Source organism: Acutalibacter caecimuris (assembly GCF_034335085.1).
Classification (GTDB): Bacteria; Bacillota; Clostridia; order Oscillospirales; family Acutalibacteraceae; genus Acutalibacter; species Acutalibacter caecimuris.
Window position 1 is genome coordinate 57,672 of sequence record NZ_JAWXXJ010000013.1, and the last position, 49,898, is coordinate 107,569.

Here is a 49,898-nt window from a genome sequence, read left to right on the forward strand (position 1 = left end):
CTGTATCTGTCCGAATCATGAAAAAGAAAAGCCTGCAAAAATGCCGGCGGGAGTGGGCCGGGCTGCTGTTTGTCCTGCCCAGCCTGCTGGGGGTAAGCCTGTTTGTGCTGGTGCCCTTCCTGGACGTGGTACGCCGCTCCTTTGTGGGGGCGATCTCTGAGCAGTGGGTGGGGCTGGGCAACTATGCCGCTACCTTGGGGAACCCGGCTTTCCAGTTGGCGTGCAAGAATACCCTGCGTTTTGTGGGGGTGTGTATCCCGGCCTTACTGCTGCTCTCCTTGCTGGTGGGGGTGTTTTTGCAGCGGGAGAAACAGGTGGGGCCTATGCTCAAAACAGCTTTCCTGTTCCCTATGGCCATACCTGTGGCCTCAGTGGCCTTGGTCTGGCAAGTGCTGTTCCACGAAAACGGCATTGTCAATGGCCTGTTGGACGGGCTGGGGGTCAACCCGATACGGTGGATGAACAGCCCTGCCGCCTTTTGGGTGCTGGTGGGCAGCTACTTATGGAAAAACCTGGGCTATGACATTGTGCTGTGGATGGCAGGGCTTTCCGGCATACCGGACAGCCTGTATGAGGCCGCCCGGATAGACGGGGCCGGGGAATGGCGGCTGTTTAGGCATATCACCCTGCCAAGTTTACTGCCTACCTTTGCCACGGTTACGGTGCTGTCCCTGCTAAACTCCTTCAAGGTGTTCCGGGAAGCCTACTTGGTAGGCGGGGATTACCCCCATGAGAGTATGTACCTATTGCAGCACCTGTTCAATAACTGGTTTAGGGATTTGTCCTTTGACCGGATGGCGGCCGGGGCGGTGATGGTATGCGGTGTAATATTGCTGCTGATTTTCCCGCTGCAAAACCGGCTGGATAGGGAGGGCTAGGAGATGAAGAAACTGCTGCGCCGCCTGTCCCTGTTGGCTCTGCTGGGCGGGACTGCTCTGCTGGTGTGCGCGCCGGTGGCCTTCCTGCTGGCAGGTACATTTATGGATCAGAGGGAACTGCGGGAAAACCTGGGGCCTGTGCTATTGGCCCAAAGGGGCAGTTTCGCTCGCTGGAGCCTTTTGCCCCGGCTACCCACCCTGCGCCCGGCGGTGGAACTGCTGCTGGACTCCCCGGAGTTCTTCCATATGTTCTGGAACACCCTGTGGATGACAGTTGGCATCCTGCTGGGGCAGTTGGCGGTGGGGGCCCCGGCGGCATGGGGATTCGCCAGATACCGGTTTCCCCTGCGGCGGGCGCTGTTTGCCCTGTATGTCATTTTAATGCTGATGCCCTTCCAGGTGACTATGCTTTCCAGCTTTCTGGCCCTGGACCGCCTGGGGCTGCTGGATACCCGTTGGGCAGTGATTTTGCCTGGGGCCTTTTCTACCTTCCCGGTGTTCATCATGTACCGCTTTTTCCGTTCCATCCCGGAGGCCGTGCTGGAATCTGCCCGGCTGGATGCCCGTAGCGGGTTCCAGGTGTTCTGGTATATCGGGCTGCCACTGGGGTCGGCGGGGCTGGTTTCGGCCATGGTACTGGGCTTTCTAGAGTGCTGGAACCTGATCGAGCAGCCTTTGGCTTTCCTGAAAGACAAAACCCTATGGCCGCTGTCCCTTTACCTGCCAAACATTAGCCTGGAACGGGCTGGCCCTGCTTTTGCAGGTTCAACGGTTGCGCTGATCCCGGCCCTGCTGGTTTTTTTAAGCGGGCGCGATTATCTGGAGCAGGGTATTGTTGCCGCGGCGGTAAAGGGGTAGGGGATCGGATTTGATTCATTATCTTAGAAAGGAGCGCTTAGCCATATGGAAAGACCACCCATGCGCCACCTGGCAAAGCCCCGCCTGGGCCGCCTTCGGGTGAAAAAAGCAGCCAGCCTCCGGGCAAAGGCCCTACGTTGGCTGGCCGGTTTCCTGCTGCTCATGTTTCTCTTCACCATCCTGTCCCGGGCAGCGGACGAACTTACCATCCCCCGTGTTACCTTGGAAACAGCCAGCCAGCGGAGCATTGACCGTACCATTACCGCCTATGGCAAGGCCGGGGAACTTTCGGCCCGGGCAGTTACCACCTGTCCGGGTATCCGGGTGGCAGGGGTGGCCGTAAAAACCGGTGGCAAGGTGGAGAAAAACGCCCCGCTTTTTACCCTTGAGCAGGCTGATTTGGAAGAAAAATTGGCGGCTGCTAAACAGGAATTGGAAAAGATGGATATGGATCTGCGGGATCGGGCGGGCCGGGAAGAATTGGACAGCCAGGCCAGGGCTACAGCACTTATCCGGGCTCAGCAAGACTATGCCGCCGCCGAACAGTCGGCGAACAAGGAGGTGGAACGGGCCATACAGGCACTGGAGCGGGCAAAAGCCGCATTGGAAACGTATGTGCCACCTGTTTTGATTGATCTGACACCTTTGGAGGCTACGCTTAAGGCGGAACAGGAGGCGCTAAAGACCTTGGAAGGGCAGGAACAAGCCCTTCAGCAGGAGTTGGAACAGGCTGTGGCCCAGGCAAGGCAGGAGGCGACAGAAAGTGGCGGGGACGCGGATGCCGCCGAACAAGCTGTGCGGGCAGGGTATCAGCCAATGCTGGCGGAGGTGGCCGCTAAGGCAGAGGCTGCCCGGCAGGCCGAGCAAGCGGCTGCAAGGGCTTTGGAGGAGGCAAAAGCGCAGAACGAGCAGGCAGATAACACCAGCCTGCTACAGCAGGGGGTAGAAACGGCCCAGCAGGACTATGACCGGGCAGTAGAGAACCGGGAAACGGCCCTTCGGCTAGCGCGAAGAACGGTTGAGGACGCCCAGCGCCCTGATGCACCGGACAGCACCGGGGACAAGGAGCGGTTGGCCAGGGAGATACAGGCAGAGCAGGTACAGCAACTGGCAGAATTGTTGGAGAGTGGTGGGGTGATCCGGGCCCCGGAGAGCGGCACGGTCACAGCGCTGTTGGTTGAGCCGGGCCAGCCTGTGCCGGAAGGGACAGCCGTATTGTTGGCGGACAGCAGCGGGGGGGCGGTATTCACTGCCCAGGTACCCGCCGAGCAGGAAAAATACTTATCTTCCGGGGATGCCGTTACCCTGAAACAGGGGGACGGCAGGGAGCCGATCACGGGGCTGACGGTAGATGGCGTAGGGAAAAACGCCGCTGATCCCACTTTGTTGGATGTAACGGTTCGGCTACCGGCAGGTACGCTGGAGATTGGGCAGACAGCAGAGATGGTCTGTGTGCGAAAGTCCCGGCAATACCCCACCTGCGTACCGTTGAGCGTTTTGCATGAGGAGAACGGCCGGTACTACCTGCTGGTACCCCAAACCGTACAGACCGTGTTGGGACAGGAAACCACTGCCGCCCGGCTGGATGTAACCGTGCAAGAGAAGAACGAAAGCTATGCGGCGCTAACGGACAATGCGCTGGCTTATGGGCAGAAATATCTGGCTTTTTCTAGCAAGCCTGTAAAGGCTGGGGACCGTATCCGGCAGGAGGTAGGCTGATGGGCCGGGGGCGCTGGTGGCGGCTGGCCCTGTGCGGGCTTTTCCTGATGGGGTTGGCACTGGCCCGGTTGCAAGCTTACCGGCTGGCTGATATCCCGGATTTGCGCCTGTTATCCTTGAGCGGTGAGTCCTTGACCGGCTCTGCGGCCTGGGCGCTGGCCCGGCAGGAAGAGGGGGAGCAGCAACCAGCGGCTTTTGTGCTGTGGGGACAGCGTGTGGGGCAGGTTGTGGAGAACCCTGACCTGGCACGTAGCACGACCTTAAACGTTCTATTATTGGCGGGGGATTCCCCCTTGCTGGTGCCCTCTGATGCGCCGCTACTGTCAGGGGACACGGAGGGGTGCCTTTTGGACGAGGGCACGGCAATGGAACTGTTCGGCAGCCCGGCGCCGGTAGGATCGCAGGTAAGGTGGAACGGGCGCACTTTGACGGTACGAGGTATCTTATCCGGGAAGCGGCCTGTGCTGGCCGTACAGGCCCTTGCCGGTGACACCGGGCTGGGGCGGCTGGCTTTACAGATACCGGCAGGCAGTTGGCCCCATCGGTATATTGTGGAATTCTCCGGCCGGCTGGGGTTGGATGGCGTATGGGGCGCAGCCCGTACCTGGGCGGGAATAGCTGGCTTTTTCTCCCAACTGCCGGTATGGGTGTTGGTGCTTTCGGCCATCAGCCCTTTGTTGCGGACCGGGTTTAGGGCATTGGAATACCCAGCGGTGTTTCTGGCCTGCTTGTTGACAGCGGGGGCACTGTGGTTTGCAGGGCTGTGGCTGACGGGCTTTTCTATGCAGATTCCCCCGGAACTGCTGCCTGCCCAGTGGTCAGACTTTGACTTTTGGGTAGAACTGCTGCGGGAAAAGCAGGAAGAGCTGGCACGGTTTTTCCTGGAGGAAAAGACGGAGTATGACCTGGGGCTGTTCCTTCCAGCGGCAGGGGCTGTAGCCGCTGGGATAGGGACAGTGCTGCTGATGCCCCTATCCCTCAGCAGGGTAAAAGCAGCAAGCGGCAGGGGGCTGTGGGCCCTGTGCGCAGGGACGTTGGTTTTTAGCTTTTTGGCAGCTCTGTACACAGACGGCGCCCTGGCGACAGATCGGCCCCTATGGCTGGCCCCGCCCCTGTATTGGGTGGGGGACTACGTTGCCAGAAAGTTGGCAGGCTGGGCAAAGCAGGTGCAGCAGACGCCAGAGGATGCATAACCACTTCCTAATTAAAAAGGCAGGGCCTACTTTATAAGGTAGGCCCTGCCTTTTTTATAGGATGCCTCAAAGCAGCAGGTGGAATACCGCCCCACCACCGGGGGCGTCCTCTACCCACAGCCGGCCCCGGTGTAGCCCGGCAATTTCCCTGGCCACGCACAGACCCAGCCCAAAATGCTCCCGGTCTTGCCGGGAGGCATCACAGCGGTAGAACCGTAAGAAAATATTCTCTTTCTCCCTGTCCGGGATGCCGGGGCCTGTGTCTGCCACCGAGAAACAGTAACGGCCATTGGCCTGCCGGGCCAGACGCAACCCAACACTGCCGCCGGTGGGCGTATAGCTGAGGGCGTTGTCCAGCAATACCGCTAAGGCTTGTGTGATCCGGTCAGGGTCGCAGGGAAAAAGGGGGATATCCTCTTCGGGCAGGGCAGCGGAGAATTGTATCCCTTTCTCTCTGGCTGGGCCACAAAAACGCTCATAGATATCTAAAGTCAGGGTGTCCAGTGCCACCGGCGTACGCTGAAGGCTCCAACTGTGGCTGTCTGCATTGGCCAAAGCCAGCATATCGTCAATTAGCCGGGACATCCGGTGCCCTTCGGCGCGGATATTTTCCCGGAACCGGGCTTGTTCGTCCGGTCCGGCCTTTTCCAGCGCGGAGAGGTTAGAGAGCATGACGGTAAGGGGTGAGCGCAGTTCGTGGGAGGCGGAGGCCACAAATTGGGCCTGCTTGCGTTGGCTTTCCTCCAGGGGGATCAGCATTTTCCCCGTAAAGAACCAGGCGAAAATTGCCAGGGCAATGGCCCCGGTAAACACGATGACAGCGAACATGGCCCGCTGATGGAAGATTTGCTTTTCCTGCTGCTCCAACGGGCAGAGGATCAGCGCGCCCAGGGAGCCATAAGGCCGAGGAAAGACTACTGCGGCCCCGTAATACTTCATGCCGTCCTCATCCCTGAAATTGAACCGTACCGTCTGTGTCAGCACAGAATTGCGGGAGGGTTCCAGCACATTGAGCCCGCAGTTCTCAGCGGCAATGGCCTGGGCCTGGCGCTCCAGGCTCTCACGCGGTGTTTTTAGGCCGTTGTAGGCCAGCGGCTCAGCATTGTCATATATGGCGAGCAGTAGCTGCTGCGCGCCCTCAGTTTGGGCCAGCCATTGGCCGGAGATCACGGTGCGGCCCTCCAGATAGGAAATTACCCCGTTCACGTCATTGAGAAAGGCCTGGTACTGGGCCTGCCGGATGGCATTTTCGGAAACCATCAGGCACAGCAGGGTAATGGCCAGGGCAATGGAAACAGTGGCCAGGATGCAAAACCGGGTCATCTGCCGGCGCAGCCCTTGAAACATCGTTATCCCTCCTCCAGACGGTAGCCCACCCCCCGTACAGTGGTGATGCGCCACGCGCTTTTCACCCCCCGCAGCCTGCGGCGCAGGAAGTGGATGTAGTTGTCTAAATTACCGTCTTCTACGTCGGCCTCCGGGCCCCACACCCGCAGCAGCAAGGTTTCACGGGTAAGGGTGGTGTTGGGGTGGCGTAAAAGGGTTTCCAGCAGGTCGGTTTCCCGTTTAGAGAGCAGGTATTCACCGTTGGGTCCCTGTAAACGCTTTTCAGCGGGTATCAGGCACAGGTCACCGGTGGAAGTTGCCGGGGCCGCGGCCCAACTCCGGGGGCGGCGGCTGATGCTGCGGATACGGGCCATCAGTTCGCCAAAGGCAAAGGGTTTTACAATATAGTCGTCAGCCCCGGCGTCCAGGCCGGTGATCTTATCCTCCAGTTGCCCCAAAGCGGTAAGCAGGATGACAGGCGCGTCTACCTGCCGGGCGCGGGCCTCCCGCAGGACAGCCATACCATCCATGCCGGGCAGCAGGCGGTCCAGTAACACCAGGTCATAGGTGGTTTCCAGCAGGTAGTGCAGGCCGTCGTCACCGGCATGGCATACGTCGGTGGTTAGGCCTTCCTTCTCCAACTGGAATTTCAACGACTCCGCAAGGCGGCGGTCGTCCTCAATCAGTAAAATGCGCATGGCGCTCTCTCCTTTAGCACAAGTATAGCACAAAACGGGGGAAAAAGCAGCCCCCTGCCTAAATTACCAGTATAGCACAGGAATCTCTAAAGAATCTCTATAAGCTGCAAAAACAGACGCTGCCTGGTACGCTGGTATGTAGTATCTTGCTTACAGGCAGTGGCTATGGCCCATTAGGTAGGGGAATTCAAAAAGTTTTTGGAATTCGGCACACGCATTGTGAGTTTTCCCCTTGCGTTAACCTGATTTAGGGAGTATAATGGAGGCAATGCTTTATTGTGTCAAAGGGGGAGTGAAAGGGATGGGGCCTTTTAGTAAGAAACAGTGCCGGGCCACCTGGAAAAGCGCCGCAGTCTACCTGTTGACTGTGCTGAAATGGGGGATAGCCGCTATAGCTGTAGGGGCTGTTTGCGGCCTGTTGGGTACGCTGTTCCATGATGCCATTGATATGTTTACCCGCTGTCGGCAGGCTAATGGGGTGCTGGTGTGGTTTTTGCCGGTAGCCGGCCTGGTGACATTGCTGCTGTACCGGCTGTGCCGGGTGGATTTCGGCGCGGGTACCAACCTGATTATCCGCTCAGTCACCACCAATGAGCATATCCCTGTCCTCCTGGCCCCGCTGATTGTAGTAGGGACGCTGCTGTCCCATCTCTTTGGGGCCTCAGTGGGCCGGGAAGGGGCGGCCTTGCAGCTAGGGGGCAGTCTGGGGCATAACATAGGGGAGCTGTTTCGCTTTGACGAGGATGACGTGCGTACCATGTCTATGTGTGGCATGGCAGCGTGTTTTTCGGCCATGTTCGGCACACCGCTTGCAGCGGCAGTTTTTGTGCTGGAGGTCATCACCGTAGGCAGCCTGCACTATGGGGCTTTTTTACCCTGCATTGCGGCCTCCTATGCAGCGGCGGGCGTTAGCCGGGTGATGGGTGCGAAACCGATGGGGTACCCACTGCCAGCGGGTACCCCTTTGATCGGGCCGGGCGCGGCAGCGCAAGTGGCATTGTTGGCAGCCCTGTGCGCCGGGGTGGGTATCCTGTTGTGCCTGGCCCTGCACGGGGCAGGGCGTGTAGGGGAAAAGCTTTTTAAGAGCCCCTATCTCCGTATTGCGGCAGGAGGTATGGCCATGGCCCTATTGGTGAATTTATTTGGGTTGAAAGATTTTGCCGGAGCCGGTGGGCACATGATCGACCGGGCGGTAAGTGGCCAGGCAGAACCCTGGGCCTTTTTGCTGAAGATAGCCCTGACGGCTCTATGCGTGGGGGCTGGGTTCCGGGGCGGGGAGATTGTACCGACGCTGTTTATTGGGGCAACCTTTGGCTGTGTAGCAGGGCCCCTGCTGGGGCTGGACGCCGGTTTCGCAGCGGCAATGGGGATGGTGACAGTTTTCTGCTCGGTGGTGAACTGCCCTATTGCCACCCTGTTCCTGGCAGCGGAACTGTTTTCCACGGCGAACCTGGGCCTGTTTGCCATTGGGATTGCCGTAGCTTTTGTGTTGTCAGGGTATTTTGGGTTGTATAGCAGCCAAATCATCGTCTTTTCTAAGGTGAAACGCACCTTACGGGAGGGAAAGAGGACGCTGAAGGAGGAACTCTAGCCCAGGACAGGCAATAGCCGGACAGTTGAGGGGTTGGTGCGTTCTGGTAGCCCGGCTGGGCGAGAAGTGTGTAATCCAGATAAGTGGTTGATAAGGAGGGCGGTTAACATCCCGGAGGGTGTAAATCAGGTGGCAAAAAAGCAACTCCCCCGGTATTTCCAGGGAAGTTGCTTTTTCGTGCGTGGCCTTTGCAGGGTTATTTCTTAAACCTGTTGCCGGTATTGCAGTAGATAAGGGCGAAAATGCTCAGCCCTACCACTACCGCTAGATAGGCCCAGGTAAGCCATTCCAGGCCAAAGAGGAAAAGCCCCAAGCCATATAGAAGGCTGGCAATCCCAATGGCCAGCAAAATCTTGCCGGTAAACTTCGCCAATGCCGGGCCGTCCCATTGCGCCCGCTCTTCCGCGGACATGGTATTATACCCGGCAATAAGCCAGGTGCCTTTGCCCAGCATGAGCGGGATAGATAAGCCAATGAGGCTCAGGAAAACAAATGCAAAAATGGCCAGGCCCAATAGATCCTTTGCAGCCATTATGATACCTCCCATAAGGTTGGTGCCAACAGTTTCTCATGCTTACTGGATGATACTTTCCCCAGACATCTCCGCAGGCTGGGGCAGGCCCAGCACTTTCAGCATGGTGGGGGCGATATCCGCTAGGCGGCCGCCCTCCCGCAGTGTACAGGGGTGGTTGATAACACAGAAGGGTACCGGATTGGTGGTGTGGGCGGTAAATGGCGTGCCGTCATCGTCCACCATCCTATCGGCGTTGCCGTGGTCGGCGGTGAGCAAAATACAGCCGCCCATCTCCTTGACCGCAGCCTCTACCCGGCCGATGCAGGTGTCCACAGCCTCTACAGCCTTGACAGCAGCCTCAAATACACCGGTGTGACCTACCATGTCGCAGTTGGCATAGTTCAAAATCAGCGCATCATACTTGCCGGACTTTACGGCCTCTACCATCTTGTCCGTGACCTCATAGGCGCTCATCTCCGGCTGTAGGTCATAGGTGGCCACAGCGGGGGATTTCACCAAGATGCGGTCCTCGCCGGGGTACTGCTTTTCCACGCCGCCGTTGAAGAAGAAGGTTACATGGGCGTACTTCTCGGTTTCGGCAATGCGCAGTTGGGTCAGATCGTTTTTGGAGAGATATTCGCCGAAGGTATTTGTAAGGCTTTCGGGTTTGTAGGCTACGTCCACATTGGGCATGGTGGCATCATATTGGGTCATGCACACATAGTTTACAGGGAAGAAACCGTTTTTCCGCTCAAAGCCGGCAAACTCCGGGTCTACAAAGGTGCGGGTGATCTCCCTGGCCCGGTCGGGGCGGAAGTTATAGAAAATGATGGAATCGCCGGCCTGTACAGGCTCGGCACCCTTGCACACAGTGGGTACCACAAACTCGTCGGTTACGCCCGCATCATAGGACTTCTGCACCGCGCACACCGGACATTCGGCCTCTACGCCCTCGCCGTAAACCATAGCAGCATAGGCCTTTTCTACCCGCTCCCAGCGGTTGTCCCGGTCCATGGCGTAGTAGCGGCCCATTACCGTGGCAGCTTTGCCTACGCCGATCTCCTCCAGTTTGCCCAGCAGCTCCTTCACGTAGTCCTTACCACTGGAAGGCGGCACGTCCCGGCCGTCCAGGAAACAGTGGACAAACACCTTCTCCAGCCCAAGGCTTTTAGCCATTTTCAGTAGGGCATACAGGTGGGTGTTATGGCTGTGTACGCCGCCGTCAGACAGGAGCCCCATAAAGTGCAGGGCCTTGCCGTTGTCTTTGGCAGACTGCATAGCGGCCAGCAGGGCGGGGTTTTTCTCCATATCCCCTTCTTCTGCGGACTTGGTGATGCGGGTCAACTCCTGATAGACAATGCGCCCAGCGCCGATGTTGGTGTGTCCCACTTCCGAGTTGCCCATCTGCCCGTCAGGCAGGCCTACATCCAGGCCAGAGGCCCCGATCTCTGTTACCGGGTTCTCCTTCAGGATGCGGTCCAGGTTAGGGGTTTTGGCAGCCACAATGGCGTTGCCCTCGTCTGGGGCGATGCCAAAGCCGTCCAAGATCATCAAAACTAAAGGTTTTTTCATATTGCGCGTACTTTCCTTTCGCGTATACTTTTGCGTTCTTTTACAAAAAAGAGATCAGCCGCCGAACAGCCTTACCACTGCCAGGGGAGCCGGTAAAGGCTTACTAATTCTAACTGGGCAAGCCAAAGCCGTTGGGGAGCTTTCCGGCCCGATCTTACCCCCACCCAAAAGCGTAAACTTAACCTTTGGTAGCCGCATCGACGATCACAGCAAAGTCGGCAGGTTTCAGAGAGGCGCCGCCGATAAGCCCGCCATCCACATCGGGCTGGGCCAGCAACTCGGCAGCGTTAGCAGCGTTCATAGAGCCGCCGTACTGGATGGTGATACCGTCGCCTGCGGCACAGTTATAAAGATCCTTAATGGTCTGGCGGATCAGGGCACAGACCTCGTTAGCCTGCTGGGCAGTGGCGGTTTTGCCGGTGCCGATAGCCCAAACGGGCTCGTAGGCGATGATAATGCGTTTCAGTTCATCTTCGGTGACGCCGCCCAGGGCAATCTTGGTCTGCAAAGCCACCAGCTCACTGGTAATGCCCTGCTCCCGCTGCTCCAGGGTTTCGCCCACGCAGAGGATAACCGTCAGCCCTGCATCCAGAGCGGCGCGCACCCGGTCATGGACAGTGACGTCGGTTTCGCCAAAGTACTGGCGGCGTTCGCTGTGGCCGATAATAACGATCTTTACGCCCATAGAGGCCAGCATCTCGGCAGAAATTTCCCCGGTAAAGGCCCCGGATTTAGCCCAGTGGCAGTTCTCTGCGCCGATTTGGATGTTGGTACCCTGCGCGGCCTCCTGTGCGGCGGACAGATCCACAAAGGGTGTGCAGGCCACCACGTCGCAGCCGGCGTCCTTCACCAGCGGGGCAATGGCCTCGATCAGTTCTTTGGCCTCGGCAGGGGTTTTGTTCATCTTCCAGTTGCCGGCAATAACGGCTTTGCGTAGCTGTTTGTTCATAGTAGTCAGTCCTCCAAATTTTGTAAATTTTTGCAAACCATTGCAAATACGTGAAATAGCATCTATCCCCATTACGGGCAGCCCTTCCCAAAAAGCCTAGGAAACTTGCCGGCGGGGCAAACCGCCGCATCCATGAACCGGCCGCCAGGAAGGGAGGGGAAAACGAAAGGGCGGAGATTCCCCCACCCTCCCGTATCAGGTAAATTATTTCTCGTTCAGGCAGGCGATGCCTGGCAGCTCCTTGCCTTCCAGGAACTCCAGGGAGGCGCCGCCGCCGGTGGAGATGTGGGTCATCTTCTCGGCAAAGCCCAGCTTTTCCACAGCCGCAGCAGAGTCGCCGCCGCCGATGATGGAGATGGAGCCGCTATCGGCCACGGCGCTGGCTACGCCAATGGTGCCGGCCGCAAAGTTCTCCCACTCGGAAACGCCCATAGGCCCATTCCACACCACAGTGCCAGCGCCCTTAATAGCGTTGCTGAACAGCTCAATGGTCTTGGGGCCAATGTCCAGGCCCATCCAGCCGCTGGGGATGGCAGTGGAATCCACCACCTGGCTCTCGGTATTGGGGTCAAATTCCTTGCCAACTTTGGTGTCCACAGGCAGCAGGAACTTCACGCCGGCTTTCTCGGCCTTTTCCAGGGTGGCCTTCGCCAGATCCAGCTTGTCCTCTTCGCACAGGGAGGTGCCGATGTCGTAGCCCTGAGCCTTAAAGAAGGTATAGGCCATGCCGCCGCCGATGATCAGGGTATCTACCTTAGAGAGCAGGTTATCGATCACGCCGATTTTGTCGGAAACCTTCGCACCGCCCAAAATAGCTACAAAGGGCCGCTTGGGCTCGGTGAGGGCCCCGCCCATGACCGTGATCTCTTTCTGGATCAGGTAGCCGCACACAGCGGGCAGGTAGTGGGAAACACCTTCGGTAGAGGCATGGGCACGGTGGGCGGTGCCAAAGGCGTCATTTACATAGATGTCAGCCATAGAGGCCAACTCTTTGGCAAATGCAGGGTCGTTCTTGGTTTCCTCGGCGTGGAAACGGATATTCTCAATGATCATCACGTCGCCGTCGTTGAGGGCAGCCGCTTTCGCCTTGGCGTCGGGGCCAACCACATCTTTCGCCATAATGACCTCTTTGCCCAGCAGCTTGCCCAATTCAGCGGCAACAGGGGCCAGGGAGAACTTCTGCACGTCGCCCTTAGCGGCCTCCAGGGCCTTGGCGGTGGCCTCAGCCTGCTCGGCCTCCGGCATGGCGTCGATCTTCTTCTTCTCTTTCTTATCCAGTTTTACGGTGTCGTTGAAGATGTTATGGGGCCGCCCCATGTGGGAGCAAAGGATAACCTTCGCGCCGTGGTCACTCAGGTACTTCACGGTAGGCAGTGCGCCCACAATCCGCTTGGTGTCGGTAATAGCGCCGTCTTTCATGGGGACGTTGAAATCGCAGCGGACCAATACCCGCTTGCCGGCAACGTCAATGTCTTCAACGGTCTTTTTGTTGAGATAGTTCATGTCCAGTACACTCCTTCTAAAATAGAAATAAGGTCGCAAAAACTCGTGCAGTCCTACCAAATATTGTATAACAAAACGCGGCCGTTTGCAAGTGGAACTTTGCAAAAACAGCCGCGCCAGCTCAATTTTTTCTATATATATGCCACGGAAACCGTCTTTCCAGAGGGAAAGCGCATACAAATCCAGGCCACCCATAGCCATGCTACCTTGGGGCATAATGTACCGGGGAGATAGGATGCCGTTTACAAGAAAGCGTTTTTCTCTGCTTGCAGTTTCCCCAGTACCTCTTCAAAAAACCGTTCCCTTTCCCGGGCGGTTTCATAGCAGGGTAAGCCCAGGGCCTGGCACTGGGCCCGCATCAGCCGGCTTTGTTCCACCAGATACCGGCAGCCCTCCATGCGTTCGCTGTCTGAGAGGCTATAGGTGTAGTCCTCTGGGGTATCATAGGCTTTCTGGATGGCACACCGCTCTGCGGGGGTCACATCCCCTGTGACCAGGTAGAGGATGCCGCATATCTCCGGGTTCAGGTAACGGGCATAGTCCTCTGGCAGCAGTTGGTACATATCAATGACCATGGGCCCGTTTTGCCGGTCATACTCCTCCGGGTCCGTCATAGCCCGGAGGAAGGGGCCCATTTTTCCGCTAATGATACGTAAAATCTCCATGGAGGGCTTACCGGCGTTGACGCGCAGGCCGGTATCCACGCCGGTTTCTGGAAAGCACTGCTCAAACCCGGCAATGATTGCGTCCATACTGACGTGCTGCCAGCCAAAAGCCCTGGCAACCCTTCTGGAAAGGGTACTCTTGCCGGCCCGGGGCACGCCGGCGATGATAAGGTGTTTCATATGGCTGCTCCTTTCTGGGCGCCGCTGGTGGGCGGGGCTGTTTGCCCGGACAATCGCTTGTTATTCGGGGGCCTTCATACTTGCTACCATGCTGATACCCGTGAGCTTTCTGTACATCACCAGGTTTACCATCACGCTAAAAACGATGGTCAGTACAGCCGCAAAGATATAGCTGGGCGCGTAAATGGCCCGCCCAAACATTACCATATCGATCTCCGCTGTGCGGACCACAAACTGGTGTAGGGCAATGCCCAGTAGTAACCCCGCCCCGGTGCCAATGGCTGTTAACATGGCTGTTTCCCGGTAGACATAGGCTGCCACCTCACCGTTGTAAAAGCCCAGCACCTTAATGGTTGCCAGTTCTTTTTCCCGCTCGGTCAAGTTGATGTTAGTCAGGTTATACAATACCACAAAGGCCAGTGCGCCAGCCGAGATAATGAGCACCACCACAATGTAGTTGATGCTCTGGATGCTATTGGCGAAACTGCTGGAAAGTTCCCCGGTAGAGGTGGTCATGGCAACGTCCTCGCACTGTAGCAACTCTGTGGTCAGCGCATCTTCGCCACCGGCAGGGCCCTCCGGGGGCAGTGCACACAGCAGGGAGTTTATTTCCGCGGGTTCGCCGAAAGCCTCTGCGTAGGCCCTGGGGGAGATATAGAGGTAGTGGTACACATAGTTCTCACAGATATCGGTGATGGTGAAACTGGCTTCGGTTTCCGCCTGATTTTTTACTGTAATCTGATCCCCTACCCGTAGGCGCTGCCGTTCCGCCAGCTTTTCGGTGATAATAACAGCATCCTCGTCATAGGTTATCGGCGCATCGTCCGTGCGGTGCCGGAAGGTAAAGAAGTCCGGCAGGCGCGCAACTTGTGCCGGCACAAAAACCGTCAGGCCGTCCGCCGGGGCGCCGCCGCTGGGAACTACCTGGCCGTTCTCCTGCCGTGCCGCAAGCCAGTCTTCTACCCGGCCCTTGTCGTCCAAAATCTCCGTCAGAGCCGGGTCGTCCAGCACGCTTTCGCCTGCCAGGCCCACGATCAGTTGGTAATGGGAGAGGTCGCCGTACTGGATCCCCACAATGTCCGATATGGAATCCCGGATGCCAAAACCTGTAACCAGAAGGGCCGTACAGCCGGCAATGCCGGTGATGGTCATAAAGAACCGTTTCTTGTAGCGGAACAGGTTCCGTGCCGCCACCTTGTGGGTAAACTTCATCCGGCGCCAAAGGGGGGTAATGTGCTCCAGTAGGATACGCTTGCCGGCCTTTGGGGCGCGGGGCAGCATCAACTGGGCCGGGGACTCCCGCAGGGCGGCCCAGCAGGCGTTAAGGGTGGCTACCAGTGTGCAAAGGGTCGCGGCCACCGAGGACACCAACGCCAGCGTCCAGCTAAAGGGGGTGTAAATATCCGGCATAAAGTACATGATATTGTATGCGTTAAGAATGACCGTGGGGAAGAGCCACATACCGGCCGTTACCCCCAGCACACAACCCAACAGGCTGGCTGCGGCAGCATAAAGCAGGTATTTGGCGGCTATCTGGGCGGGGGAGTAACCCAGGGCCTTTAGGGTGCCGATTTGCAGGCGCTCTTCCTCCACCATGCGGGTCATGGTGGTCAGGGCCACCAGGGCAGCCACCAGAAAGAAGAACACCGGGAATACCTGGGCAATGGCCTCGATCTTGCTTGCATTGGAGTCATAGCTGGCAAAGCCCACATTGTCCTGCCGGTCAAAAATATACCATTCCCCCGGCTCTATGCTGTCAATCTCCTCTTGGGCGTTGTCCAACTCTTGCTGAGCGTCGGCCAGTTCCCGGTCAGCTTCCGCCTTGCCCTCGTCATATTCTGTCCAGCCCTCTGCCAATTCCTGTTTGGCGTCGGCCAGCTTGGCCAGGCCCTCATCATACTCCTTCTGGCCGTCGGCCAGTTCCTGCTCGGCCTGGGCCAACTGGGCCAGCGTGTCCCGCTGGGTGGTGTTTAGGGTGGCCTCGGCGCTATCTAGCTGGTTTTTCTGCTGGTTCAATGTTGCCTGCTGATTATTCAACTGGGCTGTCTGGCTGTTAAGGTTCGCCTGGTTCCGATCCAGTTCAGCCCGGCCGGCCTGTGCCTGGGCCAGCCGCTGCTGGTACTGGGCCAAGCCCTCTTCCAAAGCCGCCCGTGCCGCCGTGGAGTCTGTCCCCTGGGCGGCCAGTGCCTCCAGGCCGCTTTTTAACCCGGCAAAGGGGGCGGCAGCTTCGGGGGCCAACTGCTCCAGGGTGGCCAACAGTTCCAGCGCCGCCGCGTCAGAGTGGCCGGTTTCCGGCAGGCCAAGCTGGGCTGCCACTTGGAACAGCCCGGCCTTGCCTGCATCGATAGCATCCAGTTGGGCCTGTGTTTCGTCCAGCCGGGCCTTTGCCGTAGCCAGTTCCCGATCGCCCGCGTCTAACTGGGCATACCCGGCGGTAATCTGCCCCTGGGCTGCCGCTATCTGTTCCCGGCCCCGGTCAATCTGTGCCTGGTACCCACTGATCTGCGCCCGCCCGTCGGCGATCTGCTGCCGGGCATTGGCCGTCTCCCGTTCCAGGGTAGCCCGGCCCTCTTCCAGTTCCTTTTGGCCGTCGGCTAAGGCCTGCTTGGCGTCAGCCAGTTCTTTTTCGCCGTCGTCGATCTCCTTCTGGCCGTCCTCCAGTTTTTGCCGGGCGTCGGCCAGTTCCTGTTCTGCGTCGGCCTTGGCGTCTGCGAATTCCTGCCGGGCCTCTTCCAGTTCGCTGTTGGCCTCGGCCACGATCTCCTCATACCGCAGGGTAGCCCGTTCTTCCCCAAAGGGCTCCAGCCGCCCGGCGGCCTCGTCTACCAGCGCCTGATAGCCATCGTGCAGGGCGTTCAGTTCTGCGCCGCCGGTCAGGGTCAGGTAGGCAGCGGTATAATAGTCCTGAGAAAAACTCTCCGGCGGGGTGTAAAGCTTGAGGGCCAGGGTGCCGGTACCCGCGGTGGAGTGCTCCTGCTCCATAGAGATGTACAGGGCACTGCGCACTGTACCCACCACGGTAAATTTCCCGGCCAACCCTTCCGGGCCATCCTGGGGGGTAAGGGTCTGGCCGATCCAGTTGCTTTCATCTACCAGAGAACGGGAGATTACCACCACACACTCGCCGGCCTTTTCGGGCATACGGCCCTCCAGCAGTACAGAGGCGTTAAGCCGGGGCGCGTCCTGCTCCGGCAGGCTGTGCAGCCGGGTGGTCAGGGCGTCGCCCTCACTGGAAACCATGACCAGATCCGCATCGTAGGCAGGGGTAACGGCCGCAACCCCTTCCAGCCCGGCCAGAGCCTCCATATCCCCGGCGGTCAGGCCCAGGGTGGAAACCACCCGCAGGTCAAACATGGCGGTTTCGTCACAGTACCTGTCCAGCGTGACCCGCATATCCAGCGGTGAGGCCAGCACCCCGGCCAGAAAACCCGAACCCAGGGCTACAATGGCGAAAATCGCCAAAAACCGGGACAGGCTGCTGCGCACGGTACGTAGCACGTTTTTCGCATAGGAACGATTCATGTTACCCCTCCCTGTCTACCACTCGATCTCCTCCACCGGCGTGGGGTGGGGATTTACCTGGTTGGAAATGGCCCGGCCACTCTTGATGCGGATGACCCGGTCTGCCATAGCGGTCAACGCGCCGTTATGGGTGATGACCAGCACGGTGCGGCCGGTTTTACGGCAGGTGTCCTGCAAAAGGCCCAGTACGGCCTTGCCGGTGTTGTAGTCCAGCGCGCCGGTGGGCTCGTCGCACAGCAGGATTTTCGGGTTTTTGGCCAAAGCACGGGCAATGGCCACCCGCTGCTGTTCCCCGCCGGAAAGCTGGGAGGGGAAGTTCCGCAGCCTGTCCCCCAGGCCCACGTCCCGCAGGGTTTCGGCAGCGTCCAGCGGTTCCGGGCATATCTCGCTGGCCAGTTCCACGTTTTCCAGGGCAGTAAGGTTTTGCACCAGATTATAGAACTGGAACACAAAGCCCACCTCCAGCCGGCGGTAGGTGGTAAGCTGCCGGGCGTTGTAGCCGCTGATTTTTACGCCGTCCAGGGTAATGGTTCCCTCGTCGCAGGTATCCATGCCGCCCAGCATATTCAGCACGGTGGTCTTGCCCGCGCCGGAGGGGCCTACAATGATACAGAATTCCCCTTGCTCTACAAAGAAACTGATGTGGTCGGCCGCGGCAATGCGTTGCCCGCCCATCGTGTAAAATTTGCACACATTTTCAAACTCAATAAAATGCACTTTGCTCCCTCCTGTGTTCCTGTAAAGTATGCCCGCTAAAGAGGCGATATGGCGATATATAGTTTGCGCACAAAGCCGCTACCGTACTGTCAAAGCACCCTCATTATAACAAAAACCCCCGGCCAATGGAAGGGGGCATTTGTAAACAAATTGGTTTTTCCAGCGGGAAATCCCCGGCAATCCGTCCTGCGCTATTGGGTTAAAGGGTACAGGTGCGGCGGGCGCATCCGTTGTGCCGCCTGCCCGGCAGCGGCCGGGGGTGTTGGGGCTGGATGGGGGCGCTTTTTTTGGCGTAAAAGCACGCCTTTTGGGCCTTTGATTCAAGCGAACCAAGGGAGAAATTGCTTGGGAGGGAATTACCAGCCGTACGGTTATTCCAACCGGATGCCTAGGCTGTACAAAAGGTTGGCGGCCTCCGGCAGGGCAAAGCGGGCGGCTTTTAGGGTGCAACTGGGCACATCCACCTTATAGCCGGTAGCGCCCCGGAAGTCCCCGCCGGTAAGGTTGCAGCGCAAGAACTCCGTATCCTCCAGCCCGCAGCCCTGGAAGTTGCCTTCCGTCAAGTTGCACGCGGCGAACATACACCCGGTAAGTTCCGAGCCGGTAAAGTCGAACCGGCGCAAATCCATCTCCGTAAAAAAGCAGTATTTCAAACGGCAGGCTGCCAGTTTATCCAAGGGGTCGCCAAAGCCGCCGGTGGGGAGCAGCAGGCCCCAGTTTATGCCGGAAAGGCTACAGTTTTCCAGACTAAGGAATTTAACTTGGCTGTACGCGCATTTTGGTTCGTTGATTTGGCACCCGGTAAACCGGCACTCAGTAAACACGCAGCGCTCTATCTGGCAGCGCTCAAAGGTACAACCCACAAAATCACAGTCTACAAAGGTTTTGCCGCTGATGGTTTCCTCCATCAGCCGTAGATCCTGAAAGTGCTCGTTTTCGAAATAGGCAGCGGGCATGGGGTGGCTCCTTTCCATTTAGGTAGCTGTGGCAGGGGGGCCTTTACAGGAATTCTGACCGGGGGAAAGCCGCCTTGGCCGCGGCCCAGTCATAGTCCCGCAACTCTCCCCGGCAGGCCAGTTCTGGGTAATCCCATTGGCGCAGCACCTCAAACACGCCCACCGCCACTGAGTTCGCCAGGTTCAGGCTACGGGCCCCCTGCATCATGGGGATGCGTACGCAGCGGGCCTGGTTCTCAAACAGCAGCTTTTCAGGCAGGCCGGCGGACTCCCGGCCAAAGAACAGCCAGCAGGGGTCAGGATAGCGCACGTCCGAATGCCGCTGGGGCGCTTTGGTGGAAAAATAGAAGAAATTCCCAGCGTTTTTTTCAAAGAATTCGGGTAGGCTAGGGTAATAGAAAAGGCTCAGATATTGCCAGTAGTCCAGCCCGGCGTGCCGCAGCTTTTTGTCGTCCGGGGTAAAGCCCATGGGCCCTACCAGATGCAGGGCAGCGCCCGTTACCGCACAGGTACGGGCAATATTGCCGGTGTTTTGGGGGATTTCCGGCTCTACAAGGACGATGTTGAGAGTTGCCATAAATTTCCTTTCCGGGGCGCTGCCCACAGGGGTAATAATGGATGCAGGCAAAGGGCATAAATCAACAAGGCGGTGGAAAAATGAGTGTGACAGCCGTTTTAGCGCTGATCCGATTTTTGATCATTTTAGGGAGGTTTGACGCGATGTATAAGCAGAGCATGAACGTAGCCAAAGGCGTAGGGCTTGGCCTGCTCACCGGCGCGGCGGTGGCGGCCATTGGTACAAGGGCCATGAGCGGGTCCCATAAAAAGGCGGCCCACATGAAAAAGAATGCCAGCCGGGCTATCCACACGGTGGGCAATATCATCGGCGACATGGAGAAGATGCTTAAGTAAAGCCGGGACAGAGGGAGGGGCGGGGGCCCCTCCTTTTTGCACCCTTTAAGCCCGTTATTGGGAGCTTACAGGCCCTGACCGATAAGCAGCCACTTGCAGCACCAAAAGCCCTGTGCGTTGGCAAAGTGCAGCCTGTGGCTTGCCCCTACATAAAAGGCCGCTTTTGAGGGGGAGCAACACCTCGCTGACGCCAACATGGCTTTTAGCGGGGCGCGACGGGGCTGCCCAGCTTTTGGTACAAAATGCCGTTGTAGTACTTATCTTCCCGGAACTCCCCGTCAAAGACCACGCTGCCGTTCTGGTCAAACTCTGTGCCGTGCCCGTGGCGCTGGCCCTCTTTCCAGCCGCCATAGTACAGCAGGCGGCCATCCCGGTCAAAGGCTGCGCCCAGGCCGGTGGCCTCGCCCCCGGCCCATTGACCTACAAAAACGGTGCCATCTTTGCCGTTGATCATCACCCCGGCACCCTCTTTTTTGCCGTTTTCCATACGGCCGCTGTACCGCAAGCTGCCGTCTTTGTCAAAAAGCGTCACCAGGCCCTGGGGTTGGCCCTCTTGCCAGTTGGCCACGTGCAGGGCATGGTCGCTGTCCCGGAAGGAAACCCCCAGCCCATCCCGGCGGTCATCCTTCCACGAGCCGGCATAGCACAGGTTGCCGTCTTTATAGTAGTATGCCCCAAACCCATGGCGCTTGCCGTCCAGATAATCGCCTTCGTAAGAGGTCAGCCCGCCGGGCTGCTGGGTGCGGCCGCGGCCGGTGATCTTCCCCTCCCGGATGGGGGTGATATCCCCGGCAGGCGCCGGCCCGGTCAACTCTGCCGGCCCGGTAGCAGCCGGGGATGGCAGGATGGCGGCCTCGGCCAGGATTTCTTCCAATGTACCAGCCGGCTGGGTGGACGTAGGCTCCTGGGGCTTTTCGGGCGTGGCGCCGGTGGTTTCCCCGCTGTCTGGGAGGGGGGAATCTGCTGGCAGAGGCCCGGTGGTGGGGCTGGCAGTGGGGGGTTCCTGGGGGTTTTCGGGCGTGGCGTGGGTGGTTTCCCCGCTGTCTGGGAGGGGGGAATCTGCTGGCAGAGGCTCGGTGGTGGGGCTGGCAGTGGGGGTTTCCTGGGGGTTTTCGGGCGTGGCGTGGGTGGTTTCCCCGCTATTTGGGTGGGGGGAATCTACCGGCAGAGGCCCGGTGGTGGGGCTGGCAGTGGGGGTTTCCTGGGGCTTTTCGGGCGTAGCGTGGGAGGTTTCCCCGCTGTCTGGGTGGGGGGAATCTACCGGCAGAGGCCCGGTGGTGGGGCTGACAGTGGGGGTTTCCTGGGAGTTTTCGGGTGTAGCGCCGGTGGTTTCCCCGCTGTCTGGGTGGGGGGAATCTGCCGCCTCTTTTGGGCAGGGGGAGGGCTCTTCTTCGGCTGTAGAGGGGCGTGGAGGCTCGATTTTGGCATATTCCTCCAGGCTGGTAAAGGTGATGGCGGCGTCTTCGCCCTCCCCATCGCCCGCAACCAGGGCCCCTTCCCGGACCTCCCAGGCGGGCATCAGCACCACAGTACCGTTGCCGATGGTTTCCAGGGCCTGTTCCCGGGCCTGGGCCTCGGCGGGGGGGCAGCAGCACAGCGTGCCTTTGGTGGTGGCCAGTACCAGTTGGGGCGGGCCAAACTGGGCGTCTACCAGGCTCTGTTCGCCGGTGCCGGGGTGGTAGGGGGCGGTGGCCAGCAGGGTGTCCCGATAGGCCTGGCGGTGGGCGTCCCAGTCCCGGCGCAGCACCTGGCCGGGCTCTTCCCCTGGCTGGAAAACCACCCGGGGACGGGTGGCATCCCAGGGCTCGTAATACTCGTTTTTGGCCCAACGGTGGGCTTTATCGAAGAAGGCGCGGCTGACGATAATGCCCCGCAAATCCCGGAATACCAGCAGCCAGCCGTCCTGACGGCCAAAGGCCTCTTCCAGCACGGCAACGCCGCCCTGGGGGCCTTTGGCGGTCTTTTTCCAGTGGAAACTGCGGCGGGTGATGCGCCCCTGTACCCGGCCGTTGAAACCCTTGACGGCCTGGCTGTTTTCTGCCTTAACGGGGCGGCGGCCGCTTTGGAAAAACTGCTGCCGGGCCAGGGCCAGTTCCCCGCGCAGGGGGGCTAACCCGTCCCGCAGAGGGAAACAGGCCCAGCAGATATCGTAGTGTGCTTGCATGAACATAACTCCTTTCGGGCGGGCGGCCGGGGGCCATTTTGACGTTTTTGGGGGAGATAGCAGGCAGGTATGGGGGTGGTCTTGGGGGGATAGCAAGGGGATATGGAGGGGATATCCGGCAGGTATTGGGGCGGTATTTTTGGGTGTTTGCTTTAGCGCTTTAGCATCACGATGAGAAAAGGGGGTGGCACTTGCGTTGGGGATTGGGAGAGGTGGGGGTGCGCTATGGTTGGAAGGAGGGTTTAGCACTTTAGCGTGAGAGGGAGGTGATGGGTGGCGATTTAGCGCGGTAGTGTGGGGTGTAGTTGGGAGGAGGCTTTCGTGGTTTAGCGCGGGAGAGGCGGCGTGGTGGTTTTGTTGGGGATTGGGAGAGGTGGGGGTGCGCTATGGTTGGAAGGAGGGTTTAGCACTTTAGCGTGAGAGGGAGGTGATGGGTGGCGATTTAGCGCGGTAGTGTGGGGTGTGGTTGGGAGGAGGCTTTCGTGGTTTAGTGTGGGAGGAGGGCGTGGTGCTTTCGTTGGGGATTGGGGGGAGGTGAGGGTGCGCTATGGTTGGGAGGAGGGTTTAGCGCTTTAGCGTAGGGGAGAGCTGATGGGGCGGAGATTTAGCGTGGTAGTGTGGGGTGTAGTTGGGAGGAGGCTTTCGCGGTTTAGTGTGGAAGGAGGGGGCGTGGTGCTTTTGTTGGGGATTGGGGGGATGGGCGGGTTGGCGCTTGGGCGGGACGGTGGAAGGGCACTATTCCTATTATACCATAAACGGCGGGGGGTTGGGGGAGGAAAAAGCAAATTTCTTTATTTTTTCAGGAAATTCTTCCTTTTTCCGGGCGGGAGGTGCTATAATAGGGCATATACAGGAAATATGGGCCGAATTGGCCTGTTTTGCGGAGAGGGAGGCGACGTTATGGACGGGAACGGGTTTTTGGGCGAGTTGACGGGCTGGCTGGTGCGCACGGGGATCAACCTGCTGCTGGCGGGGGCGATCTTTGCGGGGGGCTGGTGGCTGGGCAAGCTGGCGGCCCGGCTGGCAAAAAACGCGGTGAAAAAGGGCCGGGGCGACCCGCTGGTGGCGGGCTTTGTGGGGTCGCTGGTGAAGGCGGTGGTGGTGATGGTGGGGTCGGTGAGCGCTGTTGCCCAGTTGCAGATCAACATAACCTCCCTGGTGGCGGCTTTGGGGGCCGCGGGGCTGACGGCCAGCTTTGCCTTGCAGGGCAGCCTTTCCAACCTGGTGAGCGGGATGCAGATCATTTTTACCAAGCCCTTTAAGATGGGGGACTACCTGGCCTTTGGGAACTATGAGGGCACGGTGAAACGCATTGAGATACTGTACACGATTTTGGCCACCTTTGACAACAAAGAGGTGATTGTGCCCAACGCCAAGATCACCGGGGATGTGGTGGTGAACTTTTCTACCAACGGCACCAGGCGGCTGGACCTTAGCTATGGGGTGGCCTACGCGGCGGATTTGCAAAAGGCAAAGGGCATACTGGCCAAGCTGGCGGCCCAGGACCCACGGGTACTGGCGGACCCTGCCCCGGTGGTGGCGGTGGGGGAACTGAAAGACAGTTCGGTTACGCTGGTGATGAAACTGTGGTGCCGCCAGGAGGACTACTGGGACTTGTACTTTGCCATGCAGGAGGCGGTGAAATTGCAGTTTGACCGGGAAGGGGTGGAGATACCTTTCCCCCAGGTGGAGGTGCACATGGGGCAGGGGCCGCGCCCCGGCGGCCAATAAAGGGCAAAACAAATAGGGCCGCGCAGGCGCTGCCTAAATTAGGCAGGCGCAGCGGACAGCCCCTGTTTGTTCGATGAAGATAGGTCACGCTTAGACCGCGCGGGTCACTTTGCCGGAACGCAGGCAGCGGGTGCAGGCGTATACACGCTTGGGGGTCCCGTCTACAATAGCCTTGACGCGCCGGATGTTGGGTTTCCAGGCCCGGTTGGAGTGACGCATGGAGTGGGATACCTTACAACCAAAAGCAACGCCCTTGCCGCAGAATTCACATTTTGCCATTTTACTGCACCTCCTTGACCGCCCGAAAGCAGGCTGTCTTATACTGTACTTATAAAGCAACAACATGAATTATAGCAGATGGAGGGTTAAAATGCAAGTTTTTTTTGAAAGGAATTGTCTTTTTCCCGGAAATAGGTTATAATCCTTGCAGAGCGACCCTGTAAAATTGGAAGAAAGGAACTACTGTTTATGATTTTTACTGTGATAAGGACCATTATGGCCGGGGGGCGCATTGATGTGCTTTCTGTAGCGGCACAGGTGCTGGCGATTGTGTTCGTCATCCTCTGTGTGCTGCCGCTGCACGAACTGGCCCACGGCTGGGTGGCCGGCAAGTTGGGGGACCCTACCGCCCGGCTGGAACGCCGCCTGACCCTGAACCCCCTGGCCAGCGTGGACCCGGTGGGTACGGTGTGGCTGTTCCTGTTTGGGTTTGGGTGGGCAAAGCCGGTGCCGGTGAACCCCCGGTACTTTAAAAAGCCCAAGCGGGATATGGCCATTGTGGCAGCGGCGGGGCCTATCTCCAACGTACTGGCGGCGCTGGTGGGGGCCATACCGGCTACGGCCATGATGCTGTTTGCCCCTTATAACGGGGTGACCTCCTTTATCTTCACCCTGCTGAATTATTATGTTACCGTAAACGTGACCCTGGCGGTGTTTAACCTGCTGCCGGTGCCGCCGCTGGACGGCTCCCGGATATTGGGGGCGTTCCTCAGCGACAGGGCCTTGGAGATGTACTACCGGTACCAGAATATCTTTGTGATGGTGATGTTTGTGCTGATGTTCTCGGGGGCGTTTTCGGGGCCCCTTTACGTGATAGAGAACTGGCTGACCAGGGGCATCTTTTTTGTGACCAGCCTGCCCTTTAAGCTGTTTGGGGCGGCCTGATGGAAAAGCTGCAATACAGGCTGACGGTATATGAGGGCCCCCTGGATATGCTGCTGGCTTTGGTGGCAAAGAACAAGATCGACATCTATGACATCCCCATTGCGGAACTGCTGGACCAGTATATGGAGCAGATACAACTGATGCGGGAGGCGGATTTGGATGTGGCCAGCGAGTTTTTGGAGATGGCGGCGCGGCTGGTGTATATAAAAACGGCCTCGCTGCTGCCAAGGCCCGAAGAGGAGGAGGACCCCAGGGCGGAACTGACCGGGCTGCTGCTGGAATACCAGCAGTGCAAGCTGGCGGCGGAACAACTGCGGGCGCTGGCCTCTTTTGACGCGGTGCCCCGCCCGGCGGAGGAACTGCCCGCCGACTATACATATAAGCGCATCCATGACCCCAGGGAACTGGGGCAGGCGTTGCGGGCGGCCTGGGGCAAGGGGAAAAGCCTGCTGCCCCCCAAGCCGGAAAGTTTCTCCGCGCTGGTGAGCGCGCGGATTGTTTCGGTGGCCAGCCAGACGGTGTATGTGCTGCGGATGCTGTGGCGCCGGGGCACGGTGGGCTGGCAGGCCCTGTTTGGGGGGAAGGAGGACCGCTCGGCCAGGGTGGCGGTGTTTTTGGCTGTGCTGGAACTGGTGAAGAGCCGGCGTATCCGGGTGGAGGGCGAAGGGGAGAGCTGCCAGGTGCGGCTGTTGGGGAAAAAATGACCCGGCGCTGGGGCAGGGCGGCCTACCGGTGAGAGTGGGGGAAGGTTGCCGGGGTGGGGACGTGTGGGGAGGTGTCCAAAGCGGAGAGTTTATAGCGTAATTTTGGCCTCCGGCAGCGGAGAGTTGGCTACGCCAACGCTTGGGCTCTGATTCCCGGCTGCCGCCCCGGCCGGCGACGGGAAATCGCCACCTAAGAACCCAGCTACCTTAGAAAAGGGCGAGGGCCACCGGGTGCTTGGCGCAGCCAAGTAGAGCGGCCGTCACGAGCCGGCCGAACCGGCAGGTGAGAAGGCGAAACTTTTACCATTTGGCCGCCGGAGTCCCGCTTGTAAACTCTTCGTTTTGGGCATACCCACGTGTGGGGGCTCCCTGGGGCGGTGCTTTCCCTTTGCGTTTTGGTGGGGAAAGGGGATGCGGTTGCGGTTTTTGACGGATAGGGGCCTGCCGGTGGCCGGGCGGGCGATTAAATACAGAGTGAGGGACCTATTATACTATGGATGAGAAAATGGACAAGAGCCGGCTGGGGGGCAGGGTGGAGGCCATCCTGTTTGCCAGCGGCGAGCCGGTGGCGCTGGAGCGCATGGCCCAGGCGCTGGGGGTGCGGGTGTATGCGGTGGAGGAAACCATCGCCCGGCTGCAAAAGAAGTATAACCGGGCGGAGAGCGGCATCCACCTGCTGCTGCTGGGGGACACCGCCCAGTTTTGCACCAACCCGGCCTTTATCGAGCCGGTGCGGGCGGTGCTGGATTTGAAACGGAACACGCCCCTCTCCCAGGCCGCTATGGAGGTGCTGGCGGTGGTGGCGTACAATCAGCCGGTGACCAAGGCCTTTGTGGAGCAGGTGCGGGGGGTGGATTGCTCCGGCGTGGTGGGGAGCCTGGTGCAAAAGGGCCTGCTGGAGGAGCGGGGCCGCCTGGAACTGCCCGGCCGGCCCCTGCTGTACGGCACCACGGAGAACTTTTTGCGGTGTTTCCAACTGCATTCCATCGACCAGCTTCCGCCCCCGCCAGGGGACGGGGAGCCGGGGGAAGAGGAGGAGCCGGAACCGGAGCCGGAACAGATCGCATTACAGCCGGTATTGGCATAGCCGGCAAAAGGGGGTGGCGGCGGTGATTGTGGTATATATTCTGGGCGGGCTGCTGTTTTTGCTGTTGCTGCTGGCGCTGCTGCCCGTGCGGGTGCAGGTGGAATTCCGGGAGGGGTTTGCGCTGGAGTTGCGCTACCTGTTTTTGCGGATACCGATCTTGCCGGGGGAAGAAGGGCCCGAAGAGGAGCCGGAGCCGGAACCGGAGGCCCCGGAAGAACCACGGAAGAAGGAGGGGGGCGGGTTTCCGGCGCGGGTGAAGGCTGCCCTGAAACGGGAAGGGCTGGCAGGTTTTTTACAGGGGCTGGGGGAACTGGCCCGGCTGCTGGAAGAGGCCGTGGAAGGCGTGCTGCGGGGGCTGCGGCTGCGGCGGTTCGACCTGTACCTGTGCCTGGGGGGAGCCGGCGGCGCGGCCGCGGCCGCGGTGCGGTACGGGCAGGTGGCCGCGGGGGTGTATGCCGTTTGCGGCGGGCTGTTCAGCCTGATGCCCTGTAGGCGCAAGGGCGTAACCGTGGACCTGGACTATGGGGCCCCGGCGGATGTGGTCGCCTTTTCGGCGCAGATCTCCATACGGCCGGCGGTGGTGGCCAGGGAGGCGGTTGTGCTGTTTTTCCGGGGGCTTAGGCCCCTCAGGAAAATGATATAGGGCGCAGGCGGCAAGGGGCCTGGCTGCATAAAACCAATATGGAAAGGAAGTTGGATATGAGCGACAAGAATGTGAACGGCCTGCTGGAAACCAGCATGGAGAAGATCAAGCAGATGGTGGACGTGAACACGGTGGTGGGGGCGCCGGTCACCACCCCGGACGGGACCACGGTGATCCCCATCTCCAGGGTACAGTACGGTTTTGCGGCGGGGGGGTCTGACCTGCCCTCGAAGGCCCAGCCGGCGGGGGGGCTGTTTGCCGGGGGCAGCGGCGCGGGCATTACGGTGAGCCCGGTGGCGTTTTTGTCCATCCACCAGGGGAATGTGCGGGTGATACAGATAGAGCCCTACTTTAGCCCGGTGGACCGGGCTTTGGAAAAGATACCCGACATTGCCGATATGTTGCAAAGGCTGTTCAACAAGGAGAAGGCCGGCGGGGAGGACAAGCCGGAAGGGGCGGAGCAGGCCTAGCATATACCGCCGCCTGTCCGCATAGTCTTGGGACAGAGGCGGTGATGTGATTTGTTGAAAGTGATCAGGCGGGGGATAGGGATGGTGTTGACGGTGCTGGCAGGGGCCATGTGCCTGCCGGGGGCCGCGGCCCAGGCAGGGCCGGGGGTATCGGCCCAAAGCGCGGTGCTGATCTCGGCGGACGACGGCAGGGTGCTGTTTGAAAAGGACGCCCACCGGCAGATGGCCATGGCCAGCACCACCAAGATTATGACCGCGCTGCTGACCCTGGAGGAGGCCCGGCGGGCAGGCGACCCGGTGCTGGAGGCCACCGGGGAGATGGTGATGGTGGAGGGCTCTTCCATGGGCCTACAGGCGGGCAACCGGCTGAGTTTGTCCAATCTGGCGGCCGGGATGCTGCTGGCCTCTGGCAATGACGCGGCCAACGCGGCGGCGTTGTATCTGGCGGGCAGCCAGGAGGAGTTTGCGGTGCTGATGAACCGGCGGGCAGAGGAGATCGGCATGACGGAGAGCCATTTTGTTACGCCCTCGGGGCTGGACGATGAGGCGCATTACTCCACCGCCTATGACATGGCCCTGCTGGCCAGGGAGGCCCTGGGGGACCCGGACTTTGCGCGGATTGCCGGGAGCGCCAGTATGCAGGTGGAGTTTTTGGAGCCGGCACAGAAGGTGACGTACAGCAACCACAACAAGCTGCTGCGCACCTATGAGGGGTGCATCGGCGTAAAGACGGGCTTTACCAAAAAGGCCGGGCGCTGCCTGGTGTCCGCGGCCCGGCGGGAGGGCACGACGCTGATTGCCGTGACCCTGAACGCCCCGGACGACTGGAGCGACCACGCGGCTATGCTGGACTACGGGTTTTCTCAGGTGCGGACCGTGACCCTGGACGGGGAGGGCTGCCCCCAGAGCCTGCCGGTAGTGGGCGGGGACCAGGGCAGCGTGGCCCTGGTGGCCGGGGAGGGGGTTCCGGTGACGCTGCCTGTTGAACAGGCCGGGCGGGTGCGCAGGCGGGTGTTGCTGCCCAGGTTTTTGTACGCGCCGGTACAGGCGGGCGACCAGGTGGGCCGGGTGCAGCTACTGATGGACGGCCAGGAACTGTGCAGCGTGCCGCTGTTGGCCGGGGAGCCGGTGGGCCCACGGGCTGCGCCGGAGAAATCGGGCTGGGAAAAGGTGCGGGAAACCGTGAAAAGCTGGTTGGGGCTTTAAAAAAGGGTCAGGGGGAGGCCCTCTGCCATGGGGGGAACCGCCCTTGCTATAAGGAAGGGCAGCCTGCTGCGCCAAAGGCGGAGCAGGCTGCCGGGGGTTTAGAAAGGTTTGTAAAAACAGAAGGACAGAAAGAAGGGATTGTATGGCGGAACGTTGCAGGCTGCAAAAGCTGCTGGCCCAGGCGGGGGTGGCATCCCGGCGGAAGGCGGAGGAGATGATTGCGGCGGGGCGGGTGACGGTAAACGGCCGCCCTGCCCGGCTGGGGGACAGCGCCCTGCCCGGTAAGGATGTGGTGGCGGTGGACGGCCAGCGGCTGGACAGGCCCCAAAAGGAGCGGGTTTATCTGGCGCTGCACAAGCCCAGGGGCTTTGTGACCACCATGGAGGACGAGCGGGGGCGCCGTTGTGTGGCCCAACTGGTGGCCGGGGTGCCCCAAAGGGTGTACCCGGTGGGGCGGCTGGACAAGGACTCGGAGGGGCTATTGTTGATGACCAACGACGGGGCTTTTGCCAACGCGGTGGCCCACCCCAGCACCCATGTGGCCAAAACCTACCGGGTGACTTTGCGCCCGGGGGTGACGGAAGAGCAACTGGTGAAGATCAGCACGGGGATTATGGTGGACGGCCGCATGACCGCCCCCGCCAAGGCCAGGGTATTGCAGGAGCAGCCGGGCCGGGTGGTGGTGGAGATTGTGCTGTATGAGGGGCGCAACCGGGAGATACGCAAAATGTGCGAGGCCCTGGGGCTGGAGGTGGCCCGGCTGAAACGGATTGCCATTGGCCCGGTGCGGCTGGGGATGCTGCCACAGGGGAAATACCGGGAACTGAGCCGGGAAGAGGTAAAGGGGCTGCTGGCCGAGGCCAAAAAGACGGCGGGGCGGCGGTAGGAAGTGCCGGCGGCGTAAGAATGCCCAAAGGCCCGGCCGGGCTGTAGGGGTAGGGCCGCTTGCCCGGCCGGATATTGATCGCTGCTTTTTCAGGGCCCTGGTGCGTGCGCCGGCGGCCTTTTTGGCGTTTGTTTACACCACGCCCAAAAGGTGGCAGAGGGTATTCAGGAGGAAACACAGCCCCAGCCCGCATACGGTGGGGAGCAGCACCGCCACACCCGTCCATTTCCAGCTTTGGCTTTCTTTGCGGATGGTGAGGCAGGTGGTGGAGCAGGGCCAGTGCATCAGGGAAAAGACGGTGACGCACAGGGCCGTGAGCCAGGTCCAGCCGTTATCTACCAGCAGGGTGCGCAGGGCGGAGAGGTCGGCCATCTCCGTCAGGCTGCCCTGGGAGAGGTAGGCCATGATGATCAGGGGGATGACGATCTCGTTGGCGGGGAGGCCCAGTATAAACGCCAGCAAAATCACCCCGTCCATGCCGAAGAGGCGGGCGAAGGGGTCTAAAAAGCCTGCGCAGTGGCTGAGCAAGGAGGCACCTTGCACCTGCACATTGGCCAGCAGCCAGATCACCAGCCCGGCAGGGGCCGCCACGGAGGCCGCCCGGCCCAGCACGAACAGGGTGCGGTCGAACACCGAGCGGACGATCACCTTGCCGATTTGGGGGCGGCGGTAGGGGGGGAGCTCCAGGGTGAAGGAACTGGGCACCCCCTTGAGCAAAGTGGAGGACAGGAAACGGGAGGCCGCGAAGGTCATAACAAGCCCCAGGCCGATTACCCCTACCAGCAGCAGGGCAGACAGCACGGAGGCCCCCAGCCCCCCGGCGGCACCTACAAAGAACATGGTGATAAGGGAGATGAGCATGGGCAGGCGGCCGTTACAGGGGACAAAGCTGTTGGTGAGCATAGCGATGAGCCGCTCCCGTGGGGAGTCGATGATCCGGCAGCCCACGACCCCGGCGGCGTTGCAGCCGAACCCCATGCAGGTGGTCAGGGCCTGCTTGCCGCAGGCACCGCAGCACTGGAAACAGCGGTCCATATTGAAGGCTACCCGTGGCAGGTAGCCTAAATCTTCCAGCAGGGTGAACAGGGGGAAGAAGATGGCCATGGGAGGGAGCATCACCGCCACCACCCAGGCCAGGGTGCGGTAGACACCCTCACAGAGCAGGGCCGTGAGCCAGGAGGCCACCCCCAGCGCGGCGAGCCCTTCCGCCAGCCGGTCCCCCAGCCAGAACAGCCCCTCGCTCAGCAGTTGGGAGGGGTAGTTGGCCCCGGCGATGGTCAGCCAGAACACACCCAGGAGCATCAACAGCATAATGGGGAAACCGGTGAGGGGGCTGGTGAGGATGCGGTCCAGCCGGCGGTCCAGGGGGCTGTAGCCCTGGTGGCCGCTTTGGGTGACGGCCTGGGCGATCTCCTCGGCCCGGCGCACGGTGCAGGCGGCCATTTCGTCCCGGAGGGCTTGGGGATCTGGGAGGGCATCGGACAGGATGGCCTGCACCTCGCTGTCCGCAGCCGGGTCGCTACCCAGGGCTTGGGTGAGGGCGCGGGCCAGGCTGCCGTCGGCCCCGTCCAGCAGGCGCAGGGCCAGCCAGCGGGGGGAGAGGGCGTTGCCACAAAGCCGGCGGGCGGCAGGCATGAGCCGGGCGATCAGCGCCTCGGCCTGGGGGGTGTAGGTGACGGGCGGGCTGGCCTGTACCGGCGGATCCCCGGCGGAAAGGGCCTCTACCTGGTCCATCAGCTCCGCAAGGCCCCGGCCCTCCCGTGCGGCGGCCCCGACCACCGGCACACCCAGTAGGCGGGAGAGGCCTTCCAGATCGACCTCCACCCCTTTGCGCCGGGCCTCGTCCAGCAGGTTGACGCAGAGTAGGGTTTTGGGGGCGATCTCCAGCACCTGGAGGGCCAGGTTTAGGTTGCGCTCCAGGCAGGTGGCGTCGCAGACCACCACGGCGGCATCGGCCCCGCCAAAGCAGAGGAAGTCCCGTGCGACCTCCTCCTCGGCGGAATGGGCCTGTAGGGAGTAGCAGCCGGGCAGGTCCACCAGCACATAGCCCTGGCCCCGGTGGGTGCAGTGTCCCTGGGCATTGGTGACGGTTTTACCTGGCCAGTTGCCTGTATGCTGATGCAAACCTGTTAAAGCGTTGAACACGGTGCTTTTGCCCACATTGGGGTTGCCGGCCAGGGCGACTACCCGGTCGGAGGGGGATTTTTTCTCAATGACCAGGCCGGCGTCCGCGGCTTTGGCGCCGGTGGAGTCCCTAGAAAGCCCCATGGTTGGTCACCTGCCCGGCAGGCAGGCCAGCTCCCCTGGAGGGGCGGCCCGCAGGTTGTGCCTCCCAACCCGGCGTACGGGGGGCCTGGACCCGGATGGCGTCCGCGTCCGCCTGGCGCAGGGCGATGACCGCCCCCCGGATGAGATAGGCGCAGGGGTCGCCCAGGGGGCTTTTGCCCAGGCACTCTACGGTGGTGCCCTCTATAAGGCCCAGATCCTGTAAGCGGCGGCGTAAGGGGCCCTGGGCGCCCAGGGCGGCAACCTGGGCGGTTTGGCCCCGGCAAAGGCCGGAGAGCCGGCCGTTAAAAGCAGAGGGGGAAAACATATATCTATCAGCTCCTGAATAAGTTGGTTGAGGGAAAAACTTTTTCCTAACACCACTATATTCCGATGGTACAAACTTGTGACAGGAGGGCGGGCGATGGAGCCGGAGGGCTTTTACACGCTGAAGGGCTACGGGCTGCTGGAGCATGGGCTGATCACCGCGGCGATGGAGGACTATTTGGAGATGATCTGCCGCATACAACGGCAGGAGGAGGGGGTGGTGCGGGTGTCGGAACTGGCGGCGGCTTTGCACGTGAAACCCTCTTCGGCATCGAAAATGGCGGGCAACCTGCGGGACCGGGGGCTGATACAGCTTCCACGGTATGGGTACATCACCCTGACGGAAACGGGCCGGGAGGTGGGGGAGTACCTGTTACGCCGCCACGAACTGGTGCACCGGCTGTTGTGCGACATCAACGGCACAGGGGAGGAACTGGAGCAGTGCGAGAAGATTGAGCATTTCCTTTCGCCCCGCACCGTGATGAACCTGGAAAGCTACCTGGAACAGCGGGAAGGGGATTGACAACTGGGGGAAAGCTGGTATAATGAGAAAAGCATGGGCACCATAACAGGGTGGCAGGCCCTGCTTGCTTGACAGGACCTGCTTGTTAGCCGTCCGGGTGCAGCCGGGCGGCTCATGTGCTTTTGGGGGCCAGGGCCAGGGCGTTGCAAAAGAAGAAGGAGGCAGATAAAGTGAAGATCGTGAAGGAGTTTAGGGAGTTTATTGCCAGGGGAAACGTGGTGGACATGGCGGTAGGCGTGATCATCGGCGGGGCCTTTACGGGGGTTGTGAACTCGCTGGTGAACGACGTGTTTATGCCCCTGCTGGGGCTGCTGACCGGCGGGGTGAACTTTGCCGCTTTGGCGGTACAGATAGGCCAGGGGGAAGAAGATGTGCTGCGGTACGGCGGTTTTTTGGCGGCGGTACTGAACTTTTTGCTGATTGCGCTGGTGCTTTTCCTGCTGGTTAAGGCGATGAACCGCCTGCGCCGCAAAAAGGAAACGCCGGCCCCCGCGCCGGCTCCCCGGCTTTGCCCTTACTGCAAAACGGAGATAGACCCCCAGGCCAGCCGCTGCCCCCATTGCACCTCCCGGCTGGGGGAAGGGGAAGAGGGGCGAAAAATTGACGGTTGAACTTGCCGCCTGATTGTGCTACTATATACGTTAGCCTGGGAAATGCCTGGGTTAAAAAATATTTTGGGTATGGGAAGTTATTAAAATGAAAATCGTGATTGTGGGCGACGGGAAAGTGGGTTGGGCGCTGACCGTACAACTGGCCAAAGAGGGCCATGATGTGGTGGTCATCGACAGCAATAAGCTGGTGCTGGAGGAGGCCCAACAGGCTTTGGACATTAGTGTGGTGCATGGCAACGGGGCGACCATACGCACCCAGAACCAGGCCAATGTGGGGCAGAGCGACCTATTGATTGCCGCCACTTCGGCGGACGAAACCAACTTGCTGTGCTGTATTACGGCCCATAAGCTGGGCTGCGCCCACACCATCGCCCGGGTGCGCAACCCGGAGTACTTTAGCCAGCTTTATGACTGGAAGGACGAGCTGGGCCTTTCCATGATGATCAACCCGGAGATGGCCACGGCCAGCGAGATTTTCCGGCTGTTGCAGTACCCCTCCTTCCTGCGGCGGGACTCTTTTGCCAAAGGGCGGGTGGAGATTGTGGAAATAGAACTGGCGGCGGACAGCTTTTTGGACGGGTGCCGGCTGATGGACTTTGACAAAAAAGTTAAGGTCAAGGTACTGGTCTGCGCGGTGCAGCGGGGGGCCGAGGTGTTTATCCCGGACGGCAGTTTCCAACTGCGGGGGGGCGACCGGCTGCACGTGACCGCCCCCAGCGGCAACCTGACCAAGCTGATACGCAACCTGGGGTTGAGCCAGCGGAAGATACGGGACGTGCTGATTGTGGGAGGAAGCCGTATTGCCCTGTACCTGGCGGTGGAACTGCTGAAGGCGGGGGTAGGCGTGAAACTGATCGAGATCAACCCGGACCGCTGCCAGGAACTTTCGGACGCGCTGCCGAAGGCGACCATTATCAACGCCGACGGCTCTGACCGGCATATACTGGACACCGAAGGGCTGGGCCAGACCGACGCGGTGGTGACGCTGACCGACTTTGACGAGGAGAACCTGATTATCTCCATGTACGCCAACTTTTTGGGCACCTATAAGGTGATCACCAAGATCAACCGCACGGAATTCAATGAAGTGCTGACGGACAAGGGCATCGACTGTGCCGTGAGCCCCAAAGACCTGTGTACCAGCGACATAATGCGCTATGTGCGGGCAATGGGCAACCGCAAAGGCGGTTCGGTGACGACTTTGCACCGGATTGTGGAGGACCGGGTGGACGCGCTGGAGTTCCAGGTGGGCAAGGGCCTGTGGTACCTGGGCCAGCCGCTGATGAAACTGCGGCTGAAACAGGGCACCCTGCTGGCCTGCATCAACCGCCGGGGGCGTACCATTATCCCCGGTGGCAGCGATACCATTGAGGCGGGGGATTCGGTGATTGTGGTGGCTGCGGCCGACCGGGCGATCCAGGACCTCAGCGACGTTTTTAAGGATTGACCCGGAAAGGCGGCGGAGTATGAACCATAGGATGATTTTGCGTCTGATCTGCTATATCCTGCGGGTGGAGGCGGTGTGCCTGCTGCCCTCGCTGGGGATCTCGCTGTTTCAGGGGGAAACCGGGGCGGTGTGGGGCACGGCGCTGGCGGCCGGGCTGGCGGTGGTGCTGAGCCTGAGCACATACCTGTTTGCGCCCAGGGACAAGCAGATTGGCGCACGGGAAGGGTTTATCAGCGTGGCTCTGTGCTGGGTGGCGGTTTCGCTGGTGGGGGCGCTGCCCTTTTTCCTCAGCGGGGCGGTGCCGAACTATATTGACTGCCTGTTTGAAACGGTTTCCGGCTTTACCACCACCGGGGCCAGCATATTGACGGACATTGAGGCCCTACCTATGGGGCTGCTGTACTGGCGCAGCTTTACCCACTGGCTGGGGGGCATGGGGGTGCTGGTGTTTTTGCTGGCGGTGATCCCCATGGGCAAGGGGAAGAACTCCCTGCTGCACGTAATGCGCGCGGAAAGCCCCGGCCCGCAGGTGGACAAGCTGGTGCCCAAGCTGCAGGACAGCGCAAAGATTCTGTACTCCATTTATATTGGGCTGACGCTGGTGCAGATTGTGCTGCTGCTGGTGGGGGGAATGCCCCTTTTTGACAGCGTGACCACGGCCTTTGGTACGGCGGGTACCGGCGGCTTTGCCATTAAGGGTGACAGCCTGATGGGGTATAGCCACTACCTGCAAGGGGTTTGTACGGTATTTATGGCGTTGTTTGGGGTGAACTTTAGTATATTCTACCTGCTTTTGCTGCGGCAGTTTATGAAAGTGCTGAAAAACCAGGAACTGCTGCTGTACCTGGGGCTGTTGGTGGGCAGCATTTTGCTAATTGCCTGGGACATTTTGCCCCTGTACCGGCAGGCCGGGGAGGCGCTGCACCAGGCGGCTTTCCAGGTGTCGTCCATCATGACCACCACGGGCTTTGCCACGGCGGACTTTAACCAGTGGCCGGCGCTCTCCAAGACCCTGCTGGTGCTGCTGATGTTTGTGGGGGCCTGCGCGGGCTCTACCGGCGGCGGCATGAAGGTGGCCCGGATTTTGCTGCTGGCAAAGGCGGGCCGGCGCAGCGTGAAACGGATGATACGGCCCCGGTCGGTATCGAAGGTGCATATGGACGGGCAGGCAGTGGGGGACGAGGTCATACAGAACACATACAGTTACCTGGCAGTGTATGCGGCTATCCTGTCGGTGTCCATCCTGCTGGTGGCTATTGACGAGTTCTCTTTGGAAACCAACGCTACGGCGGTGATTGCCTGCCTGAACAATATTGGCCCCGGGCTGGATGTGGTGGGGCCTATGGGGAACTACGCCTCTTTTTCCGGGCTGAGCAAGCTGGTGCTGTCGTTTGATATGCTGGCTGGGCGGCTGGAGCTGTTCCCCATGCTGATACTCTTTGTACCGATGGCCTGGAAACGCACCTGAGCGGGTGCGGGGAAACTGGATAGACCATGCAAAAAAGCCGCCCGGCGTGGAAACGGGCGGCTTTTTAAGTGGCATCCTTTTTGCAATGGGCACCGGCAGGGCCGGCGGGCACTGGGAAAAGGGTGATTGGTGCTTGGTGCTTGGTGTAGGCTCAAGTGCGTCCTCGTTTCTGGCGCTGGGCCGCGAAAATATTCCGGGTGATCTTTTCCTGGTCCTCCTCTGTGAGGCCTAAGAACTGGCAGCCGTACTCAAACTGCCCGCCTTCTTTTTCTTCGACCCGCAGGACCTGGCAGAAGATGACGGACTCCGGCGCTTCGGCCAGCAGGCGGGCTTTCAGCAGCAGTTTGTCCCCTAGGCTGAAGGCTTCCTGGGTGCGGACACCGGCACCGCCTACGCTGATGTTTAGCAGCTTGCAGGGGGTGTCGCCTGCCGAGAACTTGCCAAACGCGGTTAGGGTAGCGTCCAGGTTGGTAGACAGCCGGAAAAAGGCCCGGGCGTTTTTGATCTCATCCACCGTAAGGCCAGTGGCCTGCCAGAGGTTTTCCCCTGCGGGCATGGCAAAGCCTTGCAGGTAAACGGCTTTTTTCTCGTAGTCGCTGTATCCCCGTATTTTTACCGGGATGGGTTCCTCCGGCGTGGTTGCGGATTCTGAGCGCAGATGCAGTTGGGCCGTATCGCCCTGCAGGCCGGCCAGCTTGGCGATGAAGAGGAAACCGCCCTCAAAGGTGGTGACCTCTACCCGCATACCGGAATACATCTCCATCTCCGCGGTTTTATCTGTTTGGGCAGGCGCGGCGGATGCCCCGTCCGTCTTTTTTCCAAAGAAGTTAAATAGTTTCACACGTACGCTCCTGTCGTTTTGGTGATAGGCGGGCGGTTACTTCTCCCGCAACTGTTTCATGTTTTCGTTCACCCAGGTAACCCGGTTGCGGCCGGCTTTTTTGGCGTCATACAGCATGGCGTCGGCTGTTTTCAGCACAAAATCAAAGGAGAGGCCGTCTTTTGGGATAACCGTAACGCCCCCGATACTGACCGTGACCCACTGGGCCACCGCGGGGTCATGGGGGATGTGCAGGTCTTCCACAGCCTGCCGGATGTCTTTTAAGTGGGAAAAGGCCTTGTCCGACGAATCGCCCACCAGCAGGGCCACGAACTCTTCGCCGCCGTAACGGGCAAAGAAGTCTGTACTGCGCCGCAGGGCGGAGGATACGGACTTGGCCACGGCCGTGATAACCTTGTCCCCTGCGGGATGGCCGAAGGTGTCGTTATAGACCTTGAAACGGTCGATATCAAACATACATACAGAGAAGGGGATTTGCAGGCGCACAGCCTCTTTCCACTTTTGGGCGCTGTAACTTTCGTACTGCCGCCGGTTGGCGACCCCGGTCAGTTGGTCTGTGCGGGATTGCAACTCTACCTGCTTGCGGTAAGTATACAGCTTGACATGGGTGTTGACCCGGGCTTTGACAATGAGGGGGTTAAAGGGCTTGATGATGTAATCCACAGCCCCTAAAATAAGGCCGGTCTGCTCGTTTTGCACATCGGCCAGGCTGGTGATCAGGATGACCGGGACATTTTGGGTGATGATTTCATCCTGGAGTTTTTTCAGCAGGGTGAAACCGTCCATGCCGGGCATGACCACGTCCAGAAGGATCAGGGAAAAGCAGCCTTTGCTGGCCAAGTCCAGACCCTCTTCCGGCGAGTGGGCCACTGTAATCTCATATTCATCCTCCAGGATGGATTTGAGCTTGGCCGCTTGCAGGATGCTGTCATCTACAATTAAAATTTCTTCCATAACATACACTCCTTGAGAACTGTACAGGCTAACAGATATGTGATATAGTATTCATTTTATTGCTGTGTTGACAGTAGGATGTGCCCTTATATCCGCACACAAGACCAGCCCTGAAGTGGAACAGAACTGGCCCTTGTGTTGGGTTGGGCTATGAAAAAAAGGATAAGTAAATGTTTATTTACAGATGGGAACCTCCGCTACACCGCACCCTTCCTGTGTTTTGCGGGAGGGGCAGGGTCAACCCGGACGTGGGGACCTGCCGGCCCTGTCAAGAGGCGGTTTACTGGAAAAAACTAGCTTGGCCTATGTGCTAAGTATCACAATAATCATACTCCATTTACTTCCAATTAGCAATACCGTTTCCACAAATTCTACGATTTGGTCAGTGCGAAAGTACTGTCCCTTGGATTTCTCGTGGAAATGCATAAAGGGTGGTGGGGCGGCAACGGAGGACGTGGTTTTGCCTGCGGAAAGGCCCGGTTGCGGGCCGGATGGCCGGGCCTTTAAGCGGGGCAGGGACGCCGGGATGGAAGGGGGTATACCGTTGGATGGGGTGGTTGACCGGGGACAGCCTATGCTTGCATTTGACAGGCTTTCATACTATAATAGCCTTATGGACGCGCGAGGACGGATGGAGGTTGACTGATAGGATCCTACTTTTAGGAGGGGCGCTATGTTGATACCCGGCCAGGAAACCAAAGAAAAAAGGCGGCACGGTACGGCCTATGTGCCGTATAGCCTGTATATCTGCCGCATACCGGGGGATTTCCCCAATGTGCCCATGCATTGGCATAGCGAATTTGAACTGGACTATGTGGTGCGCGGCCAGGGGACGTTTACCATTGGCGGCGAGAAGTATCTGGCACAGGAGGGCGATCTGATGTTTTTGCCCCCCAACCGGCTGCACGCGGCCTACCCCTACGAAGGGCCGCTGCAATACCATGCGCTGGTGTTCCACCCTGCCTTACTGGGTGCGGGCCTTAGCGACCGCTGTGCGGTGGAATGCCTGCGGCCTATTGCGGCCGGTACATGGCGGGTGCCGGCGTATATTCCTGCCCAAGCCCCTGACGCCGGCGGCCTGCGGGAAGCGGCGCGGACGGTTTTTGCCTGTGCGCTGGAGCAACTGCCCCAGCCGGATTTGTTGCTGCGGGCCGAATTGCTGCGGCTGGTCTGGCTGCTGTCTATCCGGCCGGAATGTGCCCAGCAGCCTGACCCGGAACAGGACGGTGGCGAGGCTGTGCGGCCCGCGTTGGAGTATATGATGCGCCATTACCGGGAGCCGGTGTCTATCGGCCAACTGGCAAGGGCCGTACACCTAAGCGAAAGCTACTTTATGGGCACCTTTAAGCGGGCGGTGGGCCTTAGCGCCATGGAGTACCTGACCCAGCTACGCGTGAACGCTGCCTGTGAGGCGCTGGCCGCCACAGAACAGCCGATTGCGGAGATTGCGTTTTCGGTGGGGTTTGGGAACCTCTCTAATTTCAACCGGCAGTTTAAAAGGAGCATGGGGTGTACGCCCCGGGCTTTCCGCAGCAAGGCTGGGGGGCAGGGGGATACGGGCGGGCTTAGCGCCGCCTGGAAATAAGGGGGCCAGGATAAAAAGCGGGCTGCCAGTGGCAGTCCGCTTAGCTTGTTGCGGGGCATCCGGCGTCCCCTTCTGTTTTTAAATAACCGCTGAGGCCCACGGACAGGAACTGGAAGATGGTGTCCTCGATTTCCGGGGTGTCCGGCAGCCCGCCCTCTACCACGTACTTGGCGTACATGACCGTGGAGGTCAACACATGGTGCCATAGCAGGTCCTGGTTGATGCGGGTCAACGGCGGGAATACGTTCCGAAAGGCCCGGACCATATCCCCGAAGGCGTCAAAGTAAGCGGCATCCCGGGTCTTGTCATATTGCAGGAAAAAGGCGCTGTCCCGGAAACGGTGGTAAAAGATGGTTTCATCCGGCCGCGCGACCCAAAACCGGAAATAGGGCAGCCATAAGCTGCGCACAGCCTCAATAGGGTCTTTCAGCACGGCCAGGGGGTCAAACTGTAGATGATCGAAAATCGCCGCGGCCTGCTTGTCTACATAGGTGAAACACTCCACCATCAACTGCTCTTTGCTGCTGAAATAGCGGTACAGCGCGCCCGGCGAAAGCCCGGCCAATTCGCTGATGTTCTGGATGCGCGCGCCTTCCAGCCCGTACTGCCGCACGGCTTTCATGGCCGCGTGGATGATCCGGGTTCTAGTATCCTCCATAGGGAACCACTTCTCTACAAATAATGATAGCTGTCTGTATGGCTTGTGGACTAAAATAAACCGTTTTGCAAGAATGTTTTTATTATACCCCGGATAGCGGCGTTTGGCAATGGCGGGGCGGTTTTTCTGGCATTGTGCTGATTGCAGGGGAGGAGAGGGGCGGGGGATTGTAAGATTGTGACAGGCGGAGAAAAAGGTATATGGCAAGAGAACGGATGGGAAAGAAACCCATCCGTTCTTTTTTGCTATAAAATGAAGGGGAAAAGCCTGATAGAGGAGGAAACGGGAATGCAAGGGAAGATATATGGGTACATACGGGTGTCCAGCACAGAACAGAACGCGGACAGGCAACTGATTGCCATGCGCCAACGGGCCGTGCCCCTGGGGAACATCTACGCGGACAAGCGGTCGGGGAAGGATTTTGAGCGGCCGCAGTACAAAAGGCTGGTGAAAAGGCTGCGCCCCGGCGACCTGGTGTATGTGAAGAGCATTGACCGGCTGGGGCGAAACTACCGGGAAATACAGGAACAGTGGCGGGTGCTAACCAAGGAGAAGGAGGTGGATTTGTGCGTGATTGATATGCCGCTGCTGGACACCAGGGTAGCGAAGGACCTGATGGGCACTTTTATTGCCGACCTGGTGTTGCAGATCCTCTCTTTTATGGCGGAGAGCGAGCGGGAGAACATACGGCAGCGGCAGGCAGAGGGCATTGCGGCGGCGAAAGCCAGAGGGGTGCGGTTCGGCAGGCCGGAGCAGGAGTTGCCGGAGGAGTTTGCCGCCTTGTGCAGGGCGTGGCGGGAGAAGAAGATCACCCTGCGGGACGCGGCGGAGGCCTGTGGGCTGGCGAAATCCACCTTTTATGACGCGGCCAACCGGCTGGGGGAAAGGGAACAGAAAAGCCAGTCCGAAAATGTGTAATTATTCGGACTGGCTGGATGTATGTGGTTTTTTTGTCTTACACACAGTATATCGGCGATATTTTGGAAAAGTTAAGCCTAAATTTAAAAAATTCTTTTGTCCGAATATCTACACACATTCGGACGAGAAGGCGGAAAGGGGGGCGCTTGTGGCATCAGGGGCAGAGGGCAAAAGCGTTTTTGCGGCTGAAGAGGGCGCCCAGCCTTTAGAGGAACTGAAGGCGCGGCTTTCTGGGCTGGCGGCGGATATTGTGGCGCAGGTTACGAAAAGCGCCCCGGCGGACAGCTTGGAACTGCTGAGCGGTTTTGTGACGGAACTATTTAAAGAGGCTGCCCAGCAGAGCATACGGGAGGACCGGCGTAAAAAACAGGCGGAGGGCATTGCCAGGGCAAAGGCCAAAGGCGTGCGCTTTGGGCCCAAGCTGAAACCTCTGCCGGAAAATTTTGAGGACGCCCGGCGCTGCTGGCGGGACAGGAAAGTAAACTTGAAAGAGGCCGCCAGGCTGTGCGGGATGCCCGTTACCACCTTTTACGACGCGGTGCGGCGGGTGGAACAGCCAGCAAAGGAGTGCGAACATTAACAGGGAGGGAACCCTATGTTGACATTGCGTTTGAGGTCTGGGGAGTATATAGCCATTGGGGACCAGATAGCTGTGCAGGTGTTCCGGCAGAACGGGAGCAACTTTGAGGTGGCGGTGAAAGCCCCCAGGGAAGTGCCGGTTTGCCGGGGGGAAGTGTACGAGCAGCAGAACCAGCGGCCCGAAGGGCTGCGGGCCCCGGCCGGGCACAGCCCCCGGCAGCGGGAAAAACCGGCCCGCCGGGAGGACGCTGCCCGGCAGATAGACGGGATATTGGAAAAATGGAAGGGCAAAAGCCCGGAACTGGAAGAGGATATAGCGCGCATACGGGCACAGATGGCCCGGATGCGCGGCGAGCGTACGGAGGCTTAGGTTTCTACCGGTCCGCGGCCGGTTGAAATATTATAGCAGGCGCGCCAAAAGCGCGTTGGCTATTGCGCCCGGCAAGCCCGCTTGGCCAGCGGGTGTGTGGGGTGCATCCCCGGCGATGACCGCCGGGAAATTAAAACGCAAAAATAATTTTAAGGAGAAAAAATTATGCGTATCCAACACAACATTATGTCCATGAACGCTTACCGGAACTACAACAACAACGCGTCTGCGTTGAGCAAGAACCTGGAAAAGCTGTCCAGCGGCTACAAGATCAACCGCGCGGGCGACGACGCTGCAGGCCTGGCCATTTCCGAGAAGATGCGCGCCCAGATTAAGGGCCTGGAAGCTGCCCAGAAGAACGTGAAGGACGGCATCAGCCTGGTGAAAACCGCCGAGGGCGCCATGCAGGAAATTCAGGATATGCTGAGCCGCATGAAGTACCTAGCCACCCAGTCCAGCAACGGCACCTATGACGACGACGTGGACCGCAAGGCCTTGCAGGACGAGATTGACCAGTTGAACTCCGAAATCGACCGCATCGCTGATTCCGCTAACTTCAACGGCACTAAGCTGCTGGATGGGTCTTTGTCTGGCAAGGGCGCTACGGGTGCTGCCACGACGGCTACTTCCGATTTGGATCTGGGAGAGATCGAAGCCACTGCGGGCAAATATACACTTACAGCTGCACCTACTGCTGTAACCGTGCCGGCAAACGATGGCGACACAGTTCGTATGAACGTTGGCTTTGACGATGGCACATCCGTTAATATCGAGCTGACTTACAAGCTTGATTCCAAGAATAATGCAACACTGGTCGATGCAAATGGGAAGGTTTGGGGCGAAGTTGCAGCAAAAACGGGTGGCACTGCCGATACAGTGACTGCTACCCACCTTGGCAAGGCGTTTACTGCGGCCCTGAAGGATAAGATTGGCGATACCTATAAAGTTTCTGAGGGAGCTAACGGGGACATTGTTCTGGAAGCGCGCGAAAAGGGTGCAGGTGTACCCGCTGCTAAATCTCTCAGCTACGAGAGTACTGTAAACGGTGTAGTTACAAGCAAGGAAGCGGCTGTTACTGAGAACACAAAGGGTGCGGATGCTTATAACTATCTTGACTTGACAAAGGTTACCCTCTTTAATGGTACCAATGCAGATAAGGCTGTCTTTACGGTTAACGGTCAGAAGTTTGCGATCGGCGTTATTGATAAGGACGCGTCTAAGTTGGATAAGGATGTAACCTACATCGGTATCACTACAGGTACAGCGGACGCTACAGATATCACCCAGATTGCTAAAGAGATAGCCCAAAAGACTGGCTTGACCGTGGAAGATAAGGCAGCTTGGGATCATGATGGCGATACCTCTACTGCTGCTATTAATGCAATCGCCTTTAAGCCTGGCACTGGCGTTGCCAGCAAAGGGGGGCTGCAACTCCAGATCGGTGATACCAGTGACACCTATAACCAACTAAAAGTTATCGTTGGCGACCTGCACGCTAAGGCAATCGGTGTGGGCGATGTGGACATCAGTTCTATCGGTGGCGCAACTGCGGCAATCGACAAAATTAAGAATGCCATTAATAAGGTTTCCGGTATCCGCGGTACCCTGGGCGCTACCCAGAACCGTTTGGAGCACACCCAGAACAACCTGAGCGTGATGACCGAGAACATTCAGGATGCCGAGAGCACCATCCGTGACACCGACGTGGCCGACGAGATGATGGCTTACACCAAGAACAACATCCTGATCCAGAGCGCACAGGCCATGCTGGCCCAGGCGAACTCTGTACCCCAGGGCGTGCTGCAACTGTTGCAGTAAGCTTTGCGGCAAGTGGAGTATGTAAGTTTTCATGAAGAGTGAGAAACCCAGGACGGGCCTACTTTTCAACATGAAAAAATATGGAAAACTCCGGGAAACGGCTTAAATACTAGGTTTTTTCGCGTAAAACTGCTTGAATGGAAGTGAAAATTTTGCAATCTCGCAAAATGGGATTGCAAAATTTTTTTGCCCGTTTGCGGCCCCAAAGTGGCCTGTGCGGCGTAAAGCTGCCAACCGTTCAAATTTGCCCTTTAGGAGCGTTTAAGGACGCACAAGAAATCTTTTAAGAAACCGCACAAACCCAGCATTGGCGCGGTTTAAGCGGCTTTTAAGAAAATAACAGCAGCCCTTTAAGCGAACGCATACAAACGCCGCTTAAAGGGCTTGTTTTTTTGCTTTTAAGGGCCTGTCCCCCGCAACACCCCCCGCAAGTAGCCGCCAGGGGGGCGCAACTGCCGAAAAGCCCAATAAAATCAAGGGATTGCGGCTATTTGTGTTTTTCCGAAAGCGAGGGTATACTTCCGGGCTACTTGCACCCCCTCCCTTCTTTTTGAAAGAAAAGTTAGGTTCCTTAAACGGTTCTGGAGAGGGCCAAAAAGGTACACCAAAAAGCGGTTAAAATTCCCGAAAAGTGGGATTCTGTCCCAAAACGCTCACAAGCCAAAAAGTTTGTGATATCTTTTATTTACTTGGTACAAATGTAGTTATTCGGGGATAAAAAAGCCTTTTGAAGCGCTCCAGCATAGCTTTCCATAGCAGCGTCCCTCGCCTGCTGGGGCCGTGTAGACGGATCAATATCCCCCTCAGCATCAAAGCAGACGTCTATACAGCGAGTGGTGGCCGCAAAGACGGCCTGGATCAGTTCCATAGCGACAGCCCGCTGGCTGGTGTCTTTTATGTTTAGAATATGGCCCAACTCCACCAATATATCAAAAGTTTCTTTCTGCTCCTGGGCGGTGCGCTTTTTTAACAGTTCATTTAGCCCAGCAAGCTGCTGGGGCAAGCTTTCCCGCACAGCTTCCATAATTTCAGCGTCCTCCCATGCGGCAGGCCGAGCGCGATCCGCGCTTTCGCCGCGCAGGTATGCCCCACTAACCTGGAAATAGTTTTCAAGCATAGTAAGGGCCTTTGAGTTTGGCTCTCGCCGACCGTTTTCATAACTAGAGATGCTATGAACAGATAGGCCAGTTGCATCCGCAAGTGCCTGCCTGCTAAGTTGTTGCGATTCACGCAGAGTTTTCAATCTTTCCGCAAAGGCCATAGAGAAACCCACCTTTTCTTTTTTCTATTGATTATATCAGAAAACTAGTACAGATGTACAGAGAAATTTTAAAAACCCCTTGACTTGTACTTGCGTACATGGTATAATCATATGCGTACAGTAGTACACGAAAGGAGAGGCGTATATGTTTCTTGTTACCAACGTGCAGGAGTTGAAGCGGCGGCGAGAAGCTGCTGGCCTTAGTATGAAAGCCCTGTCAAAAAATGCTGGGCTGCCTGGTAATGCAGTCCTCAGAATCGAACGGGGAGAAACAAAGCGGATCAGCCACCTGCGGGCTAGGGAGATTGCCAGAGCCTTGGATTGTAGGGTGGAGGAAATTTTTACAGATGCAAAAGGAGCATAAGCCGAAACTGCCCCATAAGGGCAGTCCGCAGGGGATGACCGCCCTGCGCTGACGATGGCAGGTCACGAAAGACGGTGAAATAGTGAATCCTGTGTTAAGTGTTAAAGAGCTGGCTGACCTTAAGGGGTGCAGTCCGCAATGGATACGCAAGCTGGCTGGAGAGCAAAAGCTACAGGGCCAGAAGCGCCTAAACGCCGATGGCTCCCCGGAGTGGGTGTTCCCCCTCAAAAGCCTGGAACCCCACCTGCAGCTTAGATACTACAAGAATAAAGCCGCAGAAATGCCGGGGCTGGCTGAGTTTACCGAGGCCCTGCAAAAGCAAGGCAAGCCCTTTGACCATTACAGCGAGGACGAACGCCGGGAAATCATTTTCTGGCAGCAGATCCTGGAGGAGTGGCAATATTTTCGCAGCAGACCCGGTGCGGACTTAGAAACCCTGGATGACCGCTTTGTGGAGTATTGCAAGATACAGCACCCCGATATCAGTATATCAGCGAAAACGCTTTACCGCAAGTGGAAGTTTCTAAAGGACAACAACCTGGATGGACTCATTGACAAGCGTGGCAAGGGCCGCAAGGGTAAAAGCAAGATCACCGAGGAAATGTGGCAGACCTTTCTAAGCTACTACCTGGACGAAGCCCAGCACCCCATCCAAAAGTGCTATGAATATACCCGGCTCTACTTCCAGGACACGGCCCCGGAGCTGGTGGCGGATATCCCCACCTATTCCACATTCTGGCGCAGGGTGCAGAACGATATACCCGAACCCATGGAAGTGTTGGGCCGCCAAGGTCAAAAGGCTTTCCGCGACCGCTGCGCCCCCTACATACACCGTCTATATGAGGAAATGGCCAGCAATGAGTGGTGGGTGGCGGACAACCACACCTTTGACGTTATCACTCAGGGCGAGAACGGCCAGCTCCATCGTCTGTACCTTACGGCCTTCTTTGACGCCAGGAGCGGGATATATACTGGGAGCCACGTCACCACGGCCCCCAGCAGCCAGTCCACCCTGGTGGCGCTGCGCAAGGGCATCTTGAAATACGGCATCCCGGAGAATATTTACGTTGACAATGGCCGCGAGTTCCTGACCCATGACATAGGCGGCCTGGGCCACCGAAAGAAGAAACCCAAAAACGGCGAGGAGCGCTTTGAGGTACCCCCGGTATTTGAGCGGCTGGGCATAAATATGACAAACGCCTTAGTCCGCAACGCCAAGGCGAAAATCATTGAGCGGCGCTTTAGGGACATAAAAGACCACCTTTCCCGCCTGTTCGAGACCTACACGGGCGGCAACGTGGTGGAGAAGCCGGAAAAGCTCAAGGGTGTGCTGAAAAACGGGGAGATACCCCTGGACGCCACCTTTACCGACACGGTGGAGACCCTGCTGGACTGGTATTTCAACCAGCAGCCCTATGGCGGCGAGGTGGCCGCAGACCATGGCAAGCCCCGCCAGCAGGTCTACAATGAGAACCTGCACACCAAGCGGGTGGCCGGGGCCGAGGACTTGAACCTCATGCTCATGCGCAGCGCCAGGGTGCAGACAGTTGGCAGGCGCGGGGTGCATCTGGATATTGCAGGCCAGCGGCTGGACTATTGGAACGATGATTTCACCTTTAACTACATGGGCAAAAAAGTGTACTTCCGCTATGACCCGGACGATTTAAGCGCCGTGCGGGTGTATGACCTGGAAGACCGCTTTATTATGACGGTGCCGGTGGATAACACAGCGGTGCTCACCTATGGGGCCAGCAAGGAGGATGTTAAGGCCGCCATGGGCAAGGTACGGCGGCTGGAGCGCATTACCAAGGAGGCGCTGGAGGCCAGCGCGGTGCAGGCTTTTGGCAAGCGCACGGCCCTGGAGCTGGTTCTGGAGCAGGCCCATGAGAACAAAATGGCCCGGATTATCCCGGAACCCCAGCCCAAGGTGCTGGAGCTGCAAAGGCCCAACGAGGAGCCGCTGCTTAAGGCGGTGGGCGGGCCTGACCTGGATGTTATGAATAGAAACGCCATGAAACGAAATGGAGGAATCAGCGATGAGTAAGGTTTACAACAGCGCATTGCAGGCAAGGGTGGAGCAGTTTTTGCAGGACAGGCAGATCAGCCAGGCCAAGGCCGCGCCCCTTATGGGTATCAGCCAGACGGCCCTTTCCCAGTACCGCCGCAGTATGTACGACAACGGCGATATTTCAGCCCTGGAAAGCAAGCTGGAGGAATTCTTCAAGGCCCAGGATGAACAGGCCGCCAGCACCGAAAAGGCCCTGCCCTATAAGCCCATCCAGGACTATATCCCCACCTCCATTTCCGAGGACGTGTACAAGCTGATCCGTTACTGCCAGCTGGAAAAGGGCATGGTCATTATCCACGGGGACGCAGGCATCGGCAAGACCAAGGGCGCGGAAAAGTTCGTAAGGGACAACCCCACCAGCAGCGTGTACATACAGGCCACCCCCAGCATCGGCACCCTGGGCAACCTTTTGAAGATGCTGGCGCGGGCCTTGCGGGTGCCGGAAAGCCGCAGCAAGCTGGAGCTGGCCCTTTCCATCCGGGAGAAGTTGGAGGGCACAAACCGGGTGATCATTATTGACGAGGCCCAGCACCTGCAGCTGCGGGCGCTGGAGGAGATACGTACATGGACAGACCCCAACCCCATCACCGGGCAGCAGGGCGTGGGCATCGCGCTGATCGGCAACACCGAGACCTATACCCGCATGGTGGGCAAGCAGGAGGCCCGGTTTGCCCAGCTATTCTCCCGGATACGCATGAACCGCTTTTACAGCACCCATAAGGTCACAGCCGAGGACGTAAAAGCCCTTTTCCCAAAACTGTCCGAGGCTGGCCAGAAAAAGGAGGCCAGCTTCCTGCATGGTATCTGTCAAAGCAAGTGGGGCGTCCGGGGGGCGGTGAACGTCTATAACAATGCTGTAAACAACGAGGACATTTCCTATACGGGGCTTTATAACATGGCCCGCAACATGGGCATAGGCGTGGTATAAGGAGGGGTTTATGATTTTTAAGAAGGTTTTACCGCTGGTTTTGGCGGCGTTGGCAGGGCTTTTGAGTGGTATGTATATCCGGCTGGGGTTTGAGATCGTGAAGGGCCGACCGTTTTCCCCAGGCGGAGAGGCGTTGTTTCTTCCCTTGGTGGGGTTGCTGCTTTACCTGGGATACAACATAGGCAAGGCGGCAGCCACCCAGCGGGCCGCAGACGCCGCCTATAAGGCCGGATACCGGGACGGCTACCAGCAGGGATGCGTGGGCAGCCGCAAGGTTGAGGCAGGCCCTGCAGAACCTGCCAGGGCCTCCAATGAATAATCAAGGGGCTGTAAGCCCCGCCTTAATGCAGCTGCCTGTTGAGGCAACGGTCGCAAGCCCGTGTAAATGCAGAGCGAGGAAACGGAAAGGGTTGTGGGAATGGATCTGGAACATACAGCCATCATGCGCCTGCAGGAGGCGGCAAAGCTCAGCGAGTTCTATTACCAAAAGCCCCTGCTGCTGACCTACTCTGGCGGTAAAGACAGCGAGGTGTGCCTTGAGCTTTGCAGGCGGGCCGGGGTGCCATTTGAGGTTATTCATAATCATACTACGGCTGACGCTCCGGAAACCGTGTACCATGTGCGCAAGGTGTTTCGCAAGCTGGAGCTGGAGGGTGTTAAGTGTGAAATACTGCACCCCTTATACAAAGGCCATCTCACCTCCATGTGGGCCTTAATCATTAAGGAAATGTATCCTCCTACCAGAAAGGTTAGGTATTGTTGCCGTTATCTTAAAGAGCGAACCATATCTCGCTGCTGCGCCGTGTTAGGAGTAAGAAGAAGCGAAAGCCCAAAACGGGCGGCATCCGGTGTAGCAGAAAAGCGCAGCAGCCGTAAGTAAGACCGACAAACATTTGATTTTGACAATGGAGATAAGCGGATTATTGCATCATGCCTCATGAAAGCCACAATAAAAATCCATCCCATTGTGGAGTGGACAGACCGGGACGGCATTTTGGGTGTGGTGCAAAACGTCTGGAACGCCATCCAGCCCATTATCTCCTCTGTGGCGGACGCCCTTTCCTGGGTATCCAGCAAGGTGAGCGGGCTGTTTGGGGGCATATTC

The 49,898-nt window shown here is 58.8% G+C and carries 49 protein-coding genes and 1 other RNA gene (1 of these 50 only partly in view); 31 read left to right on the plus strand and 19 right to left on the minus strand.

Annotated elements, in window-relative coordinates; translation table 11 throughout:
* The 5 genes in view from U8U01_RS09255 to U8U01_RS09275 are tightly spaced (at most 45 nt apart) and all read left to right on the plus strand, a layout consistent with a single transcriptional unit that may run on beyond the window.
* On the plus strand, nucleotides 1-21 hold the end of the coding sequence (locus tag U8U01_RS09255; protein WP_322173582.1) for an extracellular solute-binding protein. The gene continues 2,454 nt to the left of window position 1, outside the view; only the last 21 of its 2,475 coding nucleotides appear in the window; its start codon lies off the left edge, out of view; the stop codon is at nucleotides 19-21.
* Nucleotides 18-878, plus strand: coding sequence for a carbohydrate ABC transporter permease (locus U8U01_RS09260; RefSeq protein WP_322173584.1), 861 nt, complete (start codon nucleotides 18-20; stop codon nucleotides 876-878). Before U8U01_RS09255 ends, U8U01_RS09260 begins: the two co-directional genes overlap by 4 nt.
* 3 nt (nucleotides 879-881) lie before the next feature.
* Nucleotides 882-1,736: a carbohydrate ABC transporter permease gene (locus U8U01_RS09265; RefSeq protein ID WP_322173586.1), complete on the plus strand. Its 855-nt coding sequence runs from the start codon at nucleotides 882-884 to the stop codon at nucleotides 1,734-1,736.
* A 45-nt stretch (nucleotides 1,737-1,781) separates the two neighbouring features.
* Complete coding sequence (locus tag U8U01_RS09270; protein ID WP_322173587.1) at nucleotides 1,782-3,455, plus strand: HlyD family efflux transporter periplasmic adaptor subunit; 1,674 nt, start codon at nucleotides 1,782-1,784, stop codon at nucleotides 3,453-3,455.
* Nucleotides 3,455-4,648, plus strand: coding sequence for an ABC transporter permease (locus tag U8U01_RS09275; RefSeq protein WP_322173589.1), 1,194 nt, complete (start codon nucleotides 3,455-3,457; stop codon nucleotides 4,646-4,648). The genes U8U01_RS09270 and U8U01_RS09275 overlap by 1 nt, the downstream gene beginning before the upstream one ends.
* Before the next feature lie 66 nt (nucleotides 4,649-4,714).
* Here the strand turns inward: U8U01_RS09275 and U8U01_RS09280 are convergent, their stop codons facing one another.
* Together U8U01_RS09280 and U8U01_RS09285 are read right to left on the minus strand one after the other, a co-directional pair.
* Nucleotides 4,715-5,995, minus strand: coding sequence for a sensor histidine kinase (locus U8U01_RS09280; RefSeq protein WP_322173590.1), 1,281 nt, complete (start codon nucleotides 5,993-5,995; stop codon nucleotides 4,715-4,717).
* A gap of 2 nt (nucleotides 5,996-5,997) precedes the next feature.
* Nucleotides 5,998-6,672: a response regulator transcription factor gene (locus U8U01_RS09285; RefSeq protein ID WP_322173592.1), complete on the minus strand. Its 675-nt coding sequence runs from the start codon at nucleotides 6,670-6,672 to the stop codon at nucleotides 5,998-6,000.
* Between the two features lie 301 nt (nucleotides 6,673-6,973).
* Here U8U01_RS09285 and U8U01_RS09290 point away from each other — a divergent pair, with 301 nt between their 5' ends.
* The gene (locus tag U8U01_RS09290; protein ID WP_322173594.1) at nucleotides 6,974-8,263 is read left to right on the plus strand and encodes a chloride channel protein; all 1,290 of its coding nucleotides are present in this window, start codon (nucleotides 6,974-6,976) and stop codon (nucleotides 8,261-8,263) included.
* 196 nt (nucleotides 8,264-8,459) lie between these two features.
* On the opposite strand, the gene U8U01_RS09295 is transcribed toward U8U01_RS09290, so the two are convergent.
* From U8U01_RS09295 to U8U01_RS09335, 9 genes are all read right to left on the minus strand, one after another.
* On the minus strand, nucleotides 8,460-8,795 hold the full coding sequence (locus U8U01_RS09295; protein ID WP_322173596.1) for a DUF3784 domain-containing protein: 336 nt from the start codon (nucleotides 8,793-8,795) through the stop codon (nucleotides 8,460-8,462).
* A 42-nt stretch (nucleotides 8,796-8,837) separates the two neighbouring features.
* Nucleotides 8,838-10,349, minus strand: coding sequence for a 2,3-bisphosphoglycerate-independent phosphoglycerate mutase (gene gpmI / locus U8U01_RS09300; protein ID WP_322173598.1), 1,512 nt, complete (start codon nucleotides 10,347-10,349; stop codon nucleotides 8,838-8,840).
* Between the two features lie 178 nt (nucleotides 10,350-10,527).
* Nucleotides 10,528-11,298: a triose-phosphate isomerase gene (gene tpiA / locus U8U01_RS09305; RefSeq protein WP_322173600.1), complete on the minus strand. Its 771-nt coding sequence runs from the start codon at nucleotides 11,296-11,298 to the stop codon at nucleotides 10,528-10,530.
* Between the two features lie 204 nt (nucleotides 11,299-11,502).
* Nucleotides 11,503-12,801 carry a phosphoglycerate kinase gene (locus U8U01_RS09310; protein ID WP_322173602.1) on the minus strand — a complete coding sequence of 433 codons (1,299 nt, stop codon included), beginning with the start codon at nucleotides 12,799-12,801 and terminating at the stop codon, nucleotides 11,503-11,505.
* Nucleotides 12,802-13,043: 242 nt separating this feature from the next.
* Nucleotides 13,044-13,646 carry a P-loop nucleotide/nucleoside kinase family protein gene (locus U8U01_RS09315; protein WP_322173603.1) on the minus strand — a complete coding sequence of 201 codons (603 nt, stop codon included), beginning with the start codon at nucleotides 13,644-13,646 and terminating at the stop codon, nucleotides 13,044-13,046.
* Between the two features lie 60 nt (nucleotides 13,647-13,706).
* Complete coding sequence (locus U8U01_RS09320; protein WP_322173605.1) at nucleotides 13,707-17,168, minus strand: FtsX-like permease family protein; 3,462 nt, start codon at nucleotides 17,166-17,168, stop codon at nucleotides 13,707-13,709.
* Between the two features lie 15 nt (nucleotides 17,169-17,183).
* The gene (locus tag U8U01_RS09325) at nucleotides 17,184-17,843 is read right to left on the minus strand and encodes an ABC transporter ATP-binding protein (RefSeq protein WP_322173664.1); all 660 of its coding nucleotides are present in this window, start codon (nucleotides 17,841-17,843) and stop codon (nucleotides 17,184-17,186) included.
* Between the two features lie 413 nt (nucleotides 17,844-18,256).
* Nucleotides 18,257-18,841 carry a pentapeptide repeat-containing protein gene (locus U8U01_RS09330; RefSeq protein WP_322173607.1) on the minus strand — a complete coding sequence of 195 codons (585 nt, stop codon included), beginning with the start codon at nucleotides 18,839-18,841 and terminating at the stop codon, nucleotides 18,257-18,259.
* A gap of 43 nt (nucleotides 18,842-18,884) precedes the next feature.
* Nucleotides 18,885-19,418, minus strand: a complete 534-nt coding sequence (locus U8U01_RS09335) for a tRNA (cytidine(34)-2'-O)-methyltransferase (RefSeq protein WP_322173665.1) — start codon at nucleotides 19,416-19,418, stop codon at nucleotides 18,885-18,887.
* An 80-nt stretch (nucleotides 19,419-19,498) separates the two neighbouring features.
* On the opposite strand from U8U01_RS09335, the gene U8U01_RS09340 reads away from it, so the two are divergent.
* Entirely contained in the window at nucleotides 19,499-19,753 is a 255-nt protein-coding gene (locus U8U01_RS09340) for a hypothetical protein (protein ID WP_322173608.1), read from the plus strand.
* Nucleotides 19,754-19,955: 202 nt separating this feature from the next.
* Here U8U01_RS09340 and U8U01_RS09345 read toward each other — a convergent pair whose 3' ends face one another.
* Nucleotides 19,956-21,917, minus strand: a complete 1,962-nt coding sequence (locus U8U01_RS09345) for an MORN repeat-containing protein (protein ID WP_322173610.1) — start codon at nucleotides 21,915-21,917, stop codon at nucleotides 19,956-19,958.
* Nucleotides 21,918-22,817: 900 nt separating this feature from the next.
* On the opposite strand from U8U01_RS09345, the gene U8U01_RS09350 reads away from it, so the two are divergent.
* Nucleotides 22,818-23,648, plus strand: coding sequence for a mechanosensitive ion channel family protein (locus U8U01_RS09350; RefSeq protein WP_322173612.1), 831 nt, complete (start codon nucleotides 22,818-22,820; stop codon nucleotides 23,646-23,648).
* Nucleotides 23,649-23,738: 90 nt separating this feature from the next.
* Here U8U01_RS09350 and rpmB read toward each other — a convergent pair whose 3' ends face one another.
* Nucleotides 23,739-23,927, minus strand: coding sequence for a 50S ribosomal protein L28 (gene rpmB, locus U8U01_RS09355; protein ID WP_120426393.1), 189 nt, complete (start codon nucleotides 23,925-23,927; stop codon nucleotides 23,739-23,741).
* Nucleotides 23,928-24,116: 189 nt separating this feature from the next.
* Here rpmB and U8U01_RS09360 point away from each other — a divergent pair, with 189 nt between their 5' ends.
* The 7 genes from U8U01_RS09360 (at nucleotide 24,117) to U8U01_RS09390 (ending at nucleotide 29,808) form a co-directional block, all read left to right on the plus strand.
* Nucleotides 24,117-24,812 (plus strand): site-2 protease family protein, encoded by a 696-nt coding sequence (locus U8U01_RS09360; protein ID WP_322173614.1) that lies wholly within the window; start codon nucleotides 24,117-24,119, stop codon nucleotides 24,810-24,812.
* On the plus strand, nucleotides 24,812-25,516 hold the full coding sequence (locus U8U01_RS09365) for a segregation and condensation protein A (RefSeq protein ID WP_322173616.1): 705 nt from the start codon (nucleotides 24,812-24,814) through the stop codon (nucleotides 25,514-25,516). Before U8U01_RS09360 ends, U8U01_RS09365 begins: the two co-directional genes overlap by 1 nt.
* A 493-nt stretch (nucleotides 25,517-26,009) precedes the next feature.
* On the plus strand, nucleotides 26,010-26,603 hold the full coding sequence (gene scpB, locus U8U01_RS09370) for an SMC-Scp complex subunit ScpB (protein WP_322173617.1): 594 nt from the start codon (nucleotides 26,010-26,012) through the stop codon (nucleotides 26,601-26,603).
* Between the two features lie 22 nt (nucleotides 26,604-26,625).
* Nucleotides 26,626-27,246 (plus strand): hypothetical protein, encoded by a 621-nt coding sequence (locus U8U01_RS09375; protein WP_322173619.1) that lies wholly within the window; start codon nucleotides 26,626-26,628, stop codon nucleotides 27,244-27,246.
* A 38-nt stretch (nucleotides 27,247-27,284) separates the two neighbouring features.
* The gene (gene ytfJ / locus U8U01_RS09380) at nucleotides 27,285-27,716 is read left to right on the plus strand and encodes a GerW family sporulation protein (protein ID WP_322173621.1); all 432 of its coding nucleotides are present in this window, start codon (nucleotides 27,285-27,287) and stop codon (nucleotides 27,714-27,716) included.
* 60 nt (nucleotides 27,717-27,776) lie between these two features.
* Entirely contained in the window at nucleotides 27,777-28,922 is a 1,146-nt protein-coding gene (locus U8U01_RS09385; RefSeq protein ID WP_322173667.1) for a D-alanyl-D-alanine carboxypeptidase family protein, read from the plus strand.
* A 142-nt stretch (nucleotides 28,923-29,064) separates the two neighbouring features.
* Complete coding sequence (locus U8U01_RS09390; RefSeq protein ID WP_322173623.1) at nucleotides 29,065-29,808, plus strand: pseudouridine synthase; 744 nt, start codon at nucleotides 29,065-29,067, stop codon at nucleotides 29,806-29,808.
* A 132-nt stretch (nucleotides 29,809-29,940) separates the two neighbouring features.
* Here U8U01_RS09390 and feoB read toward each other — a convergent pair whose 3' ends face one another.
* Complete coding sequence (feoB, locus tag U8U01_RS09395) at nucleotides 29,941-32,076, minus strand: ferrous iron transport protein B (RefSeq protein ID WP_322173625.1); 2,136 nt, start codon at nucleotides 32,074-32,076, stop codon at nucleotides 29,941-29,943.
* On the minus strand, nucleotides 32,063-32,401 hold the full coding sequence (locus tag U8U01_RS09400; RefSeq protein WP_322173627.1) for a FeoA family protein: 339 nt from the start codon (nucleotides 32,399-32,401) through the stop codon (nucleotides 32,063-32,065). Before U8U01_RS09400 ends, feoB begins: the two co-directional genes overlap by 14 nt.
* A gap of 78 nt (nucleotides 32,402-32,479) precedes the next feature.
* Here U8U01_RS09400 and U8U01_RS09405 point away from each other — a divergent pair, with 78 nt between their 5' ends.
* The 4 genes from U8U01_RS09405 to U8U01_RS09420 all read left to right on the plus strand — a co-directional run bounded on the left by U8U01_RS09405 (nucleotide 32,480) and on the right by U8U01_RS09420 (nucleotide 36,449).
* Nucleotides 32,480-32,923 (plus strand): metal-dependent transcriptional regulator, encoded by a 444-nt coding sequence (locus tag U8U01_RS09405; protein ID WP_322173629.1) that lies wholly within the window; start codon nucleotides 32,480-32,482, stop codon nucleotides 32,921-32,923.
* 170 nt (nucleotides 32,924-33,093) lie between these two features.
* Nucleotides 33,094-33,534, plus strand: coding sequence for a large conductance mechanosensitive channel protein MscL (mscL, locus tag U8U01_RS09410; protein WP_322173631.1), 441 nt, complete (start codon nucleotides 33,094-33,096; stop codon nucleotides 33,532-33,534).
* 79 nt (nucleotides 33,535-33,613) lie between these two features.
* Nucleotides 33,614-34,981, plus strand: coding sequence for a Trk system potassium transporter TrkA (gene trkA, locus U8U01_RS09415; protein WP_322173669.1), 1,368 nt, complete (start codon nucleotides 33,614-33,616; stop codon nucleotides 34,979-34,981).
* A 19-nt stretch (nucleotides 34,982-35,000) separates the two neighbouring features.
* Nucleotides 35,001-36,449, plus strand: coding sequence for a TrkH family potassium uptake protein (locus tag U8U01_RS09420; protein ID WP_322173632.1), 1,449 nt, complete (start codon nucleotides 35,001-35,003; stop codon nucleotides 36,447-36,449).
* Nucleotides 36,450-36,600: 151 nt separating this feature from the next.
* On the opposite strand, the gene U8U01_RS09425 is transcribed toward U8U01_RS09420, so the two are convergent.
* Nucleotides 36,601-37,290 carry a PilZ domain-containing protein gene (locus tag U8U01_RS09425; RefSeq protein WP_322173634.1) on the minus strand — a complete coding sequence of 230 codons (690 nt, stop codon included), beginning with the start codon at nucleotides 37,288-37,290 and terminating at the stop codon, nucleotides 36,601-36,603.
* Between the two features lie 36 nt (nucleotides 37,291-37,326).
* Nucleotides 37,327-38,244, minus strand: coding sequence for a diguanylate cyclase (locus tag U8U01_RS09430; protein WP_322173635.1), 918 nt, complete (start codon nucleotides 38,242-38,244; stop codon nucleotides 37,327-37,329).
* A gap of 460 nt (nucleotides 38,245-38,704) precedes the next feature.
* Between U8U01_RS09430 and U8U01_RS09435 the strand changes: the two genes are divergently transcribed.
* Nucleotides 38,705-38,890, plus strand: coding sequence for a hypothetical protein (locus U8U01_RS09435; RefSeq protein WP_322173637.1), 186 nt, complete (start codon nucleotides 38,705-38,707; stop codon nucleotides 38,888-38,890).
* Nucleotides 38,891-38,917: 27 nt separating this feature from the next.
* Nucleotides 38,918-39,829, plus strand: coding sequence for an AraC family transcriptional regulator (locus tag U8U01_RS09440; RefSeq protein WP_322173639.1), 912 nt, complete (start codon nucleotides 38,918-38,920; stop codon nucleotides 39,827-39,829).
* 40 nt (nucleotides 39,830-39,869) lie between these two features.
* Here U8U01_RS09440 and U8U01_RS09445 read toward each other — a convergent pair whose 3' ends face one another.
* Entirely contained in the window at nucleotides 39,870-40,487 is a 618-nt protein-coding gene (locus U8U01_RS09445) for a TetR/AcrR family transcriptional regulator (protein WP_322173641.1), read from the minus strand.
* A gap of 288 nt (nucleotides 40,488-40,775) precedes the next feature.
* Here U8U01_RS09445 and U8U01_RS09450 point away from each other — a divergent pair, with 288 nt between their 5' ends.
* From U8U01_RS09450 to U8U01_RS09465, 4 genes are all read left to right on the plus strand, one after another.
* Nucleotides 40,776-41,405 carry a recombinase family protein gene (locus tag U8U01_RS09450; protein WP_322173642.1) on the plus strand — a complete coding sequence of 210 codons (630 nt, stop codon included), beginning with the start codon at nucleotides 40,776-40,778 and terminating at the stop codon, nucleotides 41,403-41,405.
* Between the two features lie 148 nt (nucleotides 41,406-41,553).
* Complete coding sequence (locus U8U01_RS09455; protein WP_322173644.1) at nucleotides 41,554-41,985, plus strand: hypothetical protein; 432 nt, start codon at nucleotides 41,554-41,556, stop codon at nucleotides 41,983-41,985.
* A 15-nt stretch (nucleotides 41,986-42,000) separates the two neighbouring features.
* Complete coding sequence (locus U8U01_RS09460; protein WP_322173646.1) at nucleotides 42,001-42,354, plus strand: carbon storage regulator; 354 nt, start codon at nucleotides 42,001-42,003, stop codon at nucleotides 42,352-42,354.
* Between the two features lie 165 nt (nucleotides 42,355-42,519).
* A complete protein-coding gene (locus U8U01_RS09465; RefSeq protein ID WP_322173648.1) occupies nucleotides 42,520-44,172 on the plus strand; it encodes a flagellin N-terminal helical domain-containing protein in 1,653 nt (550 codons plus the stop codon).
* Between the two features lie 685 nt (nucleotides 44,173-44,857).
* Here the strand turns inward: U8U01_RS09465 and U8U01_RS09470 are convergent.
* Entirely contained in the window at nucleotides 44,858-45,433 is a 576-nt protein-coding gene (locus U8U01_RS09470) for a helix-turn-helix domain-containing protein (RefSeq protein ID WP_160643883.1), read from the minus strand.
* 145 nt (nucleotides 45,434-45,578) lie between these two features.
* On the opposite strand from U8U01_RS09470, the gene U8U01_RS09475 reads away from it, so the two are divergent.
* From U8U01_RS09475 to U8U01_RS09500, 6 genes are all read left to right on the plus strand, one after another.
* Nucleotides 45,579-45,797: a helix-turn-helix transcriptional regulator gene (locus U8U01_RS09475; protein ID WP_160643885.1), complete on the plus strand. Its 219-nt coding sequence runs from the start codon at nucleotides 45,579-45,581 to the stop codon at nucleotides 45,795-45,797.
* An RNA gene (locus tag U8U01_RS09480) (hammerhead ribozyme type II) lies at nucleotides 45,797-45,864 on the plus strand. The genes U8U01_RS09475 and U8U01_RS09480 overlap by 1 nt, the downstream gene beginning before the upstream one ends.
* Nucleotides 45,865-45,888: 24 nt before the next feature.
* Complete coding sequence (locus U8U01_RS09485; protein ID WP_322173649.1) at nucleotides 45,889-47,841, plus strand: Mu transposase C-terminal domain-containing protein; 1,953 nt, start codon at nucleotides 45,889-45,891, stop codon at nucleotides 47,839-47,841.
* Nucleotides 47,834-48,793: an AAA family ATPase gene (locus U8U01_RS09490; RefSeq protein ID WP_160643887.1), complete on the plus strand. Its 960-nt coding sequence runs from the start codon at nucleotides 47,834-47,836 to the stop codon at nucleotides 48,791-48,793. The genes U8U01_RS09485 and U8U01_RS09490 overlap by 8 nt, the downstream gene beginning before the upstream one ends.
* A 10-nt stretch (nucleotides 48,794-48,803) precedes the next feature.
* Nucleotides 48,804-49,112: a hypothetical protein gene (locus U8U01_RS09495; RefSeq protein WP_322173651.1), complete on the plus strand. Its 309-nt coding sequence runs from the start codon at nucleotides 48,804-48,806 to the stop codon at nucleotides 49,110-49,112.
* A gap of 99 nt (nucleotides 49,113-49,211) precedes the next feature.
* Nucleotides 49,212-49,673 carry a phosphoadenosine phosphosulfate reductase domain-containing protein gene (locus tag U8U01_RS09500; protein WP_322173652.1) on the plus strand — a complete coding sequence of 154 codons (462 nt, stop codon included), beginning with the start codon at nucleotides 49,212-49,214 and terminating at the stop codon, nucleotides 49,671-49,673.
* Nucleotides 49,674-49,898 lie beyond the last annotated feature (225 nt).

Bases quoted from the DNA above. Each gene is read 5' to 3' on its own strand.
- U8U01_RS09310 (WP_322173602.1), bottom strand. From the start codon at position 12,801: ATGAACTATCTCAACAAAAAGACCGTTGAAGACATTGACGTTGCCGGC.
- U8U01_RS09430 (WP_322173635.1), bottom strand. From the start codon at position 38,244: ATGGAAGAAATTTTAATTGTAGATGACAGCATCCTGCAAGCGGCCAAG.
- U8U01_RS09475 (WP_160643885.1), top strand. From the start codon at position 45,579: ATGTTTCTTGTTACCAACGTGCAGGAGTTGAAGCGGCGGCGAGAAGCT.
- tpiA (WP_322173600.1), bottom strand. From the start codon at position 11,298: ATGAACAAACAGCTACGCAAAGCCGTTATTGCCGGCAACTGGAAGATG.
- U8U01_RS09265 (WP_322173586.1), top strand. From the start codon at position 882: ATGAAGAAACTGCTGCGCCGCCTGTCCCTGTTGGCTCTGCTGGGCGGG.
- U8U01_RS09330 (WP_322173607.1), bottom strand. From the start codon at position 18,841: ATGCCCGCTGCCTATTTCGAAAACGAGCACTTTCAGGATCTACGGCTG.
- U8U01_RS09315 (WP_322173603.1), bottom strand. From the start codon at position 13,646: ATGAAACACCTTATCATCGCCGGCGTGCCCCGGGCCGGCAAGAGTACC.
- U8U01_RS09495 (WP_322173651.1), top strand. From the start codon at position 48,804: ATGATTTTTAAGAAGGTTTTACCGCTGGTTTTGGCGGCGTTGGCAGGG.
- rpmB (WP_120426393.1), bottom strand. From the start codon at position 23,927: ATGGCAAAATGTGAATTCTGCGGCAAGGGCGTTGCTTTTGGTTGTAAG.
- U8U01_RS09350 (WP_322173612.1), top strand. From the start codon at position 22,818: ATGGACGGGAACGGGTTTTTGGGCGAGTTGACGGGCTGGCTGGTGCGC.
- U8U01_RS09360 (WP_322173614.1), top strand. From the start codon at position 24,117: ATGATTTTTACTGTGATAAGGACCATTATGGCCGGGGGGCGCATTGAT.
- feoB (WP_322173625.1), bottom strand. From the start codon at position 32,076: ATGGGGCTTTCTAGGGACTCCACCGGCGCCAAAGCCGCGGACGCCGGC.
- U8U01_RS09340 (WP_322173608.1), top strand. From the start codon at position 19,499: ATGAGTGTGACAGCCGTTTTAGCGCTGATCCGATTTTTGATCATTTTA.
- U8U01_RS09345 (WP_322173610.1), bottom strand. From the start codon at position 21,917: ATGCAAGCACACTACGATATCTGCTGGGCCTGTTTCCCTCTGCGGGAC.
- U8U01_RS09365 (WP_322173616.1), top strand. From the start codon at position 24,812: ATGGAAAAGCTGCAATACAGGCTGACGGTATATGAGGGCCCCCTGGAT.
- U8U01_RS09500 (WP_322173652.1), top strand. From the start codon at position 49,212: ATGGATCTGGAACATACAGCCATCATGCGCCTGCAGGAGGCGGCAAAG.
- gpmI (WP_322173598.1), bottom strand. From the start codon at position 10,349: ATGAAAAAACCTTTAGTTTTGATGATCTTGGACGGCTTTGGCATCGCC.
- U8U01_RS09320 (WP_322173605.1), bottom strand. From the start codon at position 17,168: ATGAATCGTTCCTATGCGAAAAACGTGCTACGTACCGTGCGCAGCAGC.
- U8U01_RS09400 (WP_322173627.1), bottom strand. From the start codon at position 32,401: ATGTTTTCCCCCTCTGCTTTTAACGGCCGGCTCTCCGGCCTTTGCCGG.
- U8U01_RS09465 (WP_322173648.1), top strand. From the start codon at position 42,520: ATGCGTATCCAACACAACATTATGTCCATGAACGCTTACCGGAACTAC.
- U8U01_RS09325 (WP_322173664.1), bottom strand. From the start codon at position 17,843: ATGGGCGGGCAACGCATTGCCGCGGCCGACCACATCAGTTTCTTTGTA.
- U8U01_RS09470 (WP_160643883.1), bottom strand. From the start codon at position 45,433: ATGGCCTTTGCGGAAAGATTGAAAACTCTGCGTGAATCGCAACAACTT.
- U8U01_RS09335 (WP_322173665.1), bottom strand. From the start codon at position 19,418: ATGGCAACTCTCAACATCGTCCTTGTAGAGCCGGAAATCCCCCAAAAC.
- U8U01_RS09270 (WP_322173587.1), top strand. From the start codon at position 1,782: ATGGAAAGACCACCCATGCGCCACCTGGCAAAGCCCCGCCTGGGCCGC.
- U8U01_RS09445 (WP_322173641.1), bottom strand. From the start codon at position 40,487: ATGGAGGATACTAGAACCCGGATCATCCACGCGGCCATGAAAGCCGTG.
- U8U01_RS09285 (WP_322173592.1), bottom strand. From the start codon at position 6,672: ATGCGCATTTTACTGATTGAGGACGACCGCCGCCTTGCGGAGTCGTTG.
- U8U01_RS09420 (WP_322173632.1), top strand. From the start codon at position 35,001: ATGAACCATAGGATGATTTTGCGTCTGATCTGCTATATCCTGCGGGTG.
- U8U01_RS09275 (WP_322173589.1), top strand. From the start codon at position 3,455: ATGGGCCGGGGGCGCTGGTGGCGGCTGGCCCTGTGCGGGCTTTTCCTG.
- U8U01_RS09490 (WP_160643887.1), top strand. From the start codon at position 47,834: ATGAGTAAGGTTTACAACAGCGCATTGCAGGCAAGGGTGGAGCAGTTT.
- U8U01_RS09280 (WP_322173590.1), bottom strand. From the start codon at position 5,995: ATGTTTCAAGGGCTGCGCCGGCAGATGACCCGGTTTTGCATCCTGGCC.
- U8U01_RS09290 (WP_322173594.1), top strand. From the start codon at position 6,974: ATGGGGCCTTTTAGTAAGAAACAGTGCCGGGCCACCTGGAAAAGCGCC.
- U8U01_RS09390 (WP_322173623.1), top strand. From the start codon at position 29,065: ATGGCGGAACGTTGCAGGCTGCAAAAGCTGCTGGCCCAGGCGGGGGTG.
- U8U01_RS09450 (WP_322173642.1), top strand. From the start codon at position 40,776: ATGCAAGGGAAGATATATGGGTACATACGGGTGTCCAGCACAGAACAG.
- U8U01_RS09295 (WP_322173596.1), bottom strand. From the start codon at position 8,795: ATGGCTGCAAAGGATCTATTGGGCCTGGCCATTTTTGCATTTGTTTTC.
- ytfJ (WP_322173621.1), top strand. From the start codon at position 27,285: ATGGAAAGGAAGTTGGATATGAGCGACAAGAATGTGAACGGCCTGCTG.
- U8U01_RS09440 (WP_322173639.1), top strand. From the start codon at position 38,918: ATGTTGATACCCGGCCAGGAAACCAAAGAAAAAAGGCGGCACGGTACG.
- scpB (WP_322173617.1), top strand. From the start codon at position 26,010: ATGGATGAGAAAATGGACAAGAGCCGGCTGGGGGGCAGGGTGGAGGCC.
- U8U01_RS09260 (WP_322173584.1), top strand. From the start codon at position 18: ATGAAAAAGAAAAGCCTGCAAAAATGCCGGCGGGAGTGGGCCGGGCTG.
- U8U01_RS09460 (WP_322173646.1), top strand. From the start codon at position 42,001: ATGTTGACATTGCGTTTGAGGTCTGGGGAGTATATAGCCATTGGGGAC.